51 protein-coding genes (2 of these 51 cut by a window edge) are annotated in these 56,942 nt (G+C 71.9%); 15 read left to right on the forward strand and 36 right to left on the reverse strand.

The annotated features are described in order from the left end of the window. The 18 genes from mraY to FCN18_RS25045 form a co-directional block, all read right to left on the reverse strand. Window positions 1-452, reverse strand: partial view of a phospho-N-acetylmuramoyl-pentapeptide-transferase gene (mraY, locus tag FCN18_RS24960; RefSeq protein WP_112272512.1) — the beginning only. It extends 634 nt beyond the left edge of the window; 452 of the gene's 1,086 nt are visible here — the first part of the coding sequence; the start codon lies at window positions 450-452; its stop codon lies off the left edge, out of view. Then, a complete protein-coding gene (locus FCN18_RS24965) occupies window positions 449-1,909 on the reverse strand; it encodes a UDP-N-acetylmuramoyl-tripeptide--D-alanyl-D-alanine ligase (RefSeq protein WP_137096239.1) in 1,461 nt (486 codons plus the stop codon). The genes mraY and FCN18_RS24965 overlap by 4 nt, the downstream gene beginning before the upstream one ends. Next, window positions 1,906-3,501 (reverse strand): UDP-N-acetylmuramoyl-L-alanyl-D-glutamate--2,6-diaminopimelate ligase, encoded by a 1,596-nt coding sequence (locus FCN18_RS24970; protein ID WP_112272516.1) that lies wholly within the window; start codon window positions 3,499-3,501, stop codon window positions 1,906-1,908. Before FCN18_RS24970 ends, FCN18_RS24965 begins: the two co-directional genes overlap by 4 nt. A 286-nt stretch (window positions 3,502-3,787) precedes the next feature. Then, window positions 3,788-4,711 (reverse strand): hypothetical protein, encoded by a 924-nt coding sequence (locus FCN18_RS40720; RefSeq protein WP_323808375.1) that lies wholly within the window; start codon window positions 4,709-4,711, stop codon window positions 3,788-3,790. Then, complete coding sequence (locus FCN18_RS24980) at window positions 4,708-5,190, reverse strand: hypothetical protein (protein WP_112272520.1); 483 nt, start codon at window positions 5,188-5,190, stop codon at window positions 4,708-4,710. The genes FCN18_RS40720 and FCN18_RS24980 overlap by 4 nt, the downstream gene beginning before the upstream one ends. Beyond that, on the reverse strand, window positions 5,187-6,440 hold the full coding sequence (locus FCN18_RS24985; protein ID WP_137096240.1) for an MCE family protein: 1,254 nt from the start codon (window positions 6,438-6,440) through the stop codon (window positions 5,187-5,189). Before FCN18_RS24985 ends, FCN18_RS24980 begins: the two co-directional genes overlap by 4 nt. After that, complete coding sequence (locus FCN18_RS24990) at window positions 6,440-7,594, reverse strand: MCE family protein (protein ID WP_112272524.1); 1,155 nt, start codon at window positions 7,592-7,594, stop codon at window positions 6,440-6,442. Before FCN18_RS24990 ends, FCN18_RS24985 begins: the two co-directional genes overlap by 1 nt. Continuing rightward, the gene (locus FCN18_RS24995; RefSeq protein WP_112272525.1) at window positions 7,594-8,778 is read right to left on the reverse strand and encodes an MCE family protein; all 1,185 of its coding nucleotides are present in this window, start codon (window positions 8,776-8,778) and stop codon (window positions 7,594-7,596) included. The genes FCN18_RS24990 and FCN18_RS24995 overlap by 1 nt, the downstream gene beginning before the upstream one ends. Beyond that, window positions 8,778-9,818, reverse strand: coding sequence for an MCE family protein (locus FCN18_RS25000; protein WP_137096241.1), 1,041 nt, complete (start codon window positions 9,816-9,818; stop codon window positions 8,778-8,780). Before FCN18_RS25000 ends, FCN18_RS24995 begins: the two co-directional genes overlap by 1 nt. Then, window positions 9,815-10,867 (reverse strand): MCE family protein, encoded by a 1,053-nt coding sequence (locus tag FCN18_RS25005; RefSeq protein WP_137096242.1) that lies wholly within the window; start codon window positions 10,865-10,867, stop codon window positions 9,815-9,817. Before FCN18_RS25005 ends, FCN18_RS25000 begins: the two co-directional genes overlap by 4 nt. Then, on the reverse strand, window positions 10,864-12,168 hold the full coding sequence (locus FCN18_RS25010) for an MCE family protein (protein ID WP_137096243.1): 1,305 nt from the start codon (window positions 12,166-12,168) through the stop codon (window positions 10,864-10,866). The genes FCN18_RS25005 and FCN18_RS25010 overlap by 4 nt, the downstream gene beginning before the upstream one ends. Then, the gene (locus FCN18_RS25015) at window positions 12,165-13,013 is read right to left on the reverse strand and encodes an MlaE family ABC transporter permease (protein ID WP_170200591.1); all 849 of its coding nucleotides are present in this window, start codon (window positions 13,011-13,013) and stop codon (window positions 12,165-12,167) included. The genes FCN18_RS25010 and FCN18_RS25015 overlap by 4 nt, the downstream gene beginning before the upstream one ends. Next, window positions 13,013-13,807, reverse strand: coding sequence for an MlaE family ABC transporter permease (locus FCN18_RS25020; protein ID WP_137096244.1), 795 nt, complete (start codon window positions 13,805-13,807; stop codon window positions 13,013-13,015). The genes FCN18_RS25015 and FCN18_RS25020 overlap by 1 nt, the downstream gene beginning before the upstream one ends. Window positions 13,808-13,831: 24 nt before the next feature. After that, complete coding sequence (locus FCN18_RS25025) at window positions 13,832-14,605, reverse strand: glucose 1-dehydrogenase (protein ID WP_113642267.1); 774 nt, start codon at window positions 14,603-14,605, stop codon at window positions 13,832-13,834. 7 nt (window positions 14,606-14,612) lie between these two features. Next, window positions 14,613-16,121 carry an aldehyde dehydrogenase family protein gene (locus FCN18_RS25030; RefSeq protein WP_137096245.1) on the reverse strand — a complete coding sequence of 503 codons (1,509 nt, stop codon included), beginning with the start codon at window positions 16,119-16,121 and terminating at the stop codon, window positions 14,613-14,615. A gap of 9 nt (window positions 16,122-16,130) precedes the next feature. After that, window positions 16,131-17,015 (reverse strand): 3-oxoacyl-ACP reductase, encoded by an 885-nt coding sequence (locus FCN18_RS25035; RefSeq protein WP_112273194.1) that lies wholly within the window; start codon window positions 17,013-17,015, stop codon window positions 16,131-16,133. A gap of 5 nt (window positions 17,016-17,020) precedes the next feature. After that, a complete protein-coding gene (locus tag FCN18_RS25040; RefSeq protein WP_137096246.1) occupies window positions 17,021-18,109 on the reverse strand; it encodes a Zn-dependent alcohol dehydrogenase in 1,089 nt (362 codons plus the stop codon). Window positions 18,110-18,200: 91 nt separating this feature from the next. Continuing rightward, window positions 18,201-18,392, reverse strand: a complete 192-nt coding sequence (locus FCN18_RS25045) for a ferredoxin (RefSeq protein WP_137096247.1) — start codon at window positions 18,390-18,392, stop codon at window positions 18,201-18,203. Window positions 18,393-18,482: 90 nt separating this feature from the next. Between FCN18_RS25045 and FCN18_RS25050 the strand changes: the two genes are divergently transcribed. The 5 genes from FCN18_RS25050 to FCN18_RS25070 all read left to right on the forward strand — a co-directional run bounded on the left by FCN18_RS25050 (window position 18,483) and on the right by FCN18_RS25070 (window position 24,098). Then, window positions 18,483-19,700: an acyl-CoA dehydrogenase family protein gene (locus FCN18_RS25050; RefSeq protein WP_137096248.1), complete on the forward strand. Its 1,218-nt coding sequence runs from the start codon at window positions 18,483-18,485 to the stop codon at window positions 19,698-19,700. Window positions 19,701-19,713: 13 nt separating this feature from the next. Further along, window positions 19,714-20,778 (forward strand): acyl-CoA dehydrogenase family protein, encoded by a 1,065-nt coding sequence (locus FCN18_RS25055; RefSeq protein WP_137096249.1) that lies wholly within the window; start codon window positions 19,714-19,716, stop codon window positions 20,776-20,778. Beyond that, window positions 20,775-22,373 carry a long-chain-fatty-acid--CoA ligase gene (locus tag FCN18_RS25060; RefSeq protein ID WP_137096250.1) on the forward strand — a complete coding sequence of 533 codons (1,599 nt, stop codon included), beginning with the start codon at window positions 20,775-20,777 and terminating at the stop codon, window positions 22,371-22,373. The genes FCN18_RS25055 and FCN18_RS25060 overlap by 4 nt, the downstream gene beginning before the upstream one ends. A gap of 5 nt (window positions 22,374-22,378) precedes the next feature. Beyond that, window positions 22,379-23,542 carry an LVIVD repeat-containing protein gene (locus tag FCN18_RS25065; protein WP_137096251.1) on the forward strand — a complete coding sequence of 388 codons (1,164 nt, stop codon included), beginning with the start codon at window positions 22,379-22,381 and terminating at the stop codon, window positions 23,540-23,542. Between the two features lie 64 nt (window positions 23,543-23,606). Then, window positions 23,607-24,098: a hypothetical protein gene (locus tag FCN18_RS25070; RefSeq protein WP_113642272.1), complete on the forward strand. Its 492-nt coding sequence runs from the start codon at window positions 23,607-23,609 to the stop codon at window positions 24,096-24,098. A gap of 125 nt (window positions 24,099-24,223) precedes the next feature. Here FCN18_RS25070 and FCN18_RS25075 read toward each other — a convergent pair whose 3' ends face one another. The 3 genes from FCN18_RS25075 to FCN18_RS25085 all read right to left on the reverse strand — a co-directional run bounded on the left by FCN18_RS25075 (window position 24,224) and on the right by FCN18_RS25085 (window position 29,076). Then, window positions 24,224-26,923 (reverse strand): bifunctional acetate--CoA ligase family protein/GNAT family N-acetyltransferase, encoded by a 2,700-nt coding sequence (locus FCN18_RS25075; protein WP_112272539.1) that lies wholly within the window; start codon window positions 26,921-26,923, stop codon window positions 24,224-24,226. Window positions 26,924-26,928: 5 nt separating this feature from the next. Beyond that, on the reverse strand, window positions 26,929-28,101 hold the full coding sequence (locus FCN18_RS25080; protein ID WP_112272540.1) for an acetoin utilization protein AcuC: 1,173 nt from the start codon (window positions 28,099-28,101) through the stop codon (window positions 26,929-26,931). Between the two features lie 126 nt (window positions 28,102-28,227). Continuing rightward, window positions 28,228-29,076, reverse strand: a complete 849-nt coding sequence (locus tag FCN18_RS25085; RefSeq protein WP_137096252.1) for a sulfurtransferase — start codon at window positions 29,074-29,076, stop codon at window positions 28,228-28,230. Window positions 29,077-29,213: 137 nt separating this feature from the next. Here FCN18_RS25085 and FCN18_RS25090 point away from each other — a divergent pair, with 137 nt between their 5' ends. The 3 genes from FCN18_RS25090 (at window position 29,214) to galE (ending at window position 32,308) form a co-directional block, all read left to right on the forward strand. Continuing rightward, complete coding sequence (locus FCN18_RS25090; protein ID WP_112272542.1) at window positions 29,214-29,909, forward strand: metal-dependent transcriptional regulator; 696 nt, start codon at window positions 29,214-29,216, stop codon at window positions 29,907-29,909. Continuing rightward, complete coding sequence (galK, locus tag FCN18_RS25095) at window positions 29,906-31,078, forward strand: galactokinase (protein WP_137096253.1); 1,173 nt, start codon at window positions 29,906-29,908, stop codon at window positions 31,076-31,078. Before FCN18_RS25090 ends, galK begins: the two co-directional genes overlap by 4 nt. Before the next feature lie 225 nt (window positions 31,079-31,303). After that, on the forward strand, window positions 31,304-32,308 hold the full coding sequence (gene galE / locus FCN18_RS25100) for a UDP-glucose 4-epimerase GalE (protein WP_137096269.1): 1,005 nt from the start codon (window positions 31,304-31,306) through the stop codon (window positions 32,306-32,308). Here galE and FCN18_RS25105 read toward each other — a convergent pair. Further along, window positions 32,274-33,374 (reverse strand): DUF4192 domain-containing protein, encoded by a 1,101-nt coding sequence (locus FCN18_RS25105; RefSeq protein WP_112272545.1) that lies wholly within the window; start codon window positions 33,372-33,374, stop codon window positions 32,274-32,276. The genes galE and FCN18_RS25105 overlap by 35 nt on opposite strands. 160 nt (window positions 33,375-33,534) lie before the next feature. Next, window positions 33,535-35,304, reverse strand: a complete 1,770-nt coding sequence (locus FCN18_RS25110; protein WP_113642275.1) for a Xaa-Pro dipeptidyl-peptidase — start codon at window positions 35,302-35,304, stop codon at window positions 33,535-33,537. A gap of 150 nt (window positions 35,305-35,454) precedes the next feature. Here FCN18_RS25110 and FCN18_RS25115 point away from each other — a divergent pair, with 150 nt between their 5' ends. The 3 genes from FCN18_RS25115 (at window position 35,455) to FCN18_RS25125 (ending at window position 38,464) form a co-directional block, all read left to right on the forward strand. After that, on the forward strand, window positions 35,455-36,207 hold the full coding sequence (locus FCN18_RS25115) for a class I SAM-dependent methyltransferase (RefSeq protein ID WP_112272549.1): 753 nt from the start codon (window positions 35,455-35,457) through the stop codon (window positions 36,205-36,207). Between the two features lie 77 nt (window positions 36,208-36,284). Beyond that, entirely contained in the window at window positions 36,285-37,214 is a 930-nt protein-coding gene (locus tag FCN18_RS25120) for a serine hydrolase (RefSeq protein ID WP_112272551.1), read from the forward strand. 176 nt (window positions 37,215-37,390) lie between these two features. Then, the gene (locus FCN18_RS25125) at window positions 37,391-38,464 is read left to right on the forward strand and encodes a DUF2293 domain-containing protein (protein WP_137096254.1); all 1,074 of its coding nucleotides are present in this window, start codon (window positions 37,391-37,393) and stop codon (window positions 38,462-38,464) included. Here the strand turns inward: FCN18_RS25125 and FCN18_RS25130 are convergent. Continuing rightward, window positions 38,435-38,884, reverse strand: coding sequence for a CBS domain-containing protein (locus tag FCN18_RS25130; protein ID WP_112272555.1), 450 nt, complete (start codon window positions 38,882-38,884; stop codon window positions 38,435-38,437). The two genes, FCN18_RS25125 and FCN18_RS25130, sit on opposite strands and share 30 nt — an antisense overlap. A 92-nt stretch (window positions 38,885-38,976) precedes the next feature. Next, the gene (locus FCN18_RS25135) at window positions 38,977-39,885 is read right to left on the reverse strand and encodes a neutral zinc metallopeptidase (RefSeq protein WP_158303178.1); all 909 of its coding nucleotides are present in this window, start codon (window positions 39,883-39,885) and stop codon (window positions 38,977-38,979) included. Window positions 39,886-39,965: 80 nt separating this feature from the next. Here FCN18_RS25135 and FCN18_RS25140 point away from each other — a divergent pair, with 80 nt between their 5' ends. Then, complete coding sequence (locus FCN18_RS25140; protein WP_137096255.1) at window positions 39,966-41,996, forward strand: prolyl oligopeptidase family serine peptidase; 2,031 nt, start codon at window positions 39,966-39,968, stop codon at window positions 41,994-41,996. On the opposite strand, the gene FCN18_RS25145 is transcribed toward FCN18_RS25140, so the two are convergent. From FCN18_RS25145 to FCN18_RS25160, 4 genes are all read right to left on the reverse strand, one after another. After that, complete coding sequence (locus FCN18_RS25145) at window positions 41,984-42,748, reverse strand: SDR family oxidoreductase (protein ID WP_137096256.1); 765 nt, start codon at window positions 42,746-42,748, stop codon at window positions 41,984-41,986. The two genes, FCN18_RS25140 and FCN18_RS25145, sit on opposite strands and share 13 nt — an antisense overlap. 96 nt (window positions 42,749-42,844) lie before the next feature. After that, window positions 42,845-45,709, reverse strand: a complete 2,865-nt coding sequence (locus tag FCN18_RS25150; protein WP_112272563.1) for a vitamin B12-dependent ribonucleotide reductase — start codon at window positions 45,707-45,709, stop codon at window positions 42,845-42,847. 34 nt (window positions 45,710-45,743) lie between these two features. Further along, window positions 45,744-46,241 carry a transcriptional regulator NrdR gene (gene nrdR, locus FCN18_RS25155; RefSeq protein WP_110340229.1) on the reverse strand — a complete coding sequence of 166 codons (498 nt, stop codon included), beginning with the start codon at window positions 46,239-46,241 and terminating at the stop codon, window positions 45,744-45,746. 289 nt (window positions 46,242-46,530) lie between these two features. Next, window positions 46,531-47,001, reverse strand: coding sequence for a LysM peptidoglycan-binding domain-containing protein (locus FCN18_RS25160; RefSeq protein ID WP_228714117.1), 471 nt, complete (start codon window positions 46,999-47,001; stop codon window positions 46,531-46,533). 212 nt (window positions 47,002-47,213) lie between these two features. Between FCN18_RS25160 and lexA the strand changes: the two genes are divergently transcribed. Beyond that, window positions 47,214-47,903, forward strand: coding sequence for a transcriptional repressor LexA (gene lexA, locus FCN18_RS25165; protein ID WP_137096257.1), 690 nt, complete (start codon window positions 47,214-47,216; stop codon window positions 47,901-47,903). Window positions 47,904-47,906: 3 nt separating this feature from the next. Here lexA and FCN18_RS25170 read toward each other — a convergent pair whose 3' ends face one another. The 3 genes from FCN18_RS25170 to FCN18_RS25180 all read right to left on the reverse strand — a co-directional run bounded on the left by FCN18_RS25170 (window position 47,907) and on the right by FCN18_RS25180 (window position 51,035). Continuing rightward, entirely contained in the window at window positions 47,907-48,938 is a 1,032-nt protein-coding gene (locus FCN18_RS25170) for an SdiA-regulated/phytase-like domain-containing protein (RefSeq protein WP_170200595.1), read from the reverse strand. Between the two features lie 11 nt (window positions 48,939-48,949). Further along, window positions 48,950-50,329, reverse strand: coding sequence for a GTPase HflX (hflX, locus tag FCN18_RS25175; protein ID WP_228714120.1), 1,380 nt, complete (start codon window positions 50,327-50,329; stop codon window positions 48,950-48,952). Window positions 50,330-50,531: 202 nt separating this feature from the next. Then, on the reverse strand, window positions 50,532-51,035 hold the full coding sequence (locus FCN18_RS25180; RefSeq protein ID WP_112272569.1) for an ArsR/SmtB family transcription factor: 504 nt from the start codon (window positions 51,033-51,035) through the stop codon (window positions 50,532-50,534). Window positions 51,036-51,097: 62 nt separating this feature from the next. Between FCN18_RS25180 and FCN18_RS25185 the strand changes: the two genes are divergently transcribed. Continuing rightward, window positions 51,098-52,339, forward strand: a complete 1,242-nt coding sequence (locus FCN18_RS25185) for an MFS transporter (protein ID WP_137096258.1) — start codon at window positions 51,098-51,100, stop codon at window positions 52,337-52,339. Here FCN18_RS25185 and dapF read toward each other — a convergent pair. Genes dapF through FCN18_RS25200 form a run of 3 tightly spaced genes read right to left on the reverse strand, consistent with a single transcriptional unit; the run spans window position 52,336 to window position 54,764 of the window. Beyond that, on the reverse strand, window positions 52,336-53,160 hold the full coding sequence (dapF, locus tag FCN18_RS25190) for a diaminopimelate epimerase (protein ID WP_137096259.1): 825 nt from the start codon (window positions 53,158-53,160) through the stop codon (window positions 52,336-52,338). The two genes, FCN18_RS25185 and dapF, sit on opposite strands and share 4 nt — an antisense overlap. A gap of 9 nt (window positions 53,161-53,169) precedes the next feature. Then, the gene (gene miaA, locus FCN18_RS25195) at window positions 53,170-54,075 is read right to left on the reverse strand and encodes a tRNA (adenosine(37)-N6)-dimethylallyltransferase MiaA (protein WP_137096260.1); all 906 of its coding nucleotides are present in this window, start codon (window positions 54,073-54,075) and stop codon (window positions 53,170-53,172) included. Then, window positions 54,072-54,764 carry a class III extradiol dioxygenase subunit B-like domain-containing protein gene (locus FCN18_RS25200; RefSeq protein ID WP_137096261.1) on the reverse strand — a complete coding sequence of 231 codons (693 nt, stop codon included), beginning with the start codon at window positions 54,762-54,764 and terminating at the stop codon, window positions 54,072-54,074. Before FCN18_RS25200 ends, miaA begins: the two co-directional genes overlap by 4 nt. 171 nt (window positions 54,765-54,935) lie before the next feature. On the opposite strand from FCN18_RS25200, the gene FCN18_RS25205 reads away from it, so the two are divergent. Further along, complete coding sequence (locus FCN18_RS25205; RefSeq protein WP_137096262.1) at window positions 54,936-56,255, forward strand: DUF349 domain-containing protein; 1,320 nt, start codon at window positions 54,936-54,938, stop codon at window positions 56,253-56,255. 103 nt (window positions 56,256-56,358) lie between these two features. Here the strand turns inward: FCN18_RS25205 and FCN18_RS25210 are convergent, their stop codons facing one another. Next, window positions 56,359-56,942, reverse strand: partial view of an aldehyde dehydrogenase family protein gene (locus tag FCN18_RS25210; RefSeq protein WP_137096263.1) — the 3' portion only. It continues 85 nt past the right edge of the window; 584 of the gene's 669 nt are visible here — the last part of the coding sequence; the start codon falls outside the window, past its right edge; its stop codon occupies window positions 56,359-56,361.

Raw genomic sequence — 56,942 nt, forward strand, 5'->3', positions numbered from 1 at the left:
TTCTGCGACGCCGGGGTCAGCCCGTTCTCGTCGGCGAACTGGAGCGCGAGGATGCCGAACCCGAGCGCGACGACGAGCTGGCCCACCAGCTTGGCCGTCTTGTTCAGGCCGAGGTTGCGCTGCTTGCGGATCTTGATGAAGTCGTCGAGGAAGCCGACGATCCCGAGCCCGACCGACAGCCCGAGCACCAGCAGGCCCGACGCCGTCGGCCCGTCGTTGGTCGAGCTGCGCAGCCAGTCGGCGAGGTGGGCGACGAAGTAGGCGACCACCATCGCGACGATGATCGCCACGCCGCCCATCGTCGGCGTGCCGCGCTTGGACTTGTGCCCCTCCGGGCCCTCCTCGCGGATCTCCTGACCAAAGCCCTGCTTCGAGAAGAACCGGATCAGGTACGGCGTGAGCAGGATGGAGACCAGCAGCCCCACCGAGGCCGCGATCATGATGCTGATCACGCGTTATCGCCTTCCAGTAGCGAATCGGCCACGCGCCACAGCTCGGCGACCTTCGAGGCCTTCACCAGAACGACGTCGTCGGGACGCAGCTCGCCGCGCAGCAACGCGATGGCGGCGTCGGTGTCGGGCACCAGGACCGACTCCTCTCCCCAAGAACCCTCGTGGCTTGCGCCGTGATGCATGGCCGCGGCCTCCTGGCCGACCACGACGAGCCGGTTGATGTTGAGCCGGACGGCGAGCCTGCCGATCTCGTCGTGCGCGGACACGGTATCGGCCCCGAGTTCTCCCATCACACCGAGTACCGCCCACGACCGGCGCTGCTTCGCCATGGAGGCCAGCGTCTTGAGCGCGGCCCGCATCGACTCCGGGTTGGCGTTGTAGGAGTCGTTGAGGACGGTCACGCCGTCGGCGCGGGTGGTGACCTCCATGCGGCGGGCCGAGCGGCGCTGCGCGGCGGACAGCCGCTGTGCGACGTCGGCGACCGACGAGCCCAGCTCCAGTGCCACGGCGGCGGCGGACAGCGCGTTGCCGACGTGGTGCTCGCCGAAGAGGCCCAGCGTCACGTCGGCCGCACCCTGCGGGGCGACGAGGCGGAACGACGCGCGGGCCTGCTCGTCGAGGCGCACGTCCTCCGCGCGCACGGTGGCTTCGGGGTGTTCGCCGACGCCGACGATCCGCGCCTTCGTGCGCGCGGCCATCGCGGCGACGAGCGGGTCGTCGAGGTTGAGCACCGCGACGCCGTCGGCGGGCAGCGCCTCCACGAGCTCGCCCTTGGTCTTGGCGATGCCCTCGCGGGAGCCGAACTCGCCGACGTGCGCGCTGCCGACGTTGAGCACCACGCCGATACGCGGCGGCGCGACGGCGGCCAGCTCGGCGATGTGACCTGGGCCGCGCGCGGAGAGCTCCAGCACCAGGTGGCGGGTGCTCTCGTCGGCGCGCAGCGCCGTCCACGGATGGCCGAGCTCGTTGTTGAACGACCCCGGCGGGGCGACGGTCGGCCCCAGCGGCTCCAGCACCTGCGCGATGAGGTCCTTGGTGGACGTCTTGCCCGACGAGCCGGTGACCCCGACGACCGTGAGCCCGCCCTCGGCGAGCCGCGTCACCACGTGCCGGGCGAGCTTGCCCAGCGCCGCGAGCACGGCCGCGCCGGAGCCGTCGGTGTCGCCGGCCAGCGCGACCGAGCGCTCGTGTGCCGCGCCCGGTGGCAGCGGCGGCACGATCACGGCAGGCGCGTCGACCTCGCAAGCGGCCAGCACGCCCGCGGCGCCGGCCTCGATCGCGCGCGCGGCGAAGGTGTGCCCGTCCACCCGCTCGCCGGGCAGCGCGACGAACAGCCCGCCCTCGGTGAGCTGCCGGGAGTCGAACTCGACGGGCCCGCTGACGCGCTCGCCGCCGTCACTGTTGTGCAGCCTGCCGCCGACGACGTCGGCGATCTCGGCCAGGCTCAGCGCGATCACACGATCACCTCGAGTTTGTCGCGGATGGCGGCCTCCAGCTCGTCGCGGTCGGAGAACGGGTGGACCACACCGGCGATCTCCTGGCCGGTCTCGTGCCCCTTGCCCGCCACGAGCACGACGTCGCCGGGGCGCGCGCGCTCGACGGCGGTGACGATGGCCTCGCGGCGGTCGCCGATCTCCAGCACCTCGCTGCTCTGGGCGGGGCTCACTGCGCGCGCGCCGTGCAGCATCGCGTCCCTGATGGCGGCGGGGTCCTCGCTGCGGGGGTTGTCGTCGGTGACGATCACCAGGTCACTACCCCTGACCGCGGCCTCTCCCATCATCGGACGCTTGGCCGTGTCCCGGTCACCGCCGCAGCCGAGGACGGTGATGATGCGGCCCTCGGTACGGGCGCGCAGGGCCTGCAGCGCCTGCGTGACGGCGGCGGGCTTGTGGGCGTAGTCGACGACGGCCGTGAACTCCTGGCCGAGGTAGACGCGCTCCATGCGGCCGGGCACCTCGACGCTCGCGAGGCCCTCGACGATGTGCTCCAGCGACACGCCGGTGGTGTCCAGGATCGCGGCGGCCAGCGCGGCGTTGGCGACGTTGAACTCACCCGGCAGCGGGAGGGTCGCCGTCGCCGTGCGGCCGTCGGGGTGGTGCAGCACGAAGGACTGCTCGCCCGTCGGCGTGATCGCGATGTCGGAGGCACGCCACACGGCCTTGGTGCCGGGCTCGGTCGACACCGTCACCGTCTGCGGGGTCACCAGCTGCTGGCCCCACGCGCTGTCGACCACCACGGCCTCGTGCGTGGACCGGCCGTCGAACAGCAGCGACTTGGCGGCGAAGTACTCCTCCATGTCGCGGTGGAAGTCGAGGTGATCCTGCGAGAGGTTCGTGAAGGCGCCGACGGCGAAGCGGGTGCCGTTCACTCGGCCCAGTGCTAGCGCGTGGCTGGAGACCTCCATCGGCACGTGGGTGACGCCCTGCTCGGCCATCACCGCGAACAGCGCCTGCAGGTCGGGGGCCTCGGGCGTGGTGAAGGCGCTGGCGAGGCGTTCGCCGGCGATGCGCGTCTCGACGGTGCCGATGAGGCCGGTGACCCGGCCCGCGGCGCGCAGGCCCGACTCGACGAGGTAGGCGGTGGTGGTCTTGCCGGAGGTGCCGGTGATGCCCAGCACGGCCAGTTGCAGCGACGGCTCGCCGTAGATCCACGCGGCGATCTCGCCGAGCACCCCGCGCGGGTCGGTGTGGACGAGCACGGGGAGGTCGGTGTCGCGCAGCGCGGGGCGCTCCGCGCCGGCCTCGTCGGTGAGGATCGCGGCGGCGCCCGCGGCGATCGCGTCGGCGGCGAAGTCGGCGCCGTGCGCGCGGGCGCCGGGCAACGCGGCGAAGAGGTCGCCGGGGATCACGTGCTGGGCTCGCAGCGTCGCACCGGTCAGCGCGACCTCGGCGGCGGCCGGGTCGGCGATCAGGCGGGCATCGGCGCGCGCGACCAACGTCGTCAGCGGCACCGGTTCGATGCGATGCGGACGCGGCGGCGCGACGACGGCCTTGGCCGGGCTGTCCGGAACCCGCCCTGCCTGGGCGGACTCGTCCTTGTTGACAGACACGCGGGAAGGTTACCGGCGGGGCACTCGGCTCCTGGAAGCGGTGCAGCCCCTCGCGCGAGTCCCCCGCTCCAGCCCGCGAGTCCCCCACTCGGAGCAGCGAGTTCCCCGCTCCAGCGCGCGAGTTGCGCACTCCCGTTCGCGAGTCGCGCACTGCGGTTCGCGAGTCGCGCGTTCGCGGTGGGCCCGCGGGCTTCGCAGCGGTCCCCAACGCGCAACTCGGCGTCCCCAACGCGCAACTCGCCGTCCCCAACGGGCAACTCGCCGTCCCGAACGCGCAACTCGCGGGTCAGAGGCCCGCCAGGGCCGCGATCTTCCACTCGCCGCCGACGCGTTTGGCCACCACGGCCAGTGCGGCGCTGGTGGTCTCCTGGCGGTTGGCGTCGGCGGTGTGCAGGGTCTGCTGGTCGACCAGGGCCAGCACGCGTGCCTCGTCGCCTGCCAGTTCCCGCACGCCGACGGAACGCACCGTGGTGGTGCGCACCAGGCGCTGCTCACGCGCTTGCGCCGACGCCGCCGCGAAACTCTCCTCGTACTGGCCCACCGCCTGCTCCACCAGCACGCGATCGGCCGCGCGCTCGGTGCGCTCCAGGTTGTTGTAGTCGTAGGAGAAGATCGCCTTCAGTCCCGCGCTCACCTGGTCGGCCACCTCGCGCGTCCCGGCCTCGTCCGCCAGCGCTACGTTGCCGCCCGGGTCCCTCAGCCGTTCCGCCTCCAGCGCCGACCACACCGCCACGCCCACCGCCAGCACCAGCACCGCGGCCAGCACCGCCATGATCGTCGCCCGCCTGCGCGGCAGCCCCGAGACCCGCCCGGCCGCCGGGGAACCGGCAGCGGGCTCCGCATCCGGGTCTCGCTCCGCGCCAGAAGCCCGCTCCACCGCTGAGCCCGGATCCCCATCTGAGTCTTGCTCCGCATCCGGGGCCCGCTCCACCGCTGAGCCCGGCTCGCCATCCGGCGCCCGCTCGCCCGCTGCGTCTGGGTCCGCGCCCGAAGCCCGCTCCACCGCCAGACCCGGCTCCGCCTCCGGAGCCCCCGCGGCCTCCGGCGGCTCCGGCGTCTGGGCATCGCTGCTCGCCGGCGCGGCGAGGTCCTCCCGCCCCGTACCCCGGGAGCCCGAGGCGCCCCTCGCGAACGGTGACGGGGTCCTGTTCCGCCGCTGCCCCGTCTCCTCCGCCCGCTCGGCGCCGGCGTCCGCACCCGGCTCGCTCATCGACCCGCCGCCTGCACGTCGCTGACCTTCCATCCCGCGTCCGTCCGCTCGGCGCGAACGGTCAGCCTGCTGCGCTGCGGCGCCGGGGGTTGCCCCTGCGTGCCCAGCCGCACCTCCAGCACGGCGATGAGCCGGGCACTGCCCGCCCCCAGGTCCAGCTCGGTCACGGCAGCCTGCAGCACGCTCGCCGACGCGACCGTCCGCGTCCCCGCCGCACGGTCGAGTTGGAGCTGGCGGTCCCTGGTGAGCTCGTCGCCGAGCTTGCCCGTGGTGACGTCGAGCCAGCGGTCGATGTCGCGCCCGGCCGTGCGGTGGTCGATCGTGTGCAGCGCGAGCAGTCCGTCGGACACGGCGGCGAGCACGGCGTCGCGCTCCCGTGACACCTCCAGCGCGTCGTCGTTCGCGGCGCTCACCCACGACCAGCCGAACCACGCGGCGGCGGCCACGGCGAGCGCAGTCAGTACCGCGAGCACCCTCATTCCGGCAGCCCCAGCAGCCCGCCGACGCCGCCGGAACCGGAGCCGCCGAGCAACCCCAGCAGGCCCGGCAGCGCGTCGTCGCGCGGCCGCCCGTCCGTGGTCGGCTGCTCGGGCGTGCTCTGCTCCGGCACGTCCACCGGCATGCCCGCGTACGGCGCGTTCTGCGCGCCGCGCACGCTGCTCGGGCTGCCCGGCGGCTCCGCGCAGTACGCGTCGGTGTTGGGAGGCGCCTCGCTCGTGTCGTTGGCGGGTCGCTGGCGCGTGCCCTCATAGCCGCGCGTGCACGAGTACGGGTCGAACAGGTTCAGCACGAACCCGAGGTGGCCTTCCCCGCCCGAGGTCACCGAGCGCGTGAACGCCGAGATCACCGGGTAGGCCACGAGCAGCTGCTCGATCGCGTCGACGCGCGCCGTGGTGATGGTGGACGTCGTGAGCAGGTTGGCGATCACGACGCCGAGGTCGGTGCCGGACACGGCGAGCACGTCGCTGACCTCACGGCTGAGCTTCGGGGCCTCGTCGATCACCTTCCGCAGGTCTGGATCGGCGCCCTTGAGCTGGCCCGCGATGGTGCGCAGCCCTTCGGCGATGGCCGCGATGTCATCGGCCTGCCGCCGTTGCGTGTCGAGCACCACGCGCCCATCGGCGAGCAGCGCCCGCGTCTGCGGCAGGTTCTCGGTGGCCGTGGCGGTGAACGAGCCCGCCGCGTCGAGCAGCTGCTGCAGCTCGGGTCCCGCGCCGGCGAACGCGTCGTAGGTCTCGTCGACGACCGTGCGCAGGGAGCCGGGATCGACGCTGGCGACCAGCTTGTCGAGGTTGGCCAGCACGGTGTCGGGCGCCAGCGGGATGGACGTGCGTTCCTGCGTGATCACCGAGCCGTCCTCGAGGTAGGGGCCGTTCTGGTGGCGCGGTACCAGGTCGACGTACTGCTCGCCGACCGCCGACCGGTTCGACACCCTCGCCTCGGTGTCGGCCGGGATCGGCTCCGCGCCCGACTCGACGTCGAGGGTCAGCTCGACGCCGTGCTCGGTGAGGTTCATCGCCACGACCCTGCCGACCGCTACACCCCGGTAGGTCACCTCCGCGTTCACGAAGATGCCACCGGAGTCGGCCAGCCGCACGGTCACCGCGTAGCCACGCGTGCCGAAGAGCCGGTCCAGCCCCGCGTAGCTGATGCCCGCGTAGAGCACGGACACCACGGCGATCACCACGAACACGAGGAGCTTCATCCGGTGCCGTCCGGTGAGCCTCATCAGCCACCACCTCCCAGCAGCCCGCCGAGCAACCCGCCGAGCACACCGCCTTCCCGAGACTCGGTGGCTGGTGGGTTCGTCTCCGGCAGTGGCAGCGTGGGCGGCGCCGGGCCGCCGAGGTCGAGGGGCGGCAGCTGGATCGGCGGCTGGGACGAGTTGGTGAAGTTCTGCAGCAGCAGGTCGAGGTTGAGGTCGACGCGCGCGGTCACGTTCGCGTAGTCGCCCCTGATCACCGCGCCAGCCGAGTCGGGGAACGGGTAGGTCGGCAGGATCTTCAGCGCGGTCGGCAGGTTCGTGCCGGCTTCGGCGAGCTTCTCCAGCGTCGGGGCGAGCGCGTGCAGGTTGGCCACCAGCTCGTCGCGGCTTGCGTTGATCGTCTCCGTGGCGACGCCGGAGAGCCTGTCGAGCGACTGCAGCATCCCGACGAGCTGGTCGCGCTGCCCGGTCACCACCCGCAGCCCCGGTTCCAGGTGGTCGAGCGCGGTGGTGAGGTTGCCGGTCTGCGCGACGAGCGTGCTGGAGAGCCGGTTGAGCCCGTCGATCGCGCGGATGATCTCGCCCTTCTGCCCGTCCAGCTCGGTCGCGAGGTGGTCGACGCGCGACAGCAGAGCCCGCACCTCGGCCTCGTTGCCGGACAACGCCGCGTTGAGCTCCTCGGTGATCGTGGACAGCTGCTCGATGCCGCCGCCGTTCAGCAGCAGCGACAGCGCCCCGAGCACCTCCTCGACCTCGGGGTTCCGGTTGGTCCGCCCCAGCGGGATGCGCGCGCCGTCGGCGAGCGTGCCGGTGGCCCGTTCGCCCGCGGGCGGGCCCAGCTCGACGAACTTCTCCCCCAGCAGGCTCGACTGGCGCAGCCGGGCATCGGCGTTGGCGGGCAGCACCACGTCGCCGTTGACGGCGAGCGTCACGATGGCCGACTTCGTGTCCTTCGCCAGCTCCACCTTCTCCACGCGGCCCACGGCCACGTCGTTGACCTTCACGGCCGCCTGCGGCACCAGGTCGAGCACGTCGGCGAACTGCGCCGTGACACGGTACGGGTGGTCACCGAGGTCGGCGCCACCCGGCAGCGGCGTGTTGTACAGCCCGCCGAAGCCGCCGTCACCGCAGCCGGCAAGCAGCACGCAGGCCGCGAGGGCGAGGACCAGTCGTCTCATCAGCCCGTCTCCAGCGGTGTCGTCAGCAGGTCGACCACCGGCAGCGGCAACGGCGGCAGCTTGCCGTTCTGCAGCGCGTTCAGCGTCTCGGGTACCGAGGGCAGGTCGAGGGTCTCGTCGAAGAACGGGGCGAGACCCCGGCACAGGTCGCCGAGCGTGTCGGGCAGCTGGGCGGGCGTGCCCGCGCTCACGAGCTTGCACAGCGTCTCCATCAGCGGGTGCGCGAGCTCGTTGGCGTTGTAGCGCACCTGGATGCTGCCGGACGCGGCGTCGTAGGTGTTGATGAAGTTGGTCATGCCGGTCGGCCCGACGTCGAGCACCTCGGCGAGCGCCGCCCGCTGGTCCACGAGCACGCCGGTGATCCCCGCCAGTTTGTCCACATTGGAGGATAGAAGGTCGCGGTTGTCCTGGACGAACTGCCGCACCTCCGTGAGGGAGCCGCCCAATGCGGACAGCGCGGCGGCCACGTCGTCGGAGTCCTCGGCGAGGAACCCGGTCACCTGCGCCAGCCGGTCGTAGAACTCGGTGAGCTGCGCGTCGCTCTGCGCCAGCGTCGAGGTGAACGTCTGCAGGTTCCGGACCGTGGCGAAGAGATCTCCCTTGGAACTCTCCAACGTGGTCGCCAGCTCCGCGAGCCGGGTGACGGTGGTGTTGAGGTTCTTGCCGTTGCCGTCCAGGTTGGCCGCGGCGGTGTCGAGCACATCGGACAGTGCGCCGTTCGCGTTGGCGCCGTCGGGACCGAGGCTGGTGGACAGCTCGTTGAGGCTGCCGTAGAGGTCGTCGAGCTCCACCGGGGTCGCCGTGCGCTCGCGCGGGATCACCGCACCGGCCGCCAGCGCGGGCCCGGTGTCGTAGGCGGGGGTCAGCTGCACGTACCGGTCGCTCACGAGGCTCGGCGCGACTACGACGGCGCCAGCGCCCTCGGGGATCGGAACGTCCACCTCCATGTCCACGCGCACCGCGCCGCCCTCCGGCCGCACCTCCGTGATCTGCCCGACGGGGATGCCCAGCACGCGCACCGACGAGCCCGCGTAGAGCCCGACGGTGCGGTCGAAGTAGGCGCTGATCTTCGTGCCGCCCTCGCGCGTTAGCCACCACAGCGCGGTCGCGAGCACGAGCACGGCCACGCAGGCCAGTGCGAGCCAGCTGTAGAGGCTGCGCCGGGCTCTCGTGTCGACGGTCATCAGTTACCTCCGCGGACGTCGACGCCCTGGTTCGGCGCCGCGATCGGCGGCGAGCAGCCCTCGGGGTTGATCTGCGCGCCCGCCACCGTGATCACCGGGGGCAGCAGGCCGCAGATGTAGCCCTCGAACCAGCGGCCGTTGCCCGTGGCGTTGGCGCCGATGCGGGTGAACGGCGCGAGCAGTTCGAGGCTGCGGTTGAGGTTGTCCTGGTTGCGCTGCAACAGATCCGTGACGACGCCGAGCTGCCGCAGCGCTGGGGTGAGCTGCTCGCGGTTGTCGGCGACGAGCCCGGTGAGCTGCTCGGAGAGCTGCTGGGCGCCCGTGAGCAGCCGGTCGATGGCGTCCTCGCGGTTCTGCAGCTCGGTCAGCAGCAGGTTGCCGTCGTCGATCACCCGGCGCAGCTGTGTGTTGCGGTCGGCCAGCACCTTCGAGACGCCGCTGGTGCTGGACAGCAGGCGGGCCAGTTCGTCGTCACGGGAGGACACCGTCTGCGCGAGCGCCGACATGCCGCTGAGCGCGTCCTTGAGGTGCTCCGGGGTGTTCTCCAGCGAGTCGGCGATCACCTCGAAGCTCTGCGCCAGCTGCCCGGTGTCGATGTCGCCGACGGTCCGGTCGAGGTCGGTGAAGACGTCCTGGATCTGGTACGGCGTGCTGGTGCGCTCCAGCGGGATCGGCTCGTTCGGGTCCAGCACGCCGTCGCCCTTCGGCCGCAGCGAGAGAAACTTCTCGCCCAGCAGGGTCTTGACCTCGATCGAGGCCTCGGTCTGCCTGCCGAGCCGGACGTTCTCGACGGCGAAGGTCACGTGCACCTTCCTGCCCGCCAGCGTCACCTCGTCGACCTCGCCGACCTTGACGCCGGCGACCTGCACCTCGTTGCCGGAGGACAGGTCGGCGGACTCGGCGAAGTAGGCGGAGTAGGTGGTGCTGTTGCTGAGGAGGGGCAGCTGGTCGGAGTTGTAGGCGACCAGCCCGACGAGCGCGATCAGCACGAGCGTCACGGCGCCCACCGCGGCCTGGTTGCGTTCCTTGAGTGGCTTCATGGTCCTGTCGGCGCTCCCGTCGGTTTGCACCGCTCCGGTTGCTCGGTGGCCGGCAACGGCAGGAAGGGCAGGGTGACGTTGAGCGAGGAGATGCCGATCGTGCCGGTGAGCCCGCAGAGGTAGTAGTTGAACCAGCTGCCGTAGCTCAGCGTGCGCGTGAACTTCTCGAGGTTTCCGGGCATCACCTGCAGCAGGTGCTCGAGCAGTTCCTCCGAGCCGGCGAGGTTGCCCGAGAGCGCGCCGAGCGCGGCGATGTCGCGCTGCAGCGGCGGCCGCGCGTCCTCCAGCAGTCCGGAGGTGACGGTCGTGAGGTCGCCGAGCGCCGACACCGCTTCGCCGATGGGCCTGCGTTGCTCCGAGAGTCCGGTCACGAGCTGCTGTGTGGCGTCGATGAGCCCGCCGAGCTGGGGGCCGCGCTGGTTGACGGTGCCGAGCACGTTGTTCAGGTTGCCGATGACCTGGCCGATCACCTCGTCCCGGCTCGCGATGGTGGACGTGAGCGACGCCGTGTGCGACAGCAGGCTCTCGATCGTGCCACCTTCCCCTTGCAGCACCTGGATGATCTCGTAGGAGAGCTGGTTGACCTGCTCTGGATCGAGCGCGTCGAACAGCGGCTTGAACCCGTTGAACAGCACGGTGAGGTCGAGCGCCGGCTGGGTCCGTTCGACCGGGATCCGCGCCCCCGGTTCGAGCACGCCATCGCCCGCGACGTCGGTGCCGAGCGAGAGGTAGCGCTGTCCGACGAGGTTGCGGTACTTGATCGTCGCGGTGACCCCGGCGGGCAGCTCGCGCACCGACTCGACGTCGAAGTGCACTTCGGCGAGATTGTCCTCCGAGACGGTGATCTCGGAGACCTGCCCGACCTTGACACCCACGATGCGCACGTCGTCGCCGCGCTGCAGGCCGGAGGCGTTGGTGAACAGCGCCGTGTAACCGGACGTGGGGCCGAAGTTGGTGTTGGCGATGGTGGCGCCGAGTATCCCGGTGAGCAGCACGGTGACGGCCGCGAACACGAGGATCTTCACCAGCGACGGGATGAAGCTCCTCATTCGAGCACCACCTCCGCTCCGCGATAGAGCGGCCCGACGAGCAGGCTCCCCCAGCCCGGCGCGTCCTCGGGCGCGATGCCGGTGGACGGCGCGAGCAGCTCGGCGAGCAGCTGGTGCTCGGCAAGGGAGTTCGCCACCCGCGGCACCCCGGCCGTCGTCCCGCTGCCGTAACCGGCCCGCTTGGGCGGCGGCGGATGGGTGGAGCCGTCCTTGATGGGGCCGTCGGGCGGGTACTGCGGCCACGCGCCCGGCGGCTCCACCTGCGGGTAGCAGCGGGGACCGCGTTTGTCGTCGTAGCGCGGTTCGTCCTGGCCGGGCAGGTACTTGCCGCGGCTGGCCGTGATCCGGATCGTCACGTGGTTCATCTCGTCGGTGCCCTTGCCGAACGCCTCCTCCGCGCGGGGCACGGCCTCGGCGAGCTGACGCAGCAGGCACGGGTACTCCGGCGCGTACTTCGCGAGCACGTCGAGGGTCGGCTGCACGGTGCTGGTGAGCGCGATCAGGTTGTCCTGGTTGACCTCCAGGAACCGGCCGAGGTCCACCGAAGCGGTGCTGACGCTCGCGTACAGCTCGCCCAGCGCCTGCTGTTTCTCCACGATCGTGCGCGTGGTGGTGGTGAGATCGGACAGTGCCTGGAGGAAGTCCGGTGCCACGCGGTCGTAGGTGTCCGCCACGTCGGCGAGACCGGTGATGTCGGCCTTGAGGTCCGGCAGCGACGGGTTCAGCTCGCCCAGGTAGTTCGAAAGCTGCACAAGCGTGTCCCCGAACTGCTCCCCGCGGCCCTCCAAGGCCGTCGACACCGCGTTGAGCGTGGAGGAGAGCTTCTGCGGCTGCACGGCCTGCAGGAGCGGCATCACGTCGTTGAGCACCTGTTCCAGCTCGATCGCCGAGCTGGAGCGGTCCTGGCCGATCACGGCCCCGGCCGCGATCGGCTCGGCCGCCCGCTCCGGCGGTTGCAGCGCGACGTACCGCTCACCGAAGAGGGTCTTCGGCAGCAGCCTCGCGGAGACGTTCGCGGGTATCACGCCCACCTTCTCCGGTTGCAGCGCCAGCTCCAGCGCGGCGCCGTCGCCGGTGGTCTCGATGGCGCGCACCTCGCCGACGAGCATGCCGCGCACCTTCACGTCTGCGCCCACGCGCATCTGGTTGCCGACGTGGTCGGTCTCCAGCCGCACGCCCACGTAGTCGGTGAACACCTTGTTGTAGATCGCCACGCACAGCGCGAGCAGCAACGCCGCCACGATCAGGAACACCAGGCCGAGTACCTGGTGCCAGAGCCTGCGCAGCAGCGTCGCCCTCACCCGGAGATCCTCACCGTCGTGGAGGAGCCCCAGATCGCGAGGCTCAGGAAGAAGTCGATGACCACGATCAGCACGATCGACGTCCGCACCGCTCTGCCCACCGCGACGCCCACACCCGCCGGTCCCCCGCTCGCGGTGTAGCCGTAGTAGCAGTGGGACAGGATCACCAGTGCGCTGAACACGATCACCTTGAGGAACGACCAGAGCACGTCCTCTGGTGGCAGGAACAGGTTGAAGTAGTGGTCGTAGGTGCCGGCCGACTGCCCGTAGAACCACACCGTGATCTGCCGTGACGCCAGATAGGAGGAGAGCAGCCCGACGGCGTAGAGCGGGATCACGGCGGTGATCCCGGCGAGCACCCGCGTGGTGACGAGGTAGGGCATGCTCGGCACGCCCATCACCTCCAGCGCGTCGATCTCCTCCGAGATGCGCATGGCGCCGAGCTGGGCGGTGAACCCACAACCCACGGTCGCCGACAGCGCGAGCCCCGCCGCGAGCGGCGCCACCTCGCGGGTGTTGAAGTACGCCGAGATGAACCCCGTCAGCGCGGCGGTGCCGAGCTGGTCGAGCGCGGAGTAGCCCTGCAGGCCGACGATGAGACCGGTGAACAGGGTCATGCCGATCATCACGCCGAGGGTCCCGCCGATCACGGCGAGCGCGCCCGTGCCGAAGCTGACCTCGGTGAGCAGCCGCAGCATCTCGCGGCTGTAGCGGCGCACGGTGCGCGGCGCCCACGCGAGCGCCCTGGCGTAGAAGGAGAGCTGCCTGCCGAAGCCCTCGAGGCTCGCGCCGGGACGCGCGATGATCTCCAGGGTGCGGTCGGACACCGTCGGCTCGCCGCTCATCACAACGCCTTCGGCGGGACGATCTGGAGGTAGATCGCGGTCAGGGCGACGTTGATGAGGAACAGCAGCAGGAACGTGATGACCACCGCCTGGTTGACCGCGTCCCCGACTCCCTTCGGGCCGCCCGCCGGGTTGAGTCCGCGGTACGCGGCCACCACGCCGGCGACGAAGCCGTACAGGAACGCCTTGATCTCACTGATGAGGAGGTCGGGCAGCTGCGCGAGCGCGTTGAAGCTCGCGAGGTACGCACCGGGCGTGCCGCCCTGCATGACGACGTTGAAGAAGTAGCCGCCGAGCACACCGACCACGCTGACCAGGCCGTTCAGCAGCACCGACACGACGATCGCTGCGAGCACCCTCGGCACGATCAGCCGCTGGATGGGATTGACGCCGAGCACTTCCATGGCGTCGATCTCCTCGCGGATCTTTCGCGCCCCGATGTCGGCGCAGACGGCGCTGCCGCCCGCCCCGGCCACGAGCAGCGCCGTGATCAGCGGGCTCGCCTGCTGCACGATCGCGAGCGCGCTCGCGGCACCGGTGAACGACTGCGCGCCGATCTGCTGGGTCAGCGAGCCGAGCTGCAACGCGATCACCGCGCCGAACGGGATCGCGACCAGCGCGGTGGGCAGGATCGTCACGCTGGCGAAGAACCAGCACTGCTGGATCCACTCCCTGGTCTGGAACGGCCTGCGCGGAATCGCGCGCAGCACCTCCCACGCCAGGGTCGCGAGCCTGCCCACCTGTGCCAGCGCGGCGGTGCCGGGGATCGTCATCGACCCCTGCTGGGCTCCCATCAGACCTCCGGCGGCTCTACTCGGTCACAGCTTCAGCGCGTGTGTGGCCGTGGCGCCCCCGTCCGCCACGAACTCGCCCCCCGTGCAGTACGAGCTCTCGTCGCTGGCCAGGAACAATGCCACGTCGGCGATCTCCTCCGGCCGCCCGACCCGCTGCAGTGCGAGTCTGCGGGCCACCCGCGAGAAGTCCACCTCGGCGCCCCCGGCCGCGTCGCTCACCATCTGGGTGTCGATCATGCCGGGATGCAGTGAGTTGACCCTGATGCCGCGTTCACCGAGCTCGAGCGCGGCGACCTTGGTCATTCCCCTGATCGCGAACTTACTCGCCGTGTAGGCGACCAGGAACGGCATACCGGCGAGTCCCTCCACAGAGGACACGTTGACGATCGAGCCGCCACCCGCGGTGGACATGGGTTCAACGACCGAGCGCATGCCGAGAAACGCCCCGACCTGGTTGATTCTGATCACCCGCTCGTAGTCGGCCAGTGTGGTCTGGCCCAGCGGAGAGAAGTGCAGCACCCCGGCGTTGTTGACCAGGACGTTGAGCGTGCCGAACTCGGCGACCGTGCGGTCCACGGCCTGCGCCCAGTCGTCCTCCTCGGCCACGTCGAGGTGCGCGTAGGCGGCAGGGTCGCCGAGCTCACCGGCGAGCGCCTTGCCCTCGGCGTCGTTCACGTCGGCGATCATCACCTTGGCACCCTCGGCGGCGAACCGGCGCGCCGCGGCGGCACCCTGCCCGCGCGCGGCGCCGGTGATCAGCGCGACCTTCCCCTTCAGCCTGCCCTCCAGCGTGCCCATGCCCGCGTCACATCATCTCGTCGGTCAGGGGCATGAACACGGACTTGAGCTCGGTGTAGGCCTCGATCGCCGACAGCCCGCCCTCGCGGCCGAGCCCGGACTGCTTGAACCCGCCGAAGGGCAGATGCGGTTCGATCTGGAAGCCGTTCACGCCCACGGTGCCCGCCCTGAGCGCGCGCGTGACCCGGAAGGCCCGCTGGACGTCGGCGGTGAACAGCCCCGCGCCGAGCCCGTACTCGGTGTCGTTGGCGAGCGCGATCGCCTCATCCTCGTCGTCGAAGGGCACCACGGCGAGCACGGGGCCGAAGATCTCCTCCTGCGCGATGGTGGCCGAGTTGGCGACATCGGCGAAGATGGTCGGCGCCACGAAGTTGCCGCCCGCCAGGTCGCCGCCGAGCCGCTCGCCACCGGTGACGAGCCTGCCCTCGGACTTGCCCTGCTCGATGTAGCCGAGCACCCGGTCGAGCTGACGCTCGTTGATGAGCGGCGCGGAGATCACGGCCGGGTCGAACGGGTCGCCGTAGGTCACCGCGGCGGCCATGCCCTGCGCGGCGCCGAGGAACTCGTCATAGACGTCGCGGTGCACCAGCGCCCGCGTGTTGGCCACGCACGCCTGCCCGGACAGGCCCATCGTCACGGCGCCGACCACGGTCGCGGCGGCCACGCCGACGTTGGGCGCGTCGGCGAACACCACGGCTGGGCTCTTGCCGCCGAGCTCGAGCGAGACCCGTTTGAGGGTGCCCGCCGAGGCCTCGACGATGCGCTTGCCGACGGCGCGGCTGCCGGTGAAGCTCACCTTGTCGACGTCCGGATGGTTGATGAGCGCCTCGCCCACCTCCTCGCCCGTGCCGGTGACGACGCTCAGCACACCCTCCGGCAGGCCGGCTTCGACGAGCAGCTCCACCATGCGCAGCACGGAGAACGTGCAGTACTCGGACGGCTTGAGCACGATCGTGCAGCCCGCCGCCAGCGCGGGGGCGACCTTCTGCGCGAAGAGCAGGAACGGCGCGTTCCACGGCAGGATCGCCGCCACCACGCCGATCGGCTCGCGGAAGGTCATGGCGAGGTGGTCGCCACCCTGGTACGGCGGCAGCGTCTGGCCGCCGAGCTTGTCGACCCACCCGGCGTGGTGGTCGAAGACGTCCGCCGCGGCGCCCACCGACGTGGCGTAGATGCCGCCGAAGGACAGCGGCACCGAGTTGTCGAGCGCCTGCAGCGCGCGCAGCTCGTCGGCGTGCTTGCGCAGCAGCTCGGCGTAGCGGTGCAGCAGCCCGATGCGCACCCCCGCCCGCGAGCGCGACCAGTTGCCCGAGTCGAACGCCTTCCTCGCGGCGGCGACGGCGGCGTCGACGTCGGCCGCGGTGGCTTTGGCGAACTCGCCCACCTCCTCGCCGGTCGCCGGGTGGTGGTGGGTCCAGGTGGCGCCGCTCTCGGACGGGCCCCAGGAGCCGTCGATGAGGAGCTGGCCTGCCTTGAGCCCCACCGACTCGCGGTGCGGCTGCACGGTGAGCGTCATGTGTTCTCCCTAGGGAAGCGTCAGAACGTCGTTGGCTGCGAACATCCGATCGGGGTCGCGGTCGGCGAAGTACCCGCCGACGTGCTCGGCGAGCTCGGCGGTGGTCCACGTGCCGCCCGCCGTGTCGAAGCGCCGTTCCACCTCCGGTGGTTTGAGCAGCGCGACCATGCCGCCGTGCACCACGAAAACCTGGCCGTTGATCGCCTCGGCCGCGGGCGAGGCGAGGTAGGCGACGAACGGGGCGACGTGGTCCACCGACAGCGGGTCGACGCCCTCGGCGGGCGCGTCGCCGAAGACCTCCTCGGTCATCGCGGTCCGCGCCCGGGGGCAGATGGCGTTGGCGCGCACGCCGTAGCGGGCGAGCGCCCGCGCGCTCGACACCGTGAGCGCTGCGATGCCCGCCTTCGCGGCACTGTAGTTGGGCTGGCCTGGGGAGCCGACGAGGAACGCCTCCGACGCGGTGTTGACGATCCGGCCGTACACCGGTCCGCCCTCCACTTTGGACTTTCCACGCCAGTACGCCGCCGCGCCGCGGCAGAGCAGGAAGTGCCCACGGAGGTGGACGCGGAGCACGGTGTCCCACTCCTCGTCCGACATCGAGAACAGCATCCGGTCACGCAGCACGCCCGCGTTGTTGACGAGCACGTCCAGCCCGCCGAAGTGCTCGGTCGCCGCGGCGAGCAGCGCGTCGGCGGTCTCGCGCTCGCCGACGTCGCCGGTGACCGCGAGCGCCTTGCCACCGGCTGCCTCGATGTCGGCGACGGTCCGCGCGGCGCCGTCCCCGACATCGTTGACCACCACCGCCGCACCGGCCGACGCGAGCGCGAGCGCCTCCGCGCGCCCGAGCCCCGCGCCCGCTCCGGTGACGACGGCGGTCCTGCCCTCAAGGCTCACGGAGCTCACCCGAGGGTCACCACCTGGCGGATGACGTCGCTGGTGCCCTGGCGCAGCACGCCGAGGCCGTCGTTGATCTCGCTGAAGCCGAGGCGACGGGAGATCATGCCGTCGAGGTCGAGCAGTCCGGCCCGCCAGAACTTCAGCATCCGCGCGGTGTCACGGTGCACGTGCGCGGAGCCGTAGAACGAGCCGAGGATCTTCTTGTCGTGCAGGAACAGCTCCTGTGCGCTGAACTGCACCATCGCGTCGGCCTTGCCAGCGCCGACGATGATCACTGAGCCGCCGCGGCGGGCGTTGTCCCACGCGGAGCGGATCGTGGCGGGCAGGCCGACCACGTCGAAGGCGTGGTCGAAGCCCTCGGCGCCGGTCAGCGACTCCTTGAGCCCGGCGAGCCCCTCCGGCGTCGTCGCGTGCGTGGCGCCGAAGCGGCGGGCGACGTCGTGCTTGGCCTCGACGGGATCAACCGCGACGATCGTCGTGGCACCGGCGATGCGCGCGCCCTGGAGCACCGAGATCCCGACGCCGCCGCATCCGATCACCACGACCGCGGAGCCCGGCGTGACCTTCGCGGTGTTGAGCACGGCCCCGACGCCGGTGAGCACGCCGCACGCGATGAGCGCCGCGGTCTCGAACGGCACGTCCTGGTCGACCTTGACAGCACCCGAGGCGGGCACCACCACCTCCTCGGCGAAGGTGCCGAGCCCGGCGTAGCCGAAGACCGGAGTGTCGCCCTGCTTGAACCGGGGCGAGGTGAACGCCGCGATCGCGTGGACCGCGCACAGGTTCGGCTCGCCGCGCAGGCAGCTCGGGCAGCTGCCGCAGGGCGGCACGAACGACACGGTGACGTGGTCGCCGGGCGCGAGGTGCTCGACGCCCTCGCCCACCTGGAGCACCTCACCGGCGCCCTCGTGGCCGATGATGCCCGGCGCGAGCGCCGGCAGGGTGCCGTCCATCGCGGACAGGTCGCTGTGGCAGATGCCCGATGCGCGCACGCGGATCCGGACCTCGTGGGGGCCCGGGTCCACCGTCGTGACGTCGTCGCGCAGCTCGAGCTTCTCGTCGCCGATCGCGTTCAGTACGGCTGCTCTCACTCCGGCTGCCTCCCGCCAGGTCACCGCGAGCCGCCCTTGGCCCGCGTTTGCCGCAAGACTAGAATCTGTTCTCGTTTAGGGCAAGCCTCAATCAGCGGCTCTTGAACAGGGCATTCCTTGGGCAGGCGTCGATCGCTTGAGAAACAAGTTCTACTTGGCCTTCTGGCACCTCGGCCCGGACGATGCGCAGTTCGTCGTCGTCATCCAGCTCGAACACCCCCGGCGCGATCCCCACGCAGACCGCGTTGGCCTCGCACAGGTCCCGGTCGACCTCCACCTTCATGTCCGACCTCCTCGAAGAACTAGAACCTGTTCTACACTAGCCCGGCGGACGAGCCCGGCACCATGCCCAACGCGCGAGCGGGAGGATCAGATGCGGATCGGTTTCACATCCGAGCAGGAACGGCTACGCGCCCACCTCCGGGAGTACTTCGCCGAGCTGATGACGCCCGAACGTCGCGAGGGGCTCGCCAGCGAGGGCAGTGGGGGCACCGCCAATGAGGGCGTAGCCGGCGGGGGCGAGTACGGCGATGGCGTGGCGTACAAGGAGATCGTGCGTCAGCTGGGCCGGGACGGCTGGCTCGCGATCGGCTGGCCGGAGGCCTACGGCGGGCAGGAGCGCTCGATGCTCGACCAGCTCGTCTTCACCGACGAGGCGGCCATCGCCGGGGTGCCGGTCCCCTTCCTCACGATCAACACGGTCGGCCCGACGATCATGCGATTCGGCACCGAGGAGCAGAAGGCGTTCTACCTGCCGAGGATCGCCGCGGGCGAGCTGCACTTCTCGATCGGCTACTCCGAGCCCGGCGCGGGCACCGACCTCGCGTCGCTGCGCACGCGGGCCGTGCGCGACGGCGACGAGTACGTGATCAACGGGCAGAAGATGTGGACGAGCCTCATCGAGTACGCCGACTACGTGTGGCTCGCCGCCCGGACGGATCCCGACGCGCCCCGGCACAAGGGGCTCAGCATGCTCGTGGTGCCCACCTCGGCCGAAGGGTTCTCGTGGACCAAGGTGCGCACGGTCGCCGGGCCGGGCACGAGCGCGACCTACTACGACGACGTCCGCGTGCCGGTCAGCGCGCGCATCGCGGAGGAGAACGCGGGCTGGCCGCTGATCACCAACCAGCTCAACCACGAGCGCGTCGCGCTGACCTCAGCCGCCCCGCTCGCGTCGGCGCTCGCCGACGTGCTCGCCTGGGCACGCGAGACCAAGCAGCCCGACGGCAGCCGCGTGATCGACGCCGAATGGGTCCGCACGCACCTCGCCCGCGTGCACGCCCACACCGAGTACCTCAAGCTGCGCAACTGGAGGATCGCCTGGGCCGCCGCCCAGAGCGAGCTGAGCCCCGCCGAGGCGTCGGGGACCAAGGTGTTCGGCACGGAACTCGCCACGGAGGCCTACCGGCTGCTCATGGAGGTGCTCGGCGCGGGAGCGGTGGTGCGCGAGGGCTCGCCGGGCGCGCTGCTGCGCGGGCGGATCGAGCGCGCGCACCGGTCGGCGCTGATCCTCACCTTCGGCGGCGGCACCAACGAGATCCAGCGCGACATCGTCGCCGCGACCGCACTCGGCCTGCCCGTCAGCCGCTGACCCCGGAGGGATCATGGACTTCGCACTCACCGAAGCACAGCAGGACCTCGCCGCGCTGACCCGCCGCATCGCCGGCGACCACGTGAGCCCGGAGTCGCTGGGCCCTGCGGGCTCCGGCGGCTTCGACCGCCCACTGTGGACGGCTTTGGCGAGGGCGGGCGTACTCGACGCCGCGCTGCCCTCATCGGTCGGCGGGGGCGGTTTCGGGGTGCTCGAACAGTGCTCGATCCTCACCGAGCTGGGGCGCGCCGTCGCACCGGTCCCCTACCTGCCCAGCATCGCCGCGGCGGCCGCGACGCTCGCCGAGTTCGGCAGCCCTGAGCTGACCGAACGCTGGCTCGTTCCCGTGCTGCGCGGCGAGCGCGTGCTCGCCGTGGCGCTGCCCGACACCGGTGCGCCCACCGGGTTCACCGCCGAACGCGGCGAGGCGGGCACGCGGATCTCCGGCGCGCAGCCCGCGGTGCCCTTCGGGGCGTTCGCCGACGGTTTCCTGGTGCAGGCCACGGCGGCCGACGGCGACGTCGTGGCCGTGGTGGACGCCAACGACCTCACGGTGTCCCCGCAGGCGGCCGTGGACCACGCCGACGCCGCGCTCGTCGAGGCCACCGACGCGCGCGCGAGCGCGGTGCTGCCAGCGCCCGCGGCGGCGTGGCTGCGAGCCCGCGCCACGGCCGGGCTCTGCGCGTTCCAGCTCGGCGTGCTCGAACGGGCGGTGGAGCTCACGGCGGAGTACGCCCGCGAGCGCAGGCAGTTCGGGCAGCCGATCGGCGGTTTCCAGGCCGTGCGGCACCGGCTCGCGGACGCCCACCTCGACGTCGAGGCGGTGCGGCTGACCCTGTGGCAGGCGGCGTGGCGGCTCAGCGAAGGGGAGGACGCCGCCGAGGAGGTCGCCACCGCCAAGTACTGGGCGGCCGAGGCCGGGCACCGCGTCGCACACACCGTCGTGCACGTCCACGGCGGCGTCGGCATCGACGTCGACCACCCGGTGCACCGCTACTTCGTCGCGGCCAAACGCACCGAGTTCGCCCTCGGTGGCGCGACCGCGCACCTGCGTCACCTCGGCTCGCTGCTCGCATGAGCGCCGTCCCCACGGTCACCGAGCTGCTGCTGGCCAGGGCCGGCGACGAGCACGCCGGGCTGCGGTTCGCCGACCGCGCCTGGACGTGGGCCGAATGCGTGCGCGAGAGCGCCGCCCACGGCGCGCTCCTGCGCGCGCTGCTGCGGCCCGGCTCCCCGCCGCACGCGGGCGTGCTCGCGGACAACGTGCCGTCGTTCGCGTTCCTGCTCGGCGGCGCGGCGCTGTCGGGCGCCGTGCTCGCGGGGCTGAACCCGACACGCCGGGGCGAGGCGCTGGCGCGCGACGTCCGGCTCGCCGACTGCCAGTTCGTGCTCGCCGAGGCGAAGTACGTGCCGCTGCTGGCGGACGTCGGCGTGCCCGTGCTCGACCTCGACGGTCCGGAGTGGACGGACCTGCTGGCCGCGCACGCGGGCGCTGCGGCCGAACCGGTGCCCTCGGAGCCGGACGACCTGCTCATGCTCATCTACACCTCCGGGACGAGCGGCGATCCGAAGGCGGTGCGCTGCACGCACGGCAAGATCGCTTTCCCCGGCCGGATGCTCGCCGAGCGATTCGCGCTGTCCACAACGGACACCGTCTACGTCGCGATGCCGATGTTCCACTCCAACGCGATCATGGCCGGCTGGGCGGTCGGCCTGGCCGCCGGTGCCACCATCGCGCTGCGCCGCCGGTTCTCCGCCTCGGGCTTCCTCGACGACGTCCGCCGGTTCGGAGCCACGTACGCGAACTACGTCGGCACCCCGCTGTCCTACGTGCTCAGCACGCCGCGGCGCCCAGACGACTCCGACAACCCGCTGCGCGTCGTGTACGGCAACGAGGGAGCGGAGGCCGACCTCACCGCGTTCGCCGAGCGGTTCGGCTGCCGCGTGGTGGACGCGTTCGGGTCCACCGAGGGCGGCGTCGGATTCGCGCGCACACCGGACACCCCGCCGGGCTCCCTCGGCAGGCCGACACCCGGTGTCGAGGTGCTGCATCCCGACACCGGCGCGCCGTGCCCGCCCGCGCGGTTCGGCCAGGACGGCACGCTGCTCAACGCCGCAGAGGCCGTGGGCGAGCTGGTCAACACCACCGGGGCCGGATGGTTCGCCGGCTACTACGGCGACCCGGGCGCGACCGAGGAGCGGCTGCGGGACGGCCGGTACCACACGGGCGATCTCGCCTACACCGACGAACAGGGATTCTGTTACTTCGCGGGCCGGCAAGGAGACTGGCTGCGCGTCGACGGCGAGAACCTCGGAACGGCGCCGATCGAGCGCGTGCTGCTGCGACATCCGGCGGTGGCGGAGGCCGCCGTGTACGCGGTGCCAGGCCGGGTCGGCGACGAGGTGATGGCCGCGCTGGTGCCCGAGCCGGGCGCCCAGCTGACGCCCGGCGAGTTCGGCGAGTTCCTCGCCACGCAGCCCGATCTCGGCCCCAAGCAGCTACCACGCTTCGTGCGGATTGTCGACGAACTTCCGAGGACGGCCACGTTCAAGGTGGTGAAACGCCGGCTTGCCGCCGAGGGCGTGCACTGCTCCGAACCGGTTTGGTCCAGACCGGGTGCGGTGCCGATCTACGAAGTACGCCCCGCGCGGGACGGATCTGCCCTACCGTGACGCACATGCGAAGCCGTGGACTGCTCTGCGCCCTCTCCGCTCTGCTTTCCGTGTCCGTGGTGTCCGCCCCCTCGGCGAGTGCCGCACCGGTCAAGCTCACGGCCGGCGACTTCCGCCTCGCCGAGGGCGCCTACAACTCCGTGATCGCGAAGCTCGACGACGCGCTGCCGAACGCGTCGCTGCCCGCCGTGCTGGACAGCGCCAACCGCACCGGCACCACGAGCGGATGCGACCCCTCCGCCACCGGCCAGGTGGCGGCGTTCTGCTGGCAGTCGGGCGACGACGGCACGGCCGACTGGTACCCGCAGGGCATCAGCACCACGGCCGACGCCTACGGCAGCGGCACCTACGATGGCCGCACCGCCCTCTTCGTGAGCTGGTACTACAACGGCTCCGGGACCAACAAGGGAGTCCGCGTCTCGTTCGTGGACTACGCGACGCCCTCGGCGCCGAAGTACCGGCACGTCTTGCTCGTCGAGCCGTACACCAACTCGGCGGGCCAGCCGGACTTCCGCCCGGTGACCGTGCACGCGGGCGGCATCTTCACCTACGGCCACTACCTCTACTCGGCCGACACGTGGGGCGGGTTCCGCGCGTTCGACCTGCGCCACGTGTGGAAGGTCTCGACCGGTGACGAGTCCAAGATCGGCAGGCAGTCCGACGGCAGCTATCACGCCTTCAACTACGCCTACGTGCTTCCGCAGGCGCAGAAGTTCACGGCGTCCACCACGAACGGCGTCGCGCGGCTGCGTTACTCGGCGGCCTCACTGGACCGGACCAGCACGCCCGACAGCGTGATCGTGCCCGAGTACAACGCTGACGGCACCGGCTCGCGCGTCGTGCGCTTCCCGATCGACCACACCGACCGCAAGTTCAAGGAGTCGGCCGACGGCTACACCCACGCCACCGAGGCCTACCGCACCGACATCGCCAGCATGCAGGGCGCGACGGCGATCAACGGCCAGTTCCTGGTGTCGGCGAGCGCGGGCTCGGGCTCGCGCGGGTCGGTGTACACGTTCACGGCGAGCAGCGGACCGGCCAAGCACAGCGGCGCCCAGCCGATCGGCCCGGAGGACCTCTCCTACCGGGGCCCGCAACAGCAGCTGTGGGGCCTCACCGAGTACCCCGGGAAACGCTACGTCTACGCGATGCGGCCCTCGGCGTTCTGACCCGCCGTTTGACAGGGCGCGGGCGGCGGCCCGCATAGTGGGGTCCCCGAGAGGCGAGGACACCATGGACACCGACTCACTGCGAGCCGCCTACCGCACGCTGCTGGACGCCGCCGCCACCGTCGCCGGCTCCGCCGACCCCAGCCCGGCCCCGCCGCGCGGCGAGTGGAACGCCGACCAGATCCTGGCGCACGTCTCACTTGTCAGCGCCACGACCATCGCCACCACCTCGGCCGTCGCCGCGGGATCGCACACGACCTACGACAACCGGCTCGCACAGGAACTCTGGACCCTGGAGCGCGTCATCGGGCTCGCGGGCGGCAACAGCGGGCTCCGGGAGCGTGTCCGCCTCCAGGGTGAGGCCCTCTGCGCGCTCGGTCCGGCGCTGAGCGAGGCCGAGCTCGACACGCTGGTGCCAACCCGGCTGCTGTCCAACTACGCGGTCCTCGTCGACCGGCCCCTGCCACTGCGGGACATCCTCGGGGGGCTGGCGGACACGGAGCTGCCGGGCCACGCGCGGCAGCTCCTCGACCTCCTGCCGGGGAGGCGCCGCTAGAGCCCGCTTCGGAAATGGCACCGCTTTCGCCCGCGCCGTCGACCGGCGCCAACGCCGCGATGAGCGGCGGTGGTCGTGCCGGCCGGCGGGCCTGGCGTTCCGCCGCCCGCCACCCGCAACGCTCGCTAGTCCTCCGGGGCGGTGATGGGGCGCAGCCTGCGCGGCCCCGAGTCGGGGCGGGACGGCGGCGGGCCGAGCACCATGCGCGCGTTGGTCACGAACGCTCCGTCCGGCGAGGCGAGGATCGGGTCGAGCGACAGCGAGCGCACCTCCGGGTTGTCCTCGGCCAGCGCCGCCACGCGCAGCACCATGTCCTGCAACGCGGCGAGGTCGGCGGGCTCATCGCCCCGGTAACCGGTCAACAGCGGCGCGGTCTTGGGCTCGCGCACGATCGTCGCGGCGTCGACGTCGGTGAGCGGCACCGCGCGGAATGCCTGGTCGCCGAGCAGCGTGCTCACCACGCCGGAAAGCCCGAAGGAGACGAGCGTGCCGAACGAAGGGTCGTCCTGCAGCCCGATCACGCACGACACGCCCTTCGGCGCCATGCGCTGCACGTACACCTCCTCGGCCCCGGAGACCTCCCGCAGGTCGCGGTAGCTGACGCGCACCGAGTCCTCCGACGTGAGGTCCAGCCGCACCCCCGCCAGGTCCGGCCTGCCGCGCAGCCGGTCGTCGTACGCCTTGAGCGTCACCGGGTAGCCCAGTTCCTCCGCCGCCGCCACGGCCCCGTCGGCGTTGGTGACGAGGCGGAACGGCACCACCTCGATGCCGTAGCACGCGAGCAGCCGCACCACCTCGTCGTCGGTGAGCACCCGGTTGTGGTCGTCGGCCAGCAGCTCTCGGACCATCCCCTGTGCCTGCTCGACGTGCAGCCCCGCCGGGCGCACGATCGTCCCCTGCGGTCGCTGCCGCCACGCCGCGTAGCGCACGACACGGGCGAGAGCGTTCACCGCCCGCTCCGGGCTCGGGTAGCTCGGGATCGACCCCGCGGAGGGAGCCCCGTCCTCGCCCGGCACCGCCAGCTCGGCGGGCACCCCCTCGGCGGCGAGGAACGTCGAGACGATCGGCTTCTGGACCGTGTCCTCCCTCGCCGTGACGGTCTCGCGCAGCGCCCGCGCGTACGCCGTGCCGGGAATCGCCACCGGGGGCACGAACACCACGACGAGCGCGTCGACCTCCGGCGAGTCCAGCGCCTCCCCCACGGCGGCGGCGAACTGCTCCGGCGACGCCTGCGGCCCGACGTCCACCGGGTCGATCCCGAGCCGCAGCCCCTGCGCCCGCGCGGTGTCGGCGGCGAGCAGCCCGATCGCGCTGGAGTTGCCGACGATCGCGACGCGCGAGCCCGTTGGCAACGGCTGGTGGGCGAAGAGGAGCGCGGTGTCGAACAGCTGGGCCAGCGAGTCCACCCGCACGACACCGGCCTGCTCGAACAGCGCCTGCACGCTCGACTCGTCGATGTCGGTCGACGTGGCGGCCAGCTGCGGGCGCACCGCGTGCCGCCCCGACTTCACCGCCACGATCGGCTTACTGCGGGCGAGCCTGCGGGCCAGGCGCGCGAACTTGCGCGGGTTGCCGAAGGACTCCAGGTACAGCAGCACGAGGTCGGTTCTCGGATCCGTCTCCCAGTACTGGAGCAGGTCGTTGCCGGAGACGTCGGCGCGGTTACCGGCCGAGACGAACGTCGAGAGCCCGAGCCCGCGCGCCTCGGCGTCGGCGAGGATCGCGGTGCCCAGCGCACCGGACTGGCAGAAGAAGCCCGTGCGACCCCGCTTGGGCAGCCGGGGCGCGAGCGTGGCGTTGAGCCGCACGCGCGGGTCGGTGTTGAGCACGCCGAGCGCGTTCGGACCCACCACGCGCATCCCGTGTGCCCTGGCCTCGCCGACGAGCCGCAGCTCGGCATGCTGCCCGTGCGGCCCGGCCTCGCCGAAGCCCGCCGACACGATCACGAGTGTCTTGACGCCCTTGGCGAGCGCGCCGTCGAGCACCGACTCCACCTGGCCGGCGGGCACGGCGACGATCGCCAGGTCCACCGGGTCAGGGATCTCCAGCACCGACTTGTACGCCCGCACACCGCGCACGGAGGCGTGCTCGGGATTCACCGGGTACACCGTGCCGGCGAAGTCGGCCGAGAGCAGGTTGCTCAGCACCGCGTAGCCGATCTTGGTCGGGTCGGTGGACGCGCCGATGACGGCGACCGAACGGGGGTGGAGCAGGTTGTGCACGCTGCGTGCCTCGGCGGCCTGCTCGCGGGCGCGCGCCACGGCCAGCGACTCCTCGGTGGGATCGATGTCGAACTCCAGGTGCACCACGCCCTCCTCGAAAGCGCGGCTCACCTGGTAACCGGCGTCGCGGAACACGCGGATCATGGCGGAGTTCTCGGCGAGCACCTCGGCGACGAACCGGCGCAGACCCCGCTCCGAAGCGGCGGCGGCGAGGTGCTCGAGCAGGATCGACCCGAGGCCCCTGCCCTGGTGCGCGTCGTCGACCACGAACGCGACCTCGGCCGACTCGGCGTCCAGTCGCTCGTACCGGCCCACGGCGACCACGTCGTCGCCGAGCAGCGCCACGAACGCCACGCGGTCGTGGTGGTCGACCGTGGAGAAACGCTCCAGGTCCCTCGCCGGGATGCGCGGGTAGGCGCCGAAGTAGCGCAGGTAGCGCGTGCGGTCGGACAGCCGGCCGTGCAGCGCCACCAGCCCGTCGGCGTCCGTCGGCACCACGGGTCGCAAGTGGACGGTTCCGCCGTCGGAGAGCAGGACGTCGGCCTCCCACTGGCGCGGGTAGCCGAACGGGTCGAAGCTCCGCTCGCCGGTGTCGCTCGCCATCTCGATCAGTCCCTCGGATCGTCCGGATCCAGGCCGTGCAGCGGGAACACCGCCCTGCGGGTGTCCCGGACCGCCACGTCGACGGCGTCGTCGAGCCCGTCGCCCCAGGGCGCGAACCCGGTGTCCCCGCCGTCGGTCATGCTCAGCGGCAGCTCCGCCCTCGGCGCCGCCTCGCGCACCAGGTCCGACCACTCGGCCGGCAGCGGGGTTTCCGGATCCACGTCGCGGTCGAGGACGGTCGCGATCAGGTGGGTCCACGACCGTGGCACCACGCGGATCAGCTGGTAGCCACCGCCGCCGACCGCGAGCCACCTGCCGTCGGCGTGGGTGTCGGCGAGCTCGCGCAGCGTGCGGTAGATCGTGCGGTGACCGTCGACGGTGAGCGCCAGGTCGGCGAGCGGATCCTCCTCGTGGGAGTCGACGCCGCACTGGCTCACCAGCAGCTGCGGGCGGAACTCGGCGAGCAGCGACGGCACCACCGCGTGGAAGGCCCGCAGCCAGCCCGCGTCCTTCGTCCTCGGCGGCAACGGGATGTTCACGGCGCTGCCCTCGGCGCCCTCGACCCCGATCTCGCTGGAGTACCCGGTGCCGGGGAACAGCGTGAAGGGGTGCTGGTGCAGCGAGATCGTCAGCACGCGGGGGTCGCCGTAGAAGGCGGCCTGCACGCCGTCGCCGTGGTGCACGTCGGTGTCGACGTAGGCAATGCGGTCGAACCCGTTGTCCAGCAGCCACGAGATGGCCACCGACAGGTCGTTGTAGACGCAGAAGCCGGACGCGCGGTCGCGCATGGCGTGGTGCAGCCCGCCCGCGATGTTCACCGCCCGCCGGGCCTTGCCCTCGGCGATGCAGCGCGCGCCGAGCATCGTCGAGCCGACGACCAGCGACGCCGCCTCGTGCATGTTCGTGAAGATCGGGTTGTCGCTCGTGCCGAGCCCGTGCCCGACGTTCCAGCTCGCCATGGGCGCCTGCTTCACCGCTTCGAGGTACTCCGCGGCGTGCGCGCGGTACAGCTCGGCCTCGGTCGCCGGCTCGGGCACGAGCAGAGGCACGTCCTCCAGCACCCCCAGCGCGGTCGCGAGCTTGATCGTGAGGTGCAGGCGGACCGGGTTGAAGGGATGCTCGCCACCGAGGTCGTAGCCGAGCAGTGCGGGGTCCCAGACGACGGCGGAGGGCGACATAAGAGGAGGGTAGCCGCGCGGAGCGCGTCCTTGGGGGGTGGCGGCCGGGTGACGGGAGGGCATACCGCCGCGCAGAACACGTCCTTGCGGGGCCGGGGGTGGGCGACGGGTGGGCGCAGCCGGGTACTAGCCGGGTTCGGGACCGGTCGCCGCGGGCCTCGCTGGGTCGGCCGACCAGTTCGACCACGACCCCGTGTACAGCGCGGCGGGCTCACTCCTGCCCGCGACCTCCAGCGCCAGCACGATCGAGCTGGCGGTGATCCCGGAGCCGCAGTAGGCCCCCACCGGCACGCCGTCACCCACGCCGAGCGCCGCGAAGTGCTCGGCGAGCTCCTCCGGCGAACGCCAGCGCCCGTCGGTCCCGACGTGTGCGGCGAACGGGGCGTTGCGGGCGCCCGGGATGTGGCCCGCGCGCGGGTCGATGGGCTCCGTCTCGCCCGTGTAGCGCTGCGGTGCCCTCGCGTCGAGCAGCACGCCCTCGCGGGCGAGCGCCGCGGCGGCGTCGGCGTCCAGCACGGGCAGGCCGCCGGGGCGGACCTCGAGGTCGCCCTCAGACGGCTCCGGCTCCTCGGTCGTGACGGGCCTGCCCTCGGCCTCCCACACGGCGAAGCCGCCGTCCAGCACGGCGACCTGGGCGTGGCCTGCCCAGCGCAGCAGCCACCATGCCCGCGCGGCCACCGACGAGTCGCCGTCGTCGTAGGCGACGACAAGGTGCCCCTCGCGCACCCCGGCGGCGCGCAGCACCCGCTGCAGCGCGGCCGGGTCCGGCAGCGGGTGCCTGCCGCCCGGCCCCGGTGGGGCCGCGAGCTCCGAGTCCACGTCGACGTACACGGCGCCAGGCACATGCCCGGCCAGGTAGGACTCCGCACCCGGCGGGCCGGTGAGGCGCCAGCGCACGTCGAGCACCGTGGGGCGGTCCCCCTCGGGCGCGTCGAGCAGATCCGCGAGTTCGGCTGTCGTGATGACGGAACGCATGCGGTCATCCTCCTCCGGGCCCGGCCGGTCACGCACCGTGGGCGGCCCGCTGACCAGCGGGCCGTCGTTACGTGATCGCCTGCCGTAACTGTCGGGCACAACGACTACCATGAGCAACGCGAACAAAGGGGACAGGCGTGAACGATCTCATCGACACCACCGAGATGTACTTGCGCACCATCTACGAGCTCGAGGAAGAGGGTGTCGTGCCGCTGCGCGCGCGAATCGCGGAGCGGTTGCAGCAGAGCGGCCCGACCGTGAGCCAGACGGTGGCGCGTATGGAGCGTGACGGGCTGGTGGTGGTGGCCGACGACCGGCACCTCCAGCTGACGGACCACGGCCGGGAGCTGGCCATCGCCGTGATGCGCAAGCACCGCCTCGCCGAGCGGCTGCTCGTGGACGTCATCGGCCTGGAGTGGGAGCACGTGCACAACGAGGCGTGCCGCTGGGAGCACGTCATGAGCGAGGCCGTCGAGCGCAAGCTCGTGCAGCTGCTCGACCACCCGACCACCTCTCCGTACGGCAACCCGATCCCCGGCCTCGACAAGCTGGGCGAGGGCGAGCCCGCGCCGCCGGCCGAGGCCGACCTGGTGCGACTGGACGAGGTGGCCCGCTCGGGCGGAGGCAAGGTCGAGATCCGGCGCATCGCCGAGCACGTGCAGCTCGACGAGTCGCTGATGACCGAGCTGAAGTCCGTGGGCATCGTGCCCGGCCAGACCGTGCACGTCGGCAAGATCAACGGCGGTGGCTCCACCGTCGAGGTCTCCGACGACCACAACTCGGCACAGGTCTCGGCGTCGGTGCTGCACGCCGTGCTGGCTCAGGCCCGGTGACCTCTGCCGAAGCGGCAGCCGGCGCGTTCCGCACCCTGCACGGCACCGAGCCGTGCGGTGTGTGGTCGGCGCCTGGCCGGGTCAACCTGATCGGCGAGCACACCGACTACAACGACGGCTTCGTGCTGCCGTTCGCCCTGCCCCATCGCCTCGCCGCCGCGGGTTCCCCGCGCGACGACAAGGTTCTCACCCTGGCGACGCTCGGTTCCGACGGCCGCATCCAGCAGGCCGACCCCGTGCGGATCCCGGACCTGTGCCCCGGCGAGCCCGACGGCTGGGCCGCCTACCCTGCCGGTGTCGCGTGGGTGCTGCGCGAGCACGGCATCGACGGCGGCGCCGATCTGGTGATCGCGGGTGACGTGCCCACGGGCGCGGGCCTGTCGTCGTCGGCCGCGATCGAGTGCGCCGTCGCGCTGGCCCTTCTGGGCCTCGCGGGCCACGGCGACCCGGACCGGGCCCGCCGCGCCGAGATCGCCCGCTGGGCACAGCGCGCCGAGAACGAGTTCGTCGGCGTGCCGACCGGCGTGCTCGACCAGACCGCGTCGCTGTGCTGCGTCGAGGGCCACGTGCTGTTCCTCGACGTGCGTTCCGGCGAAAGCGAGCAGGTCCCCTTCGACGCCGAGGGCGCCGGCCTGCGCGTACTCGTGATCGACACCCGCGTCAAGCACGCGCACGGCGAGTCCGGCTACGGCGAGCGCAGGCGGGGCACCGAGCGGGCCGCCGAGCTGCTCGGCGTCGAGGCGCTGCGCGAGGTCACCGGCGACGGCCTGTCGTCGGCGCTCGGCACGCTCCCCGCCGAGTTGGCGCCTCTCGTGCGCCACGTCGTCACCGAGAACGACCGCGTGGTCGAGGTCGCCCGGCTCCTGCGAGAAGGCCGGATGGCCGACATCGGCCCGGTGCTCGACGCCTCGCACGTCAGCATGCGCGACGACTACCGCATCTCGTGTCCCGAGCTCGACCTCGCCGTCGACTCCGCCCGCGAGGCGGGTGCACTCGGCGCCCGCATGACCGGCGGTGGCTTCGGCGGCTCGGCGATCGCGCTCGTCCGCGACACCGACCAGCAGGCCGTGGAGAACGCGGTCAACGCGGCGTTCGAGCAGGCCGGGTACCGCAAGCCACGGCTGTTCACCGCGGTCCCCTCGGCGGGCGCGGGCCAGGACCGACCCTGATCCCTGCCCGCCACGGGCGGGGTGCACACTGTGCTCCGTGCCCGCGTCCGGCGATCCCCGGTGGCGGGTGTCACCATCGGGAAAGCCCACACCGGCACCCCCGTTCCAGGAACCGGCCGGGCACAGCGGCACACCAGCCCGCGCTCAGCTTCGGCACAGGCCCCGCTCGTGGCGTGGCCGCCGAGCACCCCGATCCGTAGTCGCAACGAGGAAGGCCCCGAGCAGATGCCCACCGACGCGGCACCGTCCGCCAAGCCCATGAAACTGGTCGTCACGGGTGGAGCCGGCTACATCGGCAGCGTGTGCGCGGCCCGGCTCGTCGAGGCCGGCCACGCCGTCACCGTCGTCGACGACCTGTCCACCGGCCACGAGGACGCCGTGCCCGAGGGCGCGGAGTTCATCCGCGGCGACGCGGCCGAGGTCGCCGAAACGTTGCTGGCTCAGGGTTTCGACGGTGTGCTGCACTTCGCGGCGAAGTCGCTCGTCGGCGAGTCGATGCAGGACCCCGGTACCTACTGGCGCGGCAACGTGCTCACCTCCCTCCGGTTGCTCGACGCGATGCGCACCCACGGCACGCCGCGCCTCGTCTTCTCCTCCACGGCCGCGACCTACGGCGAACCCGACACGAGCCCCATCCGGGAGACCGCGCCCACCCGGCCAACCAACACCTACGGTGCGACCAAGCTCGCCATCGACCACGCGATCACCAGCTACGCGCGGGCCCACGGGCTCGCCGCGGTGAGCCTGCGCTACTTCAACGTCGCGGGTGCGTACGGGCGCTACGGTGAGCGACACGCCACCGAGACGCACCTGATCCCGCTCGTGCTGCAGGTCGCCACCGGCGACCGTGCCCAGGCGCAGATCTACGGCGACGACTACCCCACCGACGACGGCACAGCGGTCCGCGACTACATCCACGTCACCGACCTCGCCGACGCCCACCTGCTGGCGGTGGAGCACGCCCGCGCCGGCGAGCACCAGATCTACAACCTGGGCAACGGCACCGGTTTCTCGGTGCGCCAGGTGATCGAGGCCTGCCGAGAGGTGACCGGCCACCCGATCCCCGCCGTGGTCGGACAGCGCCGGCCGGGTGACCCGGCGGTGCTGGTGGCCTCGAGCGAGGGCGCCAGGACCGCGCTGGGCTGGAAGCCAGAGCGCGCTGACCTCACCGGGATGGTCGCCGACGCGTGGCGGTTCACCCAGGACCGCAGGGCGGCGAACCCCGCGTAGGCGGCTCTTCGCCGTCCTCAGGCCCCCACAACGGAGAGGCATCGCACGTGCCGCCGAGCCTGGCGAGCTTCGCGGGCGGCATCGCGTGGGCCAGCGCCTGCCCCAGCAGGCCGGCCAGGACATGTTCGGGATGGGCATCCAGCGCCCTCTCGACGGCCATGCCGGCCAGCGGCCCGTCTCCCCTCACGTAGGCCGAATAGGCGAGCAGGCTCGCCACCTGCGCGCGCTCCGGCTTCGGCGTGGCCCGCACGAGAGCGAGCCACAGCCGCTCCGCCGTGGCCGCGCGCGGGCCGCCCGGCGGCAGCGCTGTCGCGAGACAGGCGTCCCTGACGTCGGCGAGCTCGAGTGCGATGGCCAGCTCGGCGATCTCCTGGTCGGAGAACGTCAGCTCGCCGCGGGCGGCTCTCGCCAGCGCTGCCCGCACCGCCGCGAAGGCACGCCCGAGCAGTTCGGGACCCGGCTCGGCCGTCACACCGAGCAGGTCGACCGCGACGTCGAGCAGCGCTGCCCTGCGAGCCAGCGCCGGCTCGTCGTCGGGAGCCAGCTGCTCCGCCATCTCCTCCCTGCTGCCGAAGGTGACCAGGCCCGCGTGCGCGGACACGGCCGCCATGACGGACGAGGCCGGGTCGGGTAGCCGTCCGCCACAGCCCGGTTGGTCGTAGCAACGCCACTCCGCTCCCTCGCGGATCTCCGGTACCCACAGCGCGTGCACGAGCGGGATGCCGCGTTCGCCGAGGACGGCGGTGAGGGTGTCGACCAACGTGGCGTACGGCGGCCCGGTGCCCTGTTCCGGCGGGTCCCCGCCGACGACGGCGATGGTGACGCCGCCGGGTTCCCCGGCCAGCAGGGGTTGTTCGAGCTGGAGCGCGAGATCGGTCTCGCAGCCCGGTTCGGGCAGGTCCGCGCGGAGCACGCAGCCGACGCGGTTGGCGGCGGATCCACTGTGGACGACCGCGAGGATCGAGTCGGCGGGCCGGAACCCGATGAGGTGCGGGAGCGCCGCGAGCAGTTGCCCCGGCGCGCGGAGGTCGACCGTGGTGGTGCCGGTCGTGGATGAGGTGGTCATGAGTCCACGATGGCGTGGGGAGGGTGGGGGTGGCGGGGGTGGGAGGAATCTGTGGACGGGTGGGGGTGAGTTGAACAAGGGAGCCGGAGGGGCGGCGGTGGAACGGGTTGGTGTCGGTGGGCGGGGCTATGGTGGTGCGGGCCCCGCCCGCCGACCGCGCTCAGAACGCCCCGCGCAGGGCCGCCTTCCCGCCCACCACCGGCAGGTCCACCGTCGTGTTCCGCACGTCGATCGCCAGCCCCGCACCGGGCTTCGGGCGCAACGTGAAGTCGTGGTCGCTCGACAGCAGCACGAACTCGAGGCGGTGTCCCTCGGCGAGCACGTAGTCGTCCGGCTGGAGGTCGAACGACACGTCGTACGCCACCCCGGGCCGGATCGGCTTGGTACGCCACGCACTCGTGCGGTTCTGCGGGTCGGTCCAGCCGCGGGTGATCACGTTCGACGTGCCGTCGGGCGCCCGGTCCACCAGCACGCCGGTGATGTTCGCGGCGGGCCGGTCGAAGGCGACCTTCAAGTCGACCGACGCCGTTCCGCTCAACCGCACGGGTTTCCGCGCCGGACCGGTGGCATAGGCGAGCCGGTTGGCCGACGACGGCGCGTCGACGAGCTGCTCGACGGTCTTGGTCGCGTCGTCGGTGAGCCGCTCGACGACGGGCCTCCCCCGCAGCGGGCCGGACACGTCGAGACCGCCGCGGGCGGAGCCGCCCGGCCTCGGGTACACCGTGACGTCCCGGGTGCCGGGAGCCGGCCAGTCCGCCTCGTCGGCCCACGACAGGTCCTCGCGCTGCACCGTGGACCTCGGCTCGTCCTCGATCCCGTTGTCGACGCCGTACAGGTAGTGGGAGAACCAGCGGTTGAGGGTGCGCAGCCATTCCTGCTGGCGCAGCCCGTACGGGTCGGCGTGGCCAGACTGGTGCCACCAGATCTTGCGCTCGACGCCCGCCTTCGCGAGCGCCTCGTACCACCTGGCCGCCTGGCTCGTGGTGACGTTCCAGTCGTTGAGGCCGTGCACAACGAGCACCGAGGCACGCACGTCACGGGCGTCGTCGAGGTAGTTGCGCTCGTGCCAGAAGGCGCTGTAGTCGCCGGTGACGCGGTCCTGCTCCCGGGCGAGCTCGTCGATCACCGGACGGCAGATCTCGCGGTCGGCGCGCGTGTAGACGTACTCGGCGAGCACGTCCGCGTCTTCGCCCTGGAAACCGCCGGGGGCCACTACGGCACCGTCCTCGCGGTAGTAGTCGTACCAGTCCGAGATCGCCGCGATCGGCACGATCGTCTCGAGTCCCTCGACGCCGGTGCTCGCGACCGCGTTGGGCAGGGTTCCGTTGTAGGACACGCCCATCATGGCCGTCTTGCCGGTGGTCCAGTCCGCCGCGACGGGAGTGCCCTCGGCGTTCCTGGCCTTCGCCCGCCCACCCAGCCAGTCCACGACGGACTTCGCGCCGATCGTCTCGTTCTCGCCGCCGGTCGTGGGGCAGCCGGTGGAGGCGCCGCTGCCGAGCGACTCGGCGTAGACGACGGCGAACCCGCGCGAGACGAGGTACTGCTCGTAGCGCCAGGTGATCTGCGGCTTCGGCTTGCCGTGCCCGTCCGGGACGTACAGCTCCACGTCGACGTTGTGGTTGGCGACGTCGTTGCCGCCCGCGTAGTACGGGCTCGCCTGGTAGACCACCGGCACACGCAGGCCGTGCTCGGTGGCTCTCGGCCGGACGATCTCGACGTGCACCTCGTCGTCGGCGCCGTCGCGGTCACTGTCCACGGGCGCCGTCACCCAGAGGCTCTCCCGCACGACGTCGGCGGGGTCGAACACCGGCTGCGCCTGCCCGTCCTCGAACACCGGTCCCGGCGGAGGCTCCGCCTGCGCCGCGGCGGGAACCAGCGGCATCGCGATGACGGCGGTGAGCAGGACGGCGAGGCGTGCGACTCTCACGGTGCCCCCAGTCGGTCGGCGATCGGAGTGGTTCGACCTTTCCGGCGCCGTCCCACGGTGTCAAGGAAGCCGGTGCAGATCCCGACGAAAGGCTGTGCGCGAAGGGATCGCACCCCGATTTTCGGTGGCGCGCACTGGGACGATCGGAGCATGTCTCGTTCGTTCGACGATCTGGTGGCCGAGGCCGCGACCGCTCCGGTCGACGGCTGGGATTTCTCGTGGCTTGACGGGCGGGCCACCGAGCAGCGCCCGTACTGGGGGTACCAACGGCGGCTGGGCCTGCGCCTGGCCAGGGCATCGGCGGCACTGGACCTCCAGACCGGCGGTGGCGAGGTCCTGGCCGGCGCGCCGAGATTCCCACCGGTGATGGTGGCGACGGAGTCGTGGCCACCGAACGTGGCCGCGGCGGCGACCTCCCTGCGGCCGCGGGGCGTGGTCGTCGTCGAGGCCTCGGACGAGCCGCCGCTGCCGTTCACCGACGCGGCGTTCGATCTGGTGACCAGCCGTCATCCGGCCACGGTGTGGTGGGCGGAGATCGCGAGGGTGCTGCGGCCGGGTGGAACGTACTTCGCCCAGCACGTGGGCCCGGGCACCATGTGGGAGCTGGTGGAGTACTTCCTCGGCCCGCAACCGGAGGCACGCCGGAAACGACACCCCGAGCGGGAGGCCGCTGAGGCGCGTGCCGCCGGCCTGGAGATCGTGGACGTGCGGTCCGCGCGGCTGCGCGCGGAGTTCTTCGACATCGGCGCCGTGGTCTTCTTTCTGCGCAAGGTGATCTGGACGGTGCCCGGCTTCACCGTGGACGCCTACCTCGGGCGGCTGCGCGAACTGCACGAGCTGATCCGGCGGGACGGCGTGTTCGTCGCCCACTCGACGCGCACCCTGATCGAGGCGAGGAGATGACGAACTGAGAACGCGGTGTGACCGATGTTCACGCCGAGTTGACGGTCAACCTACCGATCGGGTGATTCTCTGGTCTGGTGAAGCCTCGGGCGATCGGCCTCAGCGCGCTGGCGGCGGGACTCGTCGCGACCGTGATCACCGTGTCGGCGGTGACCCGGGCCGACACCGTGGCATCGCCCGAGCCGCAGTCCACCACCCGTGCCCCCGTCGCCGAGGAGGCCTTCACGCGGCCACCGCTGACGCCCACCACGGAAGCCCCGGCACCGGAGCGGGAGCGGGCGAAGCTGGCGCAGGCGGTCTCCGGGGCCGTGGCCTCGGTGGTGCCGGGCACCCGGATGGGCCTCGCCGTCTACGACCGGCTCACCGACTCGATGCTCACGAGCCTCAACGCCGACGAGCAGTTCTACACGGCCTCGGTCGTCAAGCTCCTGATCGTCACCGAGGTGCTGCGCGAGGCGGACTGGCGGGTTCCCGGCGGGGCCGAGCGCCAGGAGCTGCACGCGATGCTGGCGGGCAGCGCCGACCGGGTCGCGTCCGCGCTGTGGGGCGCCTACGGCGGCACCGAGATCGACCGCGATGCCGCGGAGCTGATGGGGCTGGAGAACACCAGCCCGCCCCGCGAGGAAGGTCAGTGGGAGCTGACGCGGATGAGCCCGCGCGACATCGTGACCGTCTACGAGTACCTCGACGACGAGCTGCCGCGGCCGGCGAGCGACTTCGTTCTCGGCGCGCTGGCGGACGCCACTCGCGTGGCGGTGGACGGCTTCGACCAGTACTTCGGGATCCCCGGTGCGCTGCCGGGCACCGAGTGGGCCGTCAAGCAGGGCTGGATGGAGGTCGGCGACGGGCTCGTGCTCAACACCACCGGCATCGTCGGCTCCGACGAGCGCTACATCGTGTCGCTGCTCGCGCACCTGCCCGCCGGCACCGGCTTCGCCGAGGCGCGGACGGCGCTCACCGCGGGCATCGCGGCGCTCGCTCCAAGTCTGGAGCAGCAGGCGGGCTAGTGCCCCCGGCCGGAAGCTCACCACATAATTCGGCGGCCCAGCTTCCCGCCGGCTGCGTTGCCGGTCCGCCCAAGTACGGCCCACTACGAGAACGAACCGGCCCCTTGCCAGCGGAAACCTGGATCCACCGACTCAAGCAACAGACTTCCGACGGAGGGCACTAGGCTGCCGGCGTCATGACGAAGCTGCGCCAGCGGGTGATCGACGCCGCCGAGACCGCCCTCGCCCGCCAGCACTACGCCGCGCCCGTCGAGCTGTTCTCCGCACTGGGCTGGCTGCCCGCATCCCGCGCCGAGGAGTGGCGTTCCGGTCGCGTTCCCTGCCTCGAGCACGTCCTCCCGGTCGACGCGGGCAAGCTCGTGGACGCCGTGTCGTACCTGCGCGACTGGGCCACGGCCCGTGGCCTGACGGCCAGCGACACCGCCTACCTCGCCCGTACCCGCGACAACCGGAACCTGCGCTTCACCGCCGACGGTGACGACGCGGTCGAGCGACTCTTCCGCACGCACTGGATGTCGCCGGAACTCTCGCCGAAACGCCTCGAACGGCTGCGGGCGCGGCAGAACAAGGCACCGGACCTCACGGTGACGCCCGCGGAGCAGGCGTGGACGTGCGCGGGCTGCGGCACGAGTGCGGACGCGGGCGAGTTCCGGCTCGTTGAGGACACCGGCCCGCTGTGCCTGACCTGTGCGGACTTCGACCATCTCGCGTTCCTGCCCGCGGGCGACGCCGCGTTGTCCCGGCGCGCGAAGAAGGAGAGCACGCTGTGTGTGCTCGTCGTGCGGTTCAACCGCAGGCGCAAGCGGTACGAGCGGCAGGGCATCCTCGTGGAGCCTGCCGCGCTCGACCGTGCCGAGGAGCAGTGCCTCGCCGACGAGGACCTGCGCGCCCGCCGCCGGGTCCGTGACGCCGAGCGGCGCGCCGCTCAGGACGTGGAGTTCCAGGCGCGGTTCGCCGCCGAGATCGTGCGCCTCTACCCCGGTTGCCCGCTGCATCGGGCGCAGGCGATCGCCGAGCACGCCGCGACGAGGGGCAGCGGCCGCGTGGGCCGTTCGGCCGAGGGACGCACGCTCGGTGAGGAGGCGGTGCGCCTGGCCGTGATCGCGTCGGTGCGGCACCTGGACACCGCCTACGACGACCTGCTGATGTCCGGGATGCCGAGAGCGGACACGCGCGACCGCATCCGCTCCGACATCGACCGGGTCCTGCGCGGCTGGGAGTCAGCCGGTGGCGTTGAAGGGACCGCCTGAGATGTAGGCCTCCAGCTGTTCCTGGTTCTGCTCCAGCTCGTCCATCCGGGACTTCACCACGTCGCCGATGCTGACGATGCCGCCGAGCCTGCCGTCGACGAGCACGGGGACGTGGCGGATCCTGCGCTCGGTCATGACGCCGCTGAGCTGGTCGACCGAGTCCTGGGGCGTGCACGTGGCCACGACGGTGGTCATGATGTCGGCGACGGGCCGCTCGAGCAGGCCGGGGCCGTGTTCGTGCAGGCGGCGAACGACGTCGCGCTCGGACACGATGCCGGCGACCCTGTCGTGGCCGTCGACGACCACCAGCGCACCGACGTTGTGTTGGGCGAGTCGGGCCAGCAGCTCTCTGACGGTCGTCTCCGGAGCAACGGTGGCCACCATCGCCCCCTTGCTCCGCAGCAGATCGGCAATGCGCATGAACGTCTCCTCCCGCCGAGAACCGTGAGCTGCCTCACAACAGGTTAGTGGCCGGGTGGGCAGCGTGAAAGCGCTCTTCTGGGGCGCCGACCTCAGGCGACGTCCGCGGCGGGCGCCGTCCACGTGTTGCAGGCGGCGGGACCGTCGGCCAGGAACCCGGTCTCCGCCCAGCGGACCTGGTTCTCCAGCGTGCCGTGGGTGTCGCTGTCGATGCTGTTCGCGAAGTCGTCGACCCCGCTGCGGGCTTCCTCCCAGCTGATCTCCCCTCGGCCCGCGACGGCGGCGAGGAACAGCCCGGCGAAGCAGTTGGCCTGCAGCTCGGCGCGCCGCGTCAGTTCCAGCTCGCCCGGTGACCCGGGATCGAGCCCGGCCATCCGCTCGGCCGTGGCGTCCAGCGTGCCGCTGAGCTTCTGCACGTGGTGGCCGTACTCGTGCGCGAGCACCGCGAGGTGCGCGGGCCGGTACAACCCCAGGTACTCGACGAGACGCTCCCTCGGCATGTAGATGATCCCTTCGGCGCCGCAGTAGAACGCGGTCGCCTCGTCCTCGCCGGGCATCGCACCGCACCGGCTGGACGCGTCCGACCTGATCTCGAGCCCGGCCTCGGTGAACCGGGCCCCGGTTTCGGTCAGCACCGGTCGCCAGGCGGCGTCGAGGCAGCTCAGGGCCGCCGAGTAGAACGCGCGGAGCCGCTCGGCCGAGCCGCCGAGCACGGGCAGGTCGCACGTGACGCCCGCCAGCGCGACGCCCTCGCCCAGCAGCGGGTTGGCCCCAGGGTCCGCGGCCGGTTCGGCCGCCGGAGTCCGCGGCGGCGACTCGACCGGCGGCGCCGACACCAGGTCGGGTACGGCGTTCGGTGACGGCAGCGCGACACCCTTGACGGGTGCGGCCGCCCTGCCTGCCAGCGCGATCACGCCGACGACCCCCAGCACCGCCACGAGCACGCCCAGTACCGCGAAGGGGTTGTTCCTGGCGGGCCGGACATCGTCGATTCTGTCCACAGTGCACGTCAGCTTATCGGCGCGGCGCCGCGTCCCGGATCACGAAACGGGAACTCGTGCGCGCTGGCAGACTGGAGGCCATGACCGACGCGACACCCCCTGTGGACGACGACCCGTACCTCTGGCTGGAGGACGTCACCGGCGAGCGGGCGCTCGGCTGGGTACGGGCCCGCAACGCCGAGACGGCCGCGCGGCTCACGGGCGGTGAGCGGTTCGACCGGGTCCGGGACGAGCTGCGTGAGGTGCTCGACTCCGACAACCGCATCCCCTACGTGCGAAGGCGCGGAGAGCACCTCTACAACTTCTGGCGCGACGCCACGCACCCGAGGGGCCTGTGGCGGCGGACGACGCTGGAGGAGTACCGCACCGCCGCGCCGGACTGGCAGGTGCTCATCGACGTGGACGCGCTCGCGGAGGCCGAGGGCGAGAACTGGGTGTGGCAGGGCGCCGCCGTGTTGCGGCCGGGGCTGCGGCGCTGCCTCGTGGAGTTGTCGCGCGGGGGCGCCGACGCGACCGTGGTGCGCGAGTTCGACCTGGAGCGGCTCGAGTTCGTGGACGGCGGCTTCGAGCTCCCCGAGGCGAAGAGCTCGGTCGGCTGGATCGACGAGGACCACATCTACGTCGGCACCGACTTCGGCGAGGGCTCGCTCACCAGCTCCGGCTACCCGCGCCTGGTCAGGGAATGGCGGCGCGGGACCCCGCTCGCCGAGGCGCCCGTGGTGTTCGAGGGCAAGCCCGAGGACGTGTCGGTGCGCGCCTACCACGACGCCACCGAGGGCTGGGAACGCGACTTCGTGCGCCGCAACGTCGACTTCTACCGGTCGGAGCTGTACCTGCGCACGGCCGACGGGCTGGTGCGCATCGACGTCCCCGAGGACGCGAACGCCTCCGTGCACCGGGAGTGGCTGCTGGTGCGCACGCGCACGCCGTGGGGCGAGTATCCGGCGGGCGCGCTGCTCGCCGCGAGGCTCGACGGGTTCCTCGCCGGTGAGCGCGCGATGACCGTGCTGTTCGAACCGGACGCGCACACCTCACTCGACTACTACGCCTGGACCCGCAACCACCTGGTGCTGGGCACGCTGAGCGACGTCAAGACCAGGCTCCGCGTGCTCACCCCGGCCGACGGCGGCTGGCGGGACGAGCCGCTCGCGGGCGTGCCCGAGGTCGGCAGCGTCGACCTCGTCGGCACCGATCCCCACGAGGGCGACGAGTTCTTCCTCGACGTCACCGGGTTCACCGAGCCGTCGAAGCTGGTGCGCGGCGTCGTGGGCGGCCAGCTGGAGACGCTGCGGCAGGCGCCCGCGTTCTTCGACAGCACGGGGCTCGTGGCCGAGCAGTTCTTCGCGACTTCGGCCGACGGCACGCGGATCCCGTACTTCGTGGTCGGGGCCCACGAGAACCGGCCCGGCCCGACGCTGCTCACCGGCTACGGCGGGTTCGAGGTGTCGCAGACGCCGTACTACAGCGGTATGACCGGCAGGGGCTGGCTCGCCAGGGGCGGCACCTACGTGCTGGCGAACATCCGCGGCGGAGGCGAGTACGGCCCGGACTGGCACAACCAGGCGATCAAGGCCAACCGCCACCGCGTCTACGAGGACTTCGCCGCCGTGGCGGCGGATCTGGTGGAGCGCGGCATCACCACGCCCGAACGCCTCGGCATCCAGGGCGGCAGCAACGGCGGCCTGCTGACGGGTGTGATGCTCACCCGCTACCCCGGGCTGTTCGGCGCAGTCGTCAGCCAGGTTCCGCTGCTCGACATGCGCCGCTACCACAAGCTGCTCGCCGGAGCGTCGTGGATGGCCGAGTACGGCGACCCGGACGATCCGGCCGACTGGGCCTACCTCTCCCGGTACTCGCCGTACCATAACGTCCACAGCGGACGAAAGTATCCGCCGGCGCTGTTCGTGACGTCCACGCGCGACGACCGGGTGCACCCCGCACACGCGCGCAAGATGGTGGCCCGCATGCGGGAGCAGGGTCACGACGTCGGTTACTACGAGAACATCGAGGGCGGGCATGGCGCGGCGGCCGACAACGCGCAGCTGGCGTTCAAGTGGGCGCTGGTCTTCGAGTTCCTGTGGGAGCGGCTGGCGGGCGATCAGCGCCGCTGAGCGAGGAACTCCTCGAACGTGACCCGGCCGTCGGAGCGCTCGGGCGTGAGGTGCAGACCCTCGCGGTAGGCCCGGTAGGACCGGCCCGCGAGCGGTAGGTTCACGATCCTGCGCCCACGCCCGAACGTGTCCAGGTAGGCGCGGGCGAGGTCGGCGAGCTCGCGGATCTCCGGCCCGCCGAGGTCGGGTACCCGGCCACACGGCGAACCGGTGGCCAGCTCGGCGAGCCGCGCGGCCACCTCGCCGGAGTCGACGGGCTGCACGCGCACGCCCTTCGGCAGCACGAGCACGGGCGGCCCGGCCAGCGCGGACAGGATGCGGTACACGAGGTCGTGGAACTGCGTGGCGCGCAGAACGGTCCACCCGACACCGGAGTCGGCGACCACGCGCTCGGCCGCGAGCTTGCCCCGGTAGTACGGCAGCGGATGCCGGTCGACGCCGACGATCGAGATGTAGACGACGTGCGGACAGTCCGCGTCCTTCGCCGCGGCGAGCACGGTGCGGGCCAGCTCTTGCTCCCCGCGCACCATGTTGGTGGCGCAGTGGACGACCGCGCTCGTGCCCTCGACCGCGGCGGTCAGCCCGGCGCCGCTGCGATAGTCCACAGTGGCCCACTCGTGTGGCTGCGGCCCGGCGGGCGCCGGGCGACGGCTGGCGACGCGAACGGGCACGCCCCGGTCGAACAAGTGCCGCACGACATGTCTGCCCAACGTGCCCGTGCCGCCGGTCACCAGGATCGGGAGGGTCGCCATGCCTGCAGTTTCACGCGCCATGGCTGGGCGCCGCAACAGCGGAAGGCCGGAGATCGGCGAGCGATCTCCGGCCTCCCACGTCACTGACTCAGTACGTCAGCTGCAGCCCGAGGTGGCTCCGCAGCCCTCGCAGGCGTAACACGAGCCCGCCGGGCGCATCTTCGTGCCGCACGTCATGCACAGCGGCGCGTCGGCGGCCTTGCCGAGGTGCAGCTCCATCAGCTCCGTGGTGGTGTGCGCCTCCTGAAACCTCGCGGAGTCGTCCTCCTGCGGCGGCTTCTGCTCGACCGGGCGCGATCCGCTGGCGTCCACGCTGCTGCGCAGCGCCTCGAGGTCCACGCTCTCCGGCTCGGCGTTGCCGTTGCCGTAGTCGGCCTCGACCTGCGCGGAGCGCTCGTCGGCGGTGAAGATGCCGAGCTGCGCCCGCTTCTCGTAGGGCAGGTAGTCCAGCGCCAGCCTGCGGAACAGGTAGTCCAGCACGCTGGTGGCCATCCGCACGTCCGGGTCGTCGGTCATGCCGGCCGGCTCGAAACGCAGGTTGGAGAACTTCGAGACGTAGAACTCCAGCGGGATGCCGTACTGCAGGCCCACCGAGATCGACATCGAGAAGGCGTCCATGACACCGGCGAGCGTGGAGCCCTGCTTGCCGAGCTTGACGAAGATCTCGCCGAGGCCGTCGTCGGGGTACGAGCCCGCGGTGAGGTAGCCCTCGGCGCCGCCCACGGTGAACGACACCGTCTGGCTCGGGCGCTTCTTCGGCAGGCGCTTGCGCACCGGGCGGTACTCGACGACCTTCTCCGGGTCCGCCTCGGCCTTCTCCTTCTTGCCGGTGGAGAGCGGCTGGCCCACCTTGCAGTTGTCGCGGTAGATGGCCAGCGCCTTGAGGCCGAGCTTCCAGCCCTGGAAGTAGATGTCCTCGACCTCCTCGACGGTCGCCGACTCCGGCATGTTGACCGTCTTGGAGATGGCGCCCGACAGGAACGGCTGGACCGCGGCCATCATCCGCACGTGGCCGATCGGCGCGATGGAGCGCTCACCGACGGCGCAGTCGAACACCTCGTAGTGCTCGGGGCGCAGGCCCGGAGCGTCCACGACATGGCCGTGCTGCGAGATGTAGTCGACGATCGCCTCGATCTGCTCGCCCTGGTAGCCGAGCGAGTGCAGCGCGCGCGGCACCGCGTTGTTGACGATCTGCATGGAGCCGCCACCGACGAGCTTCTTGAACTTCACCAGCGAGAAGTCCGGCTCGATGCCCGTGGTGTCGCAGTCCATCATGAAGCCGATGGTGCCGGTCGGCGCCAGGACGCTGGCCTGCGCGTTGCGCCAGCCCGACGTCCCACCGATCTCGATGCCGCGCTGCCACTCCTCGGTCGCGAGAGCGCGCACGTTCACGTCGTTGGTGTGGAAGGTGCGGATCAGCTCGTTGGCCGCCGCGTGCTTGCGCATCACCCGCTGGTGGGCCTCCGCGTTGCGGGCGTAGCCCTCGTACGGGCCCACGACACCGGCCATCTCGGCCGAGCGACGGTAGGACACGGCCGTCATCAGCGACGTGATCGAGGCCGCGAGCGCGCGCCCGCCGTCGGAGTCGTAGGCGTGGCCGGTGGCCATGAGCAGCGCGCCGAGGTTGGCGTAGCCGATGCCCAGCTGGCGGAACTTCCGCGTGGTCTCCGCGATCGGCTCGGTCGGGAAGTCGGCGAAGCAGATCGAGATGTCCATCGCCGTGATGACGAGCTCGACGGCCCTGGCGAACAGCTCCGCGTTGAACGTGCCGTCGTCGGAGAGGAACTTCAGCAGGTTCAGCGACGCGAGGTTGCAGCTGGAGTTGTCGAGGTGCATGTACTCCGAGCACGGGTTGGACGCGGTGATGCGGCCCGACTCGGGGCAGGTGTGCCAGTCGTTGATCGTGTCGTCGTACTGGATGCCGGGGTCGGCGCACTCCCACGCCGCCTGCGCCATCTTGCGGAAGAGCTTCTTCGCGTCGACCCGCTCGATGACCTCACCGGTCAGCCGCGCGCGCAGGCCGAAGTCGCTCTTGTTCTCCACGGCCTGCATGAACTCGTCGGAGACACGAACCGAGTTGTTGGCGTTCTGGTACTGCACCGACGCGATGTCCGCGCCACCGAGGTCCATGTCGAACCCGGCGTCGCGCAGCACGCGGATCTTGTGCTCTTCCTTGGCCTTGGTCTCGATGAACTCCTCGACGTCGGGGTGGTCGACGTCGAGCACGACCATCTTCGCCGCGCGGCGGGTGGCGCCGCCGGACTTGATGGTGCCGGCGGAGGCGTCGGCGCCGCGCATGAACGACACCGGGCCGGAGGCCGTGCCGCCCGAGGAGAGCAGCTCCTTGGAGGAGCGGATGCGGGAGAGGTTGAGGCCCGCGCCGGAGCCGCCCTTGAAGATGCGGCCCTCTTCCTTGTACCAGTCGAGGATCGACTCCATCGTGTCGTCGACGGAGAGGATGAAGCAGGCGGACACCTGCTGCTTGGACGTGGTGCCGACGTTGAACCACACCGGGGAGTTGAAGCTGAACACCTGGTGCAGCAGCATCCAGGTGAGCTCGTGCTCGAAGATCTCCGCGTCGGCGGGCGAGGCGAAGTAGCCGTGCTCGGTGCCCGACTCGACGTACTTCTTCACCACGCGGTCGATGAGCTGCTTGAGGCTGCTCTCGCGCTGCGGGCTGCCCACGGCGCCCCGGAAGTACTTGCTGGTGACGATGTTGGTCGCGTTGAGAGACCAGAACTCGGGGAACTCGACCCCGCGCTGCTCGAAGTTGATCGTGCCGTCACGCCAGTTGGTCATGACGACGTCACGGCTCTCCCACTTGACCTCGTCGTAGGGGTGCACGCCCTCGGTGGTGTAGACGCGCTGGACCTTCAGGCCCTTGCGCGCGGCCGCACCGCTCTGCCGCTTCTTCCCCGACCTGCCGGAGGCCTCGGCGCCGACCCCCACGGTTTCTGTCATGACTCCCACTCCCGCGTTCGCATTGGCGGCGACGTCACGCGTCGTCCGCACTCTTCCCGCTGCCGGCGGCCGGATCGGCCGCACCCGCAATCGCCTGCCGAAGATCCGAGATCTCCTTCTCGAAGTCCTCGATCGAGGAGAACGAGCGGTAAACACTCGCGAACCGCAGATAAGCCACAGCGTCCAGCTCGCGAAGCGGGCCCAGGATGGCCAGCCCCACCTCGTGGCTCGGTATCTCCGCGACACCAGCCGCCCTGATCGACTCCTCGACCCGCTGAGCGAGCTGCTGCAGCGCGTCGTCGTCGACGGGACGGCCCTGGCACGCGCGGCGCACTCCCAGAACCACCTTGTCGCGGCTGAACTGTTCGGTGACCCCGGAACGCTTCACGACGGCGAGGACCATCGTCTCCGAGGTGGTGAACCGGCGACCGCACTCCGAGCACGAGCGGCGGCGGCGGATCGCCTGTCCTTCATCCACCTCCCGAGAGTCGACGACACGGGAATCGGCGTGCCTGCAGAACGGGCAACGCATGCGCCGATCACCTCCTCACATCGCACCGGGTCCGACCGTGGTGTCCGACCACCTGGCCGCATCGCCCTGGTGATCGTTTTGTGGACACCCGGTGGGTGAACACCGACAAGCTGTGGATAACTCTGTCGATTCTACCCCAACTTGTGGACCAACTACAGCCATGTAACTACTACATGTTGGGGTTGACCTTAGGAGCAGCAGGCCCCCTGGCGCAAGCTGACACGGCACGCCCGACGGAGTGACGGCCGACATAAGGACCGCACTCGGGGTAGAGGGAGCGGTGCCGGCGTCAGGCTCCGGCGGGCACGACGAGCGGCGTCCCGGCGTCGACCCGGGCGCCCGTGAGCCCGTTCAGCTCCTGGATGCGCTCGACGACGGCGGCCGGGTCACTGCCGGGGGCGGAGCGCTCGGCGAGGTCCCACAACGTGTCACCCGGCGCGACCGACACCACCGCGGTGCCGGACGGGACGGTGGCCTCCCCGCCGCCGGCGACACTGCTCGCGAAGAGCCCCAGCCCGACGAGCCCAAGGCACACCGCGGCGCCGAGTGCGAGCAGCAGCGGCCAGCGCAGCGCCGCGGACCTCGGCGCACAGGTGGCCACCCTCGCGGACCTCCGCCCGGCGACGACCCGCGCCCTGGTCGGCGGGCGCCGCGTCTCCCCCGTTCGCGGCCTGCGCACCACCCTGCCCGGGTGCTGGACCCGACCGATCTCGCGGACTTCCCGCTCCACGACAACCGACATCGCAACCTCCTCGAACATGCGTTCTATCGAACGCCCGTGCGAAGGTGTACCACCAGGGTCCGACAAAATCGAGAGCGGCACGGCGTGTCGATCGAACAAATGTTTGAAATCGCCGTCCACGCGGGCTAGCGTCGAGTGTGGACAGCGGGCAGGCCAACGGGCGCCCGCACGCGGCAGGACAGGCGACCCCGGGCACGGCTACGGCCGGCCCTCGACTGGGAGGCAACGCGGTGGCACGCAAGACCAAGGACGACGGCGGCAAGGTGCACGCCCTTCCGGAGATCGAGGACCCGGACGACAGCCTGACCCCGCGTCAGCAGAAGGTGCTCGAGGTGATCCGGGACTGGGTCGACCGGTTCGGCTACCCGCCGAGCGTCCGGGAGATCGGCGAGGCCGTCGGGCTCACGTCCACGTCGTCGGTTTCCCACCAGCTGCGCGCGTTGCAGCGCAAGGGCCACCTGCGCCGCGACGCGAACCGCCCGCGCGCGGTCGGCGTCCTGTCCGCGGAGTCCGACCGGGCCGCCGCGCTCGCGGAGCAGCTGCCGAAGCCCGCGTTCGTGCCGCTCGTGGGCCGCATCGCCGCCGGTGGCCCCGTGCTGGCCGAGGAGGCCATCGAGGACGTCTTCCCGCTGCCGAAGGACATCGTCGGCGAGGGCGACGTGTTCCTGTTGAGCGTCACGGGTGACTCGATGATCGACGCAGCCATCACCGACGGCGACTGGGTCGTGGTGCGCCAGCAGCCCAACGCCGAGAACGGCGACATCGTGGCCGCGATGATCGAGGGCGAGGCGACGGTCAAGACGTTCAAGCGCAAGGACGGGCACGTCTGGCTGATGCCGCACAACGAGGCATACGAGCCGATCCCCGGTGACGACGCCACCATCCTGGGCAAGGTCGTCGCCGTCCTGCGGCGGCTGTAGGGGCTAGCGGCGGCGGAGCTTGCTGAAACCGAACACGAGCATCGCCGCGACGCCCACTGCGATGGCGATTCCCGGCAGCACCGGCACGCCGGAGCTGTCCTGCTCGGCGGCCGGAGCGGGGCTGCCTCCGGCAGCGCTGTCGGATTGCGCCGGCTCACTCGGCGTGGTCTCGACGTCGACGAGCCCGGCCGCGCCACGCACGATGCGCACCGGGCTGCCCACGCCTTCGCTGACCGACAGCAGTGAGCCGTCCGGTTCGAACGCGATCGCCTCGCCCTGTGCCTCGTCCGGCAGCGGCACCCGCACCGGCGAACGCTGCAACGCGGCCACGACATCGCCGTCCGGCGCCGGGTACAGGTAGGCATCGGTGTAGGTCCGCACGGCGAACACGCTGCCATCGGCGTTCGTGGCAGCGCCGGTGACAAGCAGCGAACCGGCCGTGCCCACCGGGCCACCCGGCGTGTCCGTGGCGGACAGGCTCAGCGAGCCGACCTTCTCCAATGGGGTCGGCCCAGGACTGGCGAGCGGCGCCGACGGCCGGTACACCTCCGAACCGCCCAGCACGTTCTTCGTGATGATGTACGGCGTGCCCGACCGGTCGAGCAGCAGCGCCTCGGCGTCGCGGGCGCCGTCCGGGTAGGTCAGCCGGTACAGCGTGGCGGGGCCGCCGGGCGAAAGGGCGTGCAGCGCCACCGTGTCCCGCTGCTTGCGGTTGTCGCCGGTGTCGCCGAGCCACAGTGTGCCGTCCGGGGCCAGCGCCAGGTCCTCGACGTCGTAAGGGTCGGTCGGGTCGGTGAGCACGTCCTGGACGGAACAGTCCTTGCCGAGCACGAAGACCTCGATGCTCGTGCCGCCATCGTTGACCGCGTACCAGCTGCCCTCGTCGGCTGCCAGGCCCGACACCTCCGCGAGCCGGTCGTCGCCGAGCGAGCAGACCTGCTCCGGCGCGGGTGCCTGCGCCGAGGCCGGCACGGCAGCGGCGGCGAGCAACAGCGCGAGGACGGACGCGCCCGCTGCCCACCGCCGGCCGTGCAAACTCACAGCCGTCAGATCGCGGAACCGTTGGTGACGTAACGCTGCAGCGCGGCGGCCAGGTCGGGGCGGACCCTCGCCTGCAGCCGCGTGCCCTCCGGCGTGTGCTCCTCCGAGAGCACCTCGCCGTCGGCGTGCGCCCGCGCGACGAGCTCGCCGCGCGCGTACGGCACCAGCACGTCCACCGCGACCTCCGGCCTCGGCAGGCGCTGTGCGATCTCCTCCACGAGCTTGGCGACGCCCTGGCCGCTGCGCGCCGACACCACGACGGCGTCGGGCAGCAGGTTCCGCAGCCTCGCCAAGCTCACCTCGTCCGCCGCGTCGGCCTTGTTGATCACGATCAACTCCGGCGGCAAGGCGTCGGAGCGCCGCTCGGCGATCTCGTGGAGCACCTGGTGCACCGCGTTCACCTGCTCCTCGGGAGCGGGCGCGGACCCGTCCACGATGTGCAGCAGGAGGTCGGCGTCGGCCGCCTCGTCGAGGGTCGAGCGGAACGCGTCGACCAGCTGGTGCGGCAGGTGCCGCACGAACCCGACGGTGTCGGTCAGCGTGTACGCCCTGCCGTCCGGGGTCTCCGAACGGCGCGTGGTCGGGTCGAGGGTGGCGAACAGCGCGTCCTCCACCAGCACGCCCGCGCCGGTGATGGCGTTGAGCAGGCTCGACTTGCCCGCGTTGGTGTAGCCGACGATGGCAACGCTCGGCACCTCGTTGGCCACCCGCCTGCCGCGCTTCGTGGCTCGGATCGTGTCCATCGCGGCGATCTCGCGGCGCAGCTTGGCAACCCGCTTGCTGATGCGCCTGCGGTCGGTCTCCAGCTTGGTCTCACCGGGGCCGCGCAGGCCGACACCGCCGTTCGCACCGCCGGCCCGGCCACCGGCCTGCCGGGACAGGGATTCACCCCACCCCCGCAGGCGCGGGATGAGGTACTGCAGCTGGGCCAGCTCGACCTGGGCCTTGCCCTCACGGGAACGCGCGTGCTGGGCGAAGATGTCGAGGATCAGCGCCGTGCGGTCGATGACCTTGACCTTGAGCTTCGCCTCCAGCTGACGCAGCTGGCCGGGCGAGAGCTCACCGTCGCAGATGACGGTGTCCGCGCCGGTCGCGGCCACGATGTCGGCGAGCTCGCGCACCTTGCCGGATCCGACGTAGGTCGCCGGGTCCGGCCTGCTCCTGCGCTGCACGAGACCCTCGAGGATCTGCGACCCCGCGGTCTCGGCGAGGCGGGCCAGCTCCTCCAGCGACGCCTCGGACTGCGCGGCCGTCCCCTCGGTCCACACGCCGACGAGCACGACCCGTTCGAGGCGCAGCTGCCGGTACTCGACCTCGGTGATGTCGGTGAGTTCGGTGGAGAGACCCGCGACCCTGCGCAGTGACGCGCGGTCCTCGAGCTCCAGTTCCCCCTGGGAGAGCTCCGTGTCGTCGGCGTACTGGCCGAACTCGTCGAAGAGCTCCTCCGGCTCGTATTGTCCTTCCGCCCGCGGGAAGTCGCGGGGACTCGGCTTGCTCACATGCCTCCAGTTGTGCTGTCGGGCCGACTCACCGATCGACCTCGTCTGCGATCCATGCTGCCACGATTCGGGCGATTCGCCGAACCGTTTAGCGACTCGGGTACATCCCGATGTAGACCGCCATCCGCTCGGCGTCCGGGTCGACGGGCCTGCTCTTGAAGTCCTCGAGCAGCTCCTGAAGCCGGTTCTCGAACTCCTGGCGCTGGTCCGCGGGCACCTGTGCGACGAAACGCCACTGCTGCAACTCGCCTGGCCCGAGCTCGGCGACTTCGGCCAGGTATGCCTCCAGCATCGCCTCGCGGAGCCTGGTGTCGCCGCCCGCGGAGTCGAGCGCCCACGAGAGACCGGTGGACCGGTAGGGGATCTCCTGCGCGCCCCGGTTGCCCCTGCGGCGCGGTTGCGGTTCGAGAAAGCCCGTCTGTACCAGCTTGCGCACGTGGTGCAACGTCGTGGCCGGATCGCGGCCGAGCCGCTGGGCCAGCTCCTTGTTGGTCAGCGCCTCGGAATAGGTCAACCGGATGATGCGCAGCCGTATTCCCGAGGCCAGCGCGTTCGCCTCGGCCTCGGTCGCCCTGCGTCGCCGCGTTCCCACGTGGTCAGCGTACGAGGCTCAAGTGATTGACACTTACCAATCACTTGCCCACACTCGTTCGGGTGAGTTCCGACTCCCTGTGGTTCCACCAGGACTTCCGGCGCCTTTGGGCGGGCGACACGGCCAGCCAGTTCGGCACGTTCGTCGGGCACACCGTGCTGCCGGTGCTCGCCGCGACCGTGCTCAATGCCTCGCCACTGGAGATGGGCCTGCTCACGGCCGCCGAGCACGCCGCGTTCCTGCTCCTCGGACTGCCCGCGGGCGTGTGGGTGGACCGCATGCGCCGGAAGCCGTTGATGCTGCGGGCCGACCTGGCCCGCGCCACGCTGCTGCTCAGCGTGCCCCTGGCCTGGTGGGCCGACGTGCTCACGCTGACCCACCTGATCGTCGTCGCCCTGCTCGTGAGCGTGTGCACGCTGTTCTTCGACGTCGCCTACCAGTCGTACCTTCCGTTCCTCGTCGGCCGAGTGAAGCTCGTCGAGGGCAACGCGAAACTGCAGGTCAGCCAGTCCGTCGCGCACGTCACCGGCCCGGGGCTCGCCGGGGTGCTCGCGCAGGTGCTCGGCGCCGCCAACGCCGTGACCGCCGTCGGGCTGAGCTACCTCGCCTCGGCGTCGTGCCTGCGCCGCATCCGCGCCGTCGAGCCGGAACCGGAGCCGCGCGCCGAGCGCACGCTGCTCGCCGACATCGGCGAAGGGCTGCGGTTCGTGTTCCGCAACCCCAACCTGCGGGCCATCACCACGTGCACGGCCGTGGGCAACTTCGCGGGCGGCGGACTCACCGCCGTTCAGGTTCTCTTCCTGACCCGTCACGTCGGGCTCTCCCCCGCCGGCGTCGGGTTCGTGCTGGCGGGCGCCGGTGTCGGCGGAGTGCTCGGCGCGCTCGCGGCGAGCCGACTGATGCGGGTGCTCGGGCAGGCGCGCGCCGTGTGGCTCGTCCCGCTCGTCACCTGGCCCGCCGAGCTGCTCGTGCCGCTCGCCGCGCCGGGCTGGCGGGCCTCGCTCGCCGCGATCGGGCTCGCGGTCACCGGGGCCGGGATCGTCGTCTACAACGTCGCGCAGGTCAGCTACCGGCAGGCGATCTGCCCCGACCGCCTGCTCGGGCGCATGAACGCGAGCGTGCGGTTCGTCGTGTGGGGCACGATGCCGCTCGGCGGGCTGCTCGGGGGCGTGCTGGGCGAGCTGATCGGGGTGCCCGCGACGGTGTGGGCCACCGCGAGCCTGCTGGCCGCGGCCGCGCTGTTCGTGGTGTGCTCACCGTTGCGCAGGCTGCGCGACGTCCCGCAGACGCCCGCCGCCGCCTAGGCGACGCTGTTCCACCACGTGTCGTCGAGCTCGCCGCGGGCGACGAACACGGCGGGGCCGGTGAGCGTGGACGCACCGCGCTCGACCGTCACCGTGACCCTGCCACCCGGGATGTCCACAGTGGACTTCCCCGTGTCGGTTCCCGCGAGGTGCAGCGTGGCGGCCACCGCGGCGACCGTGCCGGTGCCACACGCGCGGGTCTCGCCCACCCCGCGCTCGTAGACCCGCATCCTCAGCGCCTCGGTGTCGAGCACGTTGACGAACTCCAGGTTGACGCCGTCGGGAAAGAAGTCCCGGTCGTAACGGGGCGCGTCGCGCAGGTCGAGTGAGGCGACGTCGTCGTCGAGGGCGGAGACCAGGTGCGGGTTGCCGACGTCCACGGCGACCCCGGACAGCTCCCGGTCGCCGACCACCGCCACCGACGTGCCCGTGATCCGCGCCGGTCCCATGTGGACGGTCACCGAGCGGTCCGGGTGCACGCGCACCGGGCGGTCGCCAGCCCGGGTGCCGACCACGAAGTCGGGTCCCGTGGCGAGTCCCGCGTCCACGAGGTAGCGGGCGAACACGCGAACGCCGTTGCCGCACATCTCCGCGATCGAGCCGTCGGCGTTGCGGTAGTCCATGAACCATTCGGCGGCCGAGTCGGCGCCGAGGGCGGCCGAGCGGACGACGCGCAGCACGCCGTCGGCGCCGAGCCCGCGCTGCCGGTCGCACAGCGCGGCGACCCGCGCCGGCGTCAGCTCCAGCCGGGCCGACGCGTCGGGCAACAGCACGAAGTCGTTCTGCGTGCCGTGCCCCTTCAGGAACTCGATGCCACCCATGCCATCAGATTACGGGGCGAGCCAGGACGCGACATGATCGGTCAGGCCCTCCACGGCGCCGTCGAACCAGTGGATCCGCTTGTCCCGCCGGAACCACGACCGCTGCCTGCGCACGAACCGCCGCGTCGCCGTCGCCGTCGCCGCCGCGGCCCCGGTGAAGTCGTCGGTGCCCTCGTCGAGCGCGGCCAGCACCTGCTGGTAGCCGAGCGCGCGGGAGGCGGTCTTGCCGTCGCGCAGGCCCCGCTTCTCCAGTTCGCGCACCTCGTCGACGAGCCCGGCCGCGAACATGTGCTCCACCCGCAGGTCCACACGGGCGTCGAGCTCGGCGACGTCGCGGTCGACGCCGACCAGGACCGTGCCGTAGCGCGGTTCGCCGGGTTTCGGCAGGTTCGCCGAGAACGGCTGCCCGGTGATCTCGATGACCTCCAGCGCGCGCACGATCCTGCGGGTGTTGGTGGGCAGGATCGCCTCGGCGGCCTCCGGATCGGCGGCGGTGAGCCGCTCGTGGAGCGCCTGGGTGCCCAGCCGACGCGCCTGTTCCTCGAGTTCGGCCCGCACGTCCGGGTCGGTGCCGGGGAAACGCAGATCGTCGAGCACCGCCTGGACGTAGAGGCCCGAGCCGCCAACCAGCACCGGGACCTTGCCGGCCGCGAGCAGTCGCTCGATCTGGGCACGCGCGTCGCGCTGGTAGGCCGCAACGGACGCTGTCTCGGTCACGTCGAGCACGTCGAGCAGGTGGTGCGGGACACCGCGCCGCTCCTGTTCGGTCGCCTTCGCGGTGCCGATGTCCATGCCCCGGTACAGCTGCATGGCGTCGGCGTTGACGACCTCGCCGCCGAACGCCAGCGCCAGCTCCACACCGAGCGCCGTCTTGCCGGTGGCGGTGGGGCCGACCACCGCGATCGGCCGGATCACGACCGCTCCCAGACGGCCACGTGGTAGGCCACGCCCAGCGGCGCCTCCGAGTACAGCAGCTCGCCGCGCCAGGAGCCCGCGCGGGCGAGCCCGGCCAGCACCTGCCACGGCACCCGGCCCTGCACACCCAACTCGGCGGCGAGCCCGGGTGCGATGTCCAGCAACGCCCCGGCGTCGGCCGCGGCCAGCGCGGCTCCGACCTCCGCGTCGAAACCGGGCGCGCGCGCGTCGTCCCCGCCGGGCGCCGCGGCGCCGTGCCGGTTGGAGCCGTCGCCGAGCACCAGCAGTCCCACGTCGCCGTCGAGCGCGGCCAGCCGCCCGCCCACGGCCGCGCACTCCTCAGGACCCGCCGAAGGGGTGAGCAGCTCGACCTCAACGGACTCGGCCCCGGCCTGCTCCCGCAGCCACCCGGCGAGCAGCGCGGGCAGCGGCAGGTCGGCGGGCTCGCCGTCGGCGTCACCCGCGAGCGCGACGCGCACGTCGACCCCGAAACCCCGGAATGTGCCGCACGCCGAAGACGGAATCGGGCAAGCTTGTGCCGTGGCGCCGACAGCGACCCAGCGAGGGGGAAGCCGTTTGACGGCCGCCACGCAGGCGTCGCGGACGGACGCGGTCCGCTCGACGGCACCCGGCACGAGTTCGGGCACCAGGAGCGGGGGCTGGGGCACCACGGCGGCACGCGTGATCACGCGTTCCGAGGTTACCCGGCGCGCCCATGGAGGTACGTCTTGAGGCATGAGGTACCCAGAACCGCGCTGACCTGTTTGAATGCGGGCCTGGAACCGAACACGCAACACCCGGCCCCGCCGCCAGCGGGGCGCCCGCGCACCGGCGGGCCGACAGGCGAGAAGGAGCCGGCCATGGCCGAGCAGAACACCCCGAACGGCAGCGATGTTCCGGCGCCGCACCAGGTGCCGCACACCCCGGCCGGCGCACACGCCGCGCCCGCGGTCCCGCCTGCCGAGCCGCACCCGGACCGCTGGGGCCGCATCGACGAGGAGGGTGCGGTGTTCGTGCGGACCTCCGACGGCGAGCGCCAGGTCGGCGTGTGGCAGGCGGGGCCGGCCGAGGAGGGCCTCACGCACTTCGCGCGCCGCTTCGACGACCTGCGGACCGAGGTCGAGCTGCTGGAGACCCGCCTGACCTCGGGCGCCGGGGACCCCAAACAGGCGCTGGCGAGCGCCTCACAGCTGCGCGACGGGCTCGCCGACGCCGCCGTGGTGGGCGACATCGACGCGCTGAAGGCCCGCGTCGAGCACGTCATCGGCCACGCCGAGCGCGCGCTGTCCGAGGTGAGGCAGGAGAAGGAGCAGGCGAGGGCCGCCGCCGTCAGCCGCAAGCAGGCGCTCGCCGAGGAGGCCGAGCAGATCGCCGCGGAGTCGACCCAGTGGAAGGCCGCGGGCGACCGGCTGCGGGCGATCCTGGACGAGTGGAAGACGATCAAGGGCGTCGACCGCAAGACCGACGACGAGCTGTGGCGCCGGTTCTCCAAGGCTCGCGAGGCGTTCAACCGCCGCCGGGGCTCGCACTTCGCGGAGCTCGACAAGCAGCGCGCGGCCGCGAAGCGGCGCAAGGAGGAGCTGATCGCCGAGGCCGAGTCGATGGCCGACTCCACCGACTGGGGGCCGACCGCGGGCCGTTACAAGGAACTGATGGTGGAGTGGAAGGCCGCGGGCCGGGCTCCGAAGGACACCGACGAGGCGCTGTGGCAGCGGTTCCGCGCCGCGCAGGACGCGTTCTTCGCGCGCCGCTCGGCGGCTTTCTCCGAGCGCGACGCCGAATTCGCCGAGAACGCCGCGCGCAAGGAGGAGTTGCTCGCCGAGGCCGAGAAGATCGACGCGGCGGCGAACCTCGAGGCCGCGAAGTCGCAGCTGCGCAAGATCCAGGAGCGCTGGGACGAGATCGGCAAGGTGCCGAGGGAACGCATCCGGGAGCTCGACGGGCGGCTGAAGGCCGTGCAGGACAGCGTGCGTGCCGCGGAGGAGTCGAAGTGGCGGCGCACCGACCCCGAGGCACAGGCCCGCGCGGCCCAGTTCCGCGAGCGCGTGGAGCAGTTCGAGTCGCAGGCGGCGAAGGCCCGCGCGGCGGGCGACGAGCGGCGCGCCAAGCAGGCCGACGAGCAGGCCGCGCAGTGGCGGGAGTGGCTGGAGGCCGCCGAGGCGGCCGTCGCCGACCGCTGACCGGCAGGCCAACTGCAGTGAAGGCCACCATCACTGCGTTCAACGCAGTGATGGTGGCCTTCACTGCCACGGTGCTGAGCAGGTGCTGGCAGGTGCTGAGCGGTCAGACAGCCGCCCGTCTGGTCACGGCTCCGACGAGGGAGAGCCCGCGCCGCGTGCCGTCCGGGTAGGAGACGCAGCCGACGACGTCGGGGCGGGTCAGCGCCGCGTCGACCATCGGGCCGCCGCCGTGCACGAGCGTGAACGGCACGCCGTGCCTGGCGGCGAGCGCGGTCACCAGCGCGAGTGCGTGCCCGGCCTCCTCGGGTGCTTTCACGACGACGGCGTTGCCCACGAGCGCCTGCACGAACATCGCGTACACCAGCACGGGCGCCGGGCAGCCGCGGTCGGCGAGGTTGGTGACCGGGCCGCGCAGCGGTTCCCTGCCCGCGAGGAGTCCGTCGACCTGCTCGACGCAGCGGCGCGTCTCCTCGAGGCACTCGTCGAGGCCGGGACCCACGCCGGGCAGCGAGGCGAGCAGGTCCCGGTGCTCGGTCAGCGCGTCGAGCGAGGCGAGCACGCGCAACTTGCGCTCGGTGAGCGGCGCGAACGACCACGTGCGGTGCTCGTTGAGGCTCGCCCGCACGGCCCTCGCCGCGTCGGCGGCGTCGAGGTCGGGCACTCCCTCCGGCCGGAACAGCCCTCCCC

The sequence above is a fragment of the Prauserella endophytica genome, from assembly GCF_005146945.1.
Lineage (GTDB): Bacteria > Actinomycetota > Actinomycetes > Mycobacteriales > Pseudonocardiaceae > Prauserella_A > Prauserella_A endophytica.

Bases quoted from the DNA above. Each gene is read 5' to 3' on its own strand.
- FCN18_RS25000 (WP_137096241.1), bottom strand. From the start codon at position 9,818: ATGAAGCCACTCAAGGAACGCAACCAGGCCGCGGTGGGCGCCGTGACG.
- FCN18_RS24980 (WP_112272520.1), bottom strand. From the start codon at position 5,190: ATGAGGGTGCTCGCGGTACTGACTGCGCTCGCCGTGGCCGCCGCCGCG.
- galE (WP_137096269.1), top strand. From the start codon at position 31,304: ATGCCCACCGACGCGGCACCGTCCGCCAAGCCCATGAAACTGGTCGTC.
- FCN18_RS25130 (WP_112272555.1), bottom strand. From the start codon at position 38,884: ATGCGCATTGCCGATCTGCTGCGGAGCAAGGGGGCGATGGTGGCCACC.
- FCN18_RS25045 (WP_137096247.1), bottom strand. From the start codon at position 18,392: ATGAAGGTGGAGGTCGACCGGGACCTGTGCGAGGCCAACGCGGTCTGC.
- FCN18_RS25085 (WP_137096252.1), bottom strand. From the start codon at position 29,076: ATGCGTTCCGTCATCACGACAGCCGAACTCGCGGATCTGCTCGACGCG.
- FCN18_RS25050 (WP_137096248.1), top strand. From the start codon at position 18,483: ATGCGGATCGGTTTCACATCCGAGCAGGAACGGCTACGCGCCCACCTC.
- FCN18_RS25015 (WP_170200591.1), bottom strand. From the start codon at position 13,013: ATGAGCGGCGAGCCGACGGTGTCCGACCGCACCCTGGAGATCATCGCG.
- dapF (WP_137096259.1), bottom strand. From the start codon at position 53,160: ATGGGTGGCATCGAGTTCCTGAAGGGGCACGGCACGCAGAACGACTTC.
- FCN18_RS25030 (WP_137096245.1), bottom strand. From the start codon at position 16,121: ATGACGCTCACCGTGCAGCCGCACCGCGAGTCGGTGGGGCTCAAGGCA.
- FCN18_RS25205 (WP_137096262.1), top strand. From the start codon at position 54,936: ATGGCCGAGCAGAACACCCCGAACGGCAGCGATGTTCCGGCGCCGCAC.
- FCN18_RS25060 (WP_137096250.1), top strand. From the start codon at position 20,775: ATGAGCGCCGTCCCCACGGTCACCGAGCTGCTGCTGGCCAGGGCCGGC.
- FCN18_RS25145 (WP_137096256.1), bottom strand. From the start codon at position 42,748: ATGGCGACCCTCCCGATCCTGGTGACCGGCGGCACGGGCACGTTGGGC.
- FCN18_RS25025 (WP_113642267.1), bottom strand. From the start codon at position 14,605: ATGGGCACGCTGGAGGGCAGGCTGAAGGGGAAGGTCGCGCTGATCACC.
- FCN18_RS25075 (WP_112272539.1), bottom strand. From the start codon at position 26,923: ATGGCGAGCGACACCGGCGAGCGGAGCTTCGACCCGTTCGGCTACCCG.
- FCN18_RS25055 (WP_137096249.1), top strand. From the start codon at position 19,714: ATGGACTTCGCACTCACCGAAGCACAGCAGGACCTCGCCGCGCTGACC.
- nrdR (WP_110340229.1), bottom strand. From the start codon at position 46,241: ATGCGTTGCCCGTTCTGCAGGCACGCCGATTCCCGTGTCGTCGACTCT.
- FCN18_RS40720 (WP_323808375.1), bottom strand. From the start codon at position 4,711: ATGAGCGAGCCGGGTGCGGACGCCGGCGCCGAGCGGGCGGAGGAGACG.
- FCN18_RS25160 (WP_228714117.1), bottom strand. From the start codon at position 47,001: ATGTTCGAGGAGGTTGCGATGTCGGTTGTCGTGGAGCGGGAAGTCCGC.
- FCN18_RS25150 (WP_112272563.1), bottom strand. From the start codon at position 45,709: ATGACAGAAACCGTGGGGGTCGGCGCCGAGGCCTCCGGCAGGTCGGGG.
- FCN18_RS25070 (WP_113642272.1), top strand. From the start codon at position 23,607: ATGGACACCGACTCACTGCGAGCCGCCTACCGCACGCTGCTGGACGCC.
- FCN18_RS25020 (WP_137096244.1), bottom strand. From the start codon at position 13,807: ATGGGAGCCCAGCAGGGGTCGATGACGATCCCCGGCACCGCCGCGCTG.
- FCN18_RS24985 (WP_137096240.1), bottom strand. From the start codon at position 6,440: ATGAGGCTCACCGGACGGCACCGGATGAAGCTCCTCGTGTTCGTGGTG.
- FCN18_RS24990 (WP_112272524.1), bottom strand. From the start codon at position 7,594: ATGAGACGACTGGTCCTCGCCCTCGCGGCCTGCGTGCTGCTTGCCGGC.
- FCN18_RS25140 (WP_137096255.1), top strand. From the start codon at position 39,966: ATGACCGACGCGACACCCCCTGTGGACGACGACCCGTACCTCTGGCTG.
- FCN18_RS25105 (WP_112272545.1), bottom strand. From the start codon at position 33,374: ATGACCACCTCATCCACGACCGGCACCACCACGGTCGACCTCCGCGCG.
- FCN18_RS25065 (WP_137096251.1), top strand. From the start codon at position 22,379: ATGCGAAGCCGTGGACTGCTCTGCGCCCTCTCCGCTCTGCTTTCCGTG.
- FCN18_RS25005 (WP_137096242.1), bottom strand. From the start codon at position 10,867: ATGAGGAGCTTCATCCCGTCGCTGGTGAAGATCCTCGTGTTCGCGGCC.
- FCN18_RS25125 (WP_137096254.1), top strand. From the start codon at position 37,391: ATGACGAAGCTGCGCCAGCGGGTGATCGACGCCGCCGAGACCGCCCTC.
- FCN18_RS25080 (WP_112272540.1), bottom strand. From the start codon at position 28,101: ATGTCGCCCTCCGCCGTCGTCTGGGACCCCGCACTGCTCGGCTACGAC.
- FCN18_RS24995 (WP_112272525.1), bottom strand. From the start codon at position 8,778: ATGACCGTCGACACGAGAGCCCGGCGCAGCCTCTACAGCTGGCTCGCA.
- FCN18_RS25115 (WP_112272549.1), top strand. From the start codon at position 35,455: ATGTCTCGTTCGTTCGACGATCTGGTGGCCGAGGCCGCGACCGCTCCG.